This window comes from Microbispora sp. NPDC046973 (assembly GCF_040644495.1).
Classification (GTDB): domain Bacteria; phylum Actinomycetota; class Actinomycetes; order Streptosporangiales; family Streptosporangiaceae; genus Microbispora.
In genome coordinates, this window is sequence record NZ_JBEYWQ010000008.1 from 1 (window position 1) to 57,190 (window position 57,190).

Consider the following 57,190-nt stretch of genomic DNA (forward strand, 5'->3'; position numbering starts at 1 on the left):
ACCCACCCGCGGGCCCCCCCCCCCCCCGGACACCCCCCCCCGCGCCCCGGCGTTTCCCCGGCCCGCGCCTACCGCCCGCCGAGACCGGCGTCCCTGGCGCGCGCCACCGCCGCGGCACGATCGGAGACGCCGAGCTTGGCGAAGATGTTCGACACGTGGTTGCGCACGGTCTTCTCGCTCAGATACAGGCGCCGCGCGATGGCGTGGTTGGTGAGACCGGCGGCGACGAGGTCGAGCACCTCCACTTCGCGTTCCGTCAGCTCGGGCAACGGCCGGGGCCGCACGGCCGGCGCGGTGAGAGCGGCCAGCACCCTGCTTCCGGTCGCGGCGCCGAACACGACCTGTCCCGAGGCCACCGCCTCCAGCGAGCGCACGATGTCCGCGGGCGTCGCCTCTTTGAGCAGGTAGCCGCGGGCGCCGGCCCGTACGGCGGCGAGGATCGACGCGTCGTCGGACAGCATGGTCAAAGCCAGCACGGCCACGCCGGGATGCCGGGCCGTGATGCGGGAGGTCGCCTCGATCCCGCTCATGCCCGGCAGATGCAGATCCATCAGGACGACGTCGGGTGTGACCTGGTCCACCAGCTCGACGGCCGCCTCGCCGGTGCTCGCCACCCCCGCGACCTCCACCTCGGGCAGATCGCGGAAGAGCGCGACCAGCCCTTCGGCGAACACCGGGTGGTCCTCCACCACCATGACGCGGATCATCGCGCCGCCAGCGGGAGCCGTACGACCAGGTGCGTGCCCGCTCCGGCCTCGTCGAGCAGTTCGAAGGTGCCGTTGAGCTCCTCAGACCGGCGTCGCATGGAGGCGAGGCCGAACCCCCGGCGGGCGGGAGCCCCCACCCCGACGCCGTCGTCGTCGACCCGCAGCTCCAGAACGCCCGGCGCGTCGCCCGCCCGCAGGCTGACCGTGCACCGGGACGCCATCGCGTGCCGTACGGCGTTCGTCATGGCCTCGGCCGCGATCCGGTAGGCGGCCAGCTCGACCGGCGGCGGAAGCGCGGGCAGGTCGGGCGGGGCCTCCACCTCGACCGCGAGGTCGCCCGCGAGACCCCTGCCGAGCTCGGCCAGCGCGCCCGTGAGCCCCAGCGTGTCGAGGGGCGGCGGGCGCAGGTCGTTGACGATCGCACGGACGTTCTCGACCGTGCCGCGGATTCGGCCGGACAGCTCGTCCATCACCTGCTTGGCCCCCTCGGGATCGGTGTCGACCAGGCGCCGGCCGCGGTCCACCTGCAGCGCGAGGGCCGCCAGCGTGGGGCCGAGCCCGTCGTGGAGCTCGTAGAGCAGCCGGTCGCGCTCCTCCTGCCGGGCCGCCAGCAGCCGCCCGTGCGAACGCTCGAGATCGGCCCCGAGGCGGTGCGCCCGTACGGCCACCGCGACGTGCGGCGCGAGCTGCGCCAGCAGCGCGCGGTCCTTGGGGCGCAGCCGCTCCCCCAGCACGAGCGTGCCGACCCGCTCGCCCTGGTGGAGGAGCGGAACGCTCTCACTTGTGTCGGCGCCGCTCGGGCGGCCCCAGGAGGCCACGACAGCGCCCGACTCCTCGACGGCCACGTAGTGGATGCGCAGGACCCGCCCTACCTCCGCGGCCATCCGCTCCAGGAGGTCGCCGGGCGCACCCGCGTCCGAGAGCCGCACGCCGAGCCGGCGCAGTGCCCGCGCCGGGTCGTCGCGATCGCCGTACACGAGGCGGTTCGCGGCGGCCGACACCCGCAGGTGGAGAGGGTGCACCGCGAGCGCCACGATCAGCACGGACGCCCCGGAGCCGACCGCGTTCCCGAGCGTGGTCACGACCAGGGCGTACGCGGCCAGCAGGGCGACGCTGAGGGCGCCGAACGCGAGCGCGCGCGACAGCAGGAGGTCGAGGTCCCACAGGCGGTGCGCGACGACGGCCACCGCCACCGCCACCGGCAGCGGGACGGCGGCGAGCGCCACGATGACCGGCCCCCACGGCACGAACAGGGCGACGCCGAGCAGGCCCACCGTCAGCAGCGCGGCGGCCAGCACCCATTGGAGCCGCCGTCGCACCTCCTCACCCGCGGACCGGTAACGGCCGACGAGCGAGCCGACCGCGGCGAGCACCGCGCCGACCGTGCACACCGTGCCCGCGATCATGAGGGCGTCCGGAACCCCGGTGAGCCCGGCCAGCACGCCGGCGTACCCCTTGGGGAACAGCCCGGGCACCTGCTCGTAGGTCACCGGGCGGAGCATCCAGTCGAGCGTGTTCACCCCGATGCCGGCGTACGCCGCGACCTGTGCCGGCCACCAGCGGCGCGAAGGGAGGCGGCCGTCCGGGAAGATCAGCAAGAAGATCGTCGGGACCAGGAGGTAGGCGGGGATCCACACCCAGTTGGACACCCACATCGCCCAGTCGTCCCCCGGCAGGCCCGCGCCGCCACCGTCGATGCCACCGTCGATGCCACCGTCGATGCCACCGTCGATGCCACCGTCGATGCCGCCGTCGATGCCGCCGTCGATGCCGCTGTTGATGCCGCTGTTGATGCCGAGCAGGCCGTACGCGCCGAGGGCGAGCCCGAGCCCCTGGGCCGCCCCGACGACCACCATCACCCAGCCGACCCGGCTCCCCGGCCGCTGCGCCACCACGAACAGGCCGGGCACGCCGAACGACAGCGCCGCGACCGCGCGGAAGGCGTCGAACCGTTCGACGATTCCCGTCACGCCCAGCTGCCGCAGCCTGGGCTCGACGACCAGCGCCCCGAGGACCAGGACGAGCAGCACGCCCGCCGCCACGGCGGCGCGCCGGGCCGATCTGTCCGTCATGAAGGGGATGTTGCCATCCGCGCGTCCCGTCGTCACGGGACGAGATGTCCCGTCCCGTTGAGGACCGGTGGCTCATGCCGGCTGGACGTCCCCCGCCGGACCCTCGAATGCGCAACCATTCACCGCGTTCTCCGAGGAGGGGCAATGTCCGCACCCACCACCACACCCACCACAGCCACCGCCGGTTCGCTCTCGTCCGCGCTCGTCGCCGGCGTGGGCCTGCTGCTCGCCATGGACGTCGCCGGCGCGATCATCTCCCTGTCGGCGGGTCTCAGCCCTACCCTGCTCGACGCCCTCGGGCCGCAGGCGCGGCTGTCGGCGCCGATTCCGATGATGATCGCGCAGGTCGTGCTGGTCGTCGGCGCGACCCGGCGCCGTCGCGGCGTCGCCGTCCCCGCCTCGGCCCTCCTGGTCGTCGCCGGAGTGCTCGCCTTCGTGTCCGGCTTCTACGACGGCGGCTACGCCGCCGACCTCACGGCGGGTCAGCGGGTCTTCCAGATCGCCCTCGTCACGGCCCACCTCGGAGTCGGCGTCCTCGCGGGGTTCCGCCTGGCAGGGCTGCTGCGCCGCTGACCGCAGGGGGTCACATGCGGCGCAGGAGCAGGGTGACGAATCCGAGGGCGCCCCGGTAGCCGCCGAGCCACATGTCGCGATGCTCCCTCATCACGGCGAGGGCCTGCTCACCGTCGGGGCCGGGGTTGTCCGCGGCCCAGCGCGCCAGCGTGCCGGTCCACGACCACTCGTACTCGTCCCATTCGGCCGGATCGCTCACGTGGGCGTAGACGGTCAGCCAGCCCTTGGACTCGGCGGCCTCCACCGTGCCCGCGAGATCCGGATATTCGCCGATCGCCTCGGCAACCTCGGGAGCGGGAGGGCGCTCCCAATATCCCTCCCCCACGAGTGCGAGGCCGCCGGGCCGTACAAACCGGGCGAGCGCCTCCATCGTCTCCGTCAGCCCGCCGAAGGCGTGCGTCGAGCCCACGCACAGCGCCAGATCGTACGGCTGGGCGGCCGTGAAGGCGCCGGCCGGCATCGTGTGCAGCGTCAGCCGGTCGGCCAGCCCTCGCCGGACGGCCGCCTCGTCCGCGGACGCCACGGCGTGCGGAGAGACGTCCACGCCGTCGGCATGGGCGGACGGCACGAGTTCGAGCGCCCGGAGCGACCACTCGCCCTGGCCGCATCCCAGGTCGAGGATGCGTGCTCCGTCCGGCAACGCGGCGCGGCACAGCAGCCGATCGAGATTGGCGGCCGAGACGGGTGCGGCGACGGGGTGGTCGCGATGGGCGATGGCGCTGAGCAGTTGTCGATCCATCGGGCCATGCTGTCAAGCCGGACGGAGCGCCTGCATCTGCATTTGTCGCGCGATATCCGGTCGCGGCCGCTGCTGGTCGACGGGGGCGGCGGGTCAGCCGGTCCAGGAGCTGTTGAGGAAGGACATCATCATCGGCACCATGAGCGGCCCGATCACCGTGGCGTAGACGATGATCACCGACCGGTGGCGGGCGCCCGCCCGGCCGATGAGCACCCACAGTGGCCACCACAGCAGCACCGACCTGGGGATCGACATGTAGAACGAGGAGGTCACCAGCGCACCCAGCTGCAGCCCGACGTAGACGAACTCGGCCCAGCGGCGGGCGACGAGCAGCCAGACGAGCAGCAGCACCCCCACGATCGCCGCCGCGATCTCCAGACGGAACATCGGCGCGAACCCGCCGTCGCCGCCGGTCGAGTCCCACGTGGCGCGGAACGCCTCCCAGGGCCAGACCGGTTTGCGCCCCCATCCGGTCTGCTGCGCGTTGTTCCAGGCCAGCCAGTCACCCGTACGGGAATGCTGGTAAGCGGCATAGACGAGGATCGGCGCGAACGGCAGCACCAGCCAGGCCCCACGCCACCAGCCCGCCCAGCCGTCCTTCCGGATGCGGCTGACGACGAACTCGACGATGAGCGCGACAGCCAGGAACAGGCCGGTGATCCGTACGCAGGACGCCCCGGCGGCCAGGGCACAGGCCAGCGGCCAGGCTCTGCGGCGGGCCGCCAGCCAGGCGGGCAGCGCGAAGGCGAGGAAGAGCGCCTCGGAGTAGCCGGCGAACAGGAAGACCGCGGGGGGACACAGCAGCAGCGCCAGGACGGCCCAGCGCCCCGCCCCGGCGGGCCCCTCGAAGTCGGCGAGCCGGGCCAGCGCCACCACGGCCACCGCGCCCGCCACGAAGGAGATGATCAACCCGGCCAGCGTCCAGTCGTCCACCACCAGATGGACCAGCCGCAGCGCCAGCGGCAGGCCGGGGAAGAACGCCGGCAGCCCCGGATCGGGCTCCAGCTTCGGGTCGCCGTCGTAGCCGAACTCCGCGATCTTCCGGAACAGGTCGACGTCCCAGAACTTCCACCGCTCCAGCAGCGGGGCGTGGTTCTGACCGGAGACGATCAGGATTCCGTAGACCGCCACGAGGAGCATGCCCGCCCTGGTGCCCACCCACAGCAGCAGCGCGTCCCGGACGGTGGCGCTTCGCCACAGCGGACCGGCGGCGGCCTCGCCGGCGGAAAGACCCGTATGCCCGGCGGACTCCGTGTCCGGCCCGGTTCGCTCCCCGCGCTCGGGGTCGTGCTCAGCTTCCTCGACGAAAGCCGTCACGTGCCGTCTCCTCTCGCACCTGCCGGTCCTCGCCGCGCGGAGTCCTAGCGCTTCAGAGCACGGTGTCCTTCCGCCTCGAAGCAGGCTCCATCCCCCGGACCACTGCAGCTCCCCTGGGCCGTACGCGGCGAGCGGCGGCCGCGCCCATGATCGGCAATCATGTCAACCGCCCGAGGTCCCGCGCCAGGGCGAATCCGGCGCCGCCCGCGTGCGCCGCCGATGACCTCGGGTTTCCGCCGTCACGAGCCGAAGCGGCCGGCGCCCGGGATGAAAGTTGCAGCACCAGGGAACCCGGAGGTCCGCGGAGTCATGCCGGGTGGGCAACCACCGGTGGCTATCCCTTGATCCGTACGCAGGGAAGTCGGGACAATTTCCCCGATATTCACAGCAAATCCCATCCATCCCTTTCACCGCCGCCCGTACGGCGACGCGTGGCATGCCGCCTTCCACACCACCGCGACCCACGAGTGAGCGGAGGACGGCGGCGACCGCAGGGTCGGCCAACCCGACGACCCGCCCGACAGAAAGGATCGTGATGAGTCACTCAGCGCACCGCCTGGGCGTGGTCGCCGAATCGGCGCCGGGCGAGACACGCGTGGCGGCCACCCCGGCCACCGTCCCGCAGTTGGTCTCGCTCGGCTACGAGGTGATCGTCGAATCGGGCGCCGGCAGCCGGTCGGGCTTCACGGACGACGCGTACGCCAGGGCCGGGGCGCGGATCGCCGGCCGCGGGGAGACATGGGACGCCGACGTCGTGCTGAAAGTGAACGCGCCGTCGGCGGACGAGATCGCGGCACTGCGCGAGGGAGCCACGCTCGTCTCCCTGATCGGCCCGGCGGCGAACGCCGGCCTGGTGGACGCGCTCGCGCGACGGCCGATCACCGTGCTCGCGATGGACGCCGTGCCGCGCGTCTCCCGTGCGCAGGCGCTCGACGTGCTGAGCTCGATGGCGAACATCGCCGGTTACCGCGCCGTCATCGAGGCGGCGCACGCGTTCGGGCGGCTCTTCACCGGCCAGGTGACCGCGGCGGGAAAGGTCCCCCCGGCCAAGGTCCTGGTGGCGGGCGCGGGAGTGGCCGGGCTCGCGGCCATCGCCACGGCCACCAGCCTGGGCGCGGTCGTACGGGCGACCGACCCCCGTCCCGAGGTCGCCGAGCAGGTGCGCTCGCTGGGCGCGGAGTTCCTCGACGTCGGGGTCGCGCAGCAGGCGAGCACGGACGGGTACGCCCGGGAGACCTCACGGGACTACGACCGCCGCGCCGCCGAGATGTACGCCGAGCAGGCCGCCGACGTGGACATCGTCATCACCACCGCCCTGATCCCCGGACGTCCGGCCCCCCGGCTGCTCACGGCCGAGCACGTGGCGCGCATGCGCCCGGGCAGCGTCGTCGTCGACATGGCCGCCGCGCAGGGCGGGAACGTCGAGGGCACCCGTCCCGGGGAGGCGGTCGTCACCGAGAACGGCGTGACCATCATCGGCTACACCGACCTCGCGGGGCGGCTGCCGGCCCAGGCCTCGCAGCTCTACGGCACCAACGTCGTCAACTTGATGAAGCTGCTCACCCCCGGCAAGGACGGCCGCCTCGTGCTGGACTTCGCCGACGTCGTGCAGCGCGCGATGACCGTCGTGCGCGAGGGCGAGAAGACCTGGCCGCCGCCGCCCGTGCCGGTCAGCGCGGTCCCCCCCGCCCCGGCCACTTCCGCCGCACCGGCCGCGCCGGCGCGGGGAACGGCGGCGGCCTCCGCCGGGAGACCGCCGTCGCCGCCCGGACGGCGACGCCATCTGGTCACCGCCGCCGTGGCCGCCGCGCTGTTCCTCCTGACCGCCTTCTCGCCGAACGCGCTGATCGAGCACGTGACCGTCTTCGTCCTGTCGATCGTGATCGGCTACTACGTGATCGGCAACGTCCACCACGCGCTGCACACGCCGCTGATGTCGATCACCAACGCCATTTCCGGGATCATCGTGGTCGGCGCGCTGCTCCAGATCGGCCAGGGCGACACGGTCGTCGCCGTCCTGTCGTTCGTCGCCATCCTGCTGGCGAGCATCAACATCGTCGGCGGCTTCGCCGTGACCCGGCGCATGCTCGGCATGTTCACGAGGAGCTGACCGTGACCCTCGCCACGGCCGCACAGGCCGCCTACATCGTCGCCGCCCTTCTGTTCATCCTCAGCCTCGCCGGCCTGTCCAAACACGAGACCGCACGCTCCGGCGTCGTACTGGGCATCTCCGGCATGGTCATCGCGCTCGCCGCGACGGTCGTCCTCGCGGCGGACGGCGGCGAGACCCTCGCGGTGGTCCTGCTCCTGGCCGCGATGGCGATCGGCGCCGCCGTCGGGCTCTGGCGGGCCCGGATCGTCGAGATGACCGCCATGCCGGAGCTCATCGCCATCCTGCACAGCTTCGTCGGCCTCGCCGCCGTCATGGTCGGCTGGAACGGCTTCCTGGAGGTCGAGAACGGGGGCGGAGCGCAGGCGGAGGTGCCCGGCTCGCTGCTGGGCGTCCACCACGCCGAGGTGTCCATCGGCGTGTTCATCGGGGCGCTCACGTTCACCGGGTCGGTCGTCGCGTTCCTCAAGCTGTCGGCCCGGATCGACTCCCGCCCCATGATGCTGCCGGGCAAGAACCACTTGAACCTGGGCGCGCTCGCGGCGTTCGCGGTCCTGACCGTGCTCTTCGTGATCTCCCCGAACCTCGGGCTGCTCGTCGCGCTGACCGCCGTGGCGCTGCTGCTCGGCTGGCACCTGGTCGCCTCCATCGGCGGCGGGGACATGCCCGTCGTCGTCTCGATGCTCAACAGCTACTCCGGGTGGGCGGCCGCGGCGTCCGGGTTCCTGCTCGACAACAACCTGCTGATCGTCACCGGCGCCCTCGTCGGCTCGTCCGGCGCCTACCTGTCCTACGTCATGTGCCAGGCGATGAACCGGTCGTTCATCTCCGTGATCGCCGGAGGTTTCGGCATCGAGGCGGGCCCCGCCGGCGACCACGACTACGGCGAGCACAAGGAGATCACCGCCCCCGAGACCGCCGACCTGCTCAAGGAGGCCAAGTCCGTCGTCATCACCCCCGGCTACGGCATGGCGGTCGCGCAGGCGCAGTATCCGGTCGCCGAGCTCACCCGCAAGCTGCGGGAGCGCGGGATCGAGGTGCGCTTCGGCATCCACCCGGTCGCCGGCCGCCTGCCCGGTCACATGAACGTCCTGCTCGCCGAGGCCAAAGTGCCGTACGACATCGTCCTCGAGATGGACGAGATCAACGACGATTTCGCCACCACGTCGGTCGTCCTCGTCATCGGTGCCAACGACACCGTCAATCCGGGGGCCGTCGAGGACCCGGACAGCCCCATCGCCGGGATGCCCGTCCTGCGCGTGTGGGAGGCGGAGAACGTGGTCGTCTTCAAGCGGTCGATGGCCACGGGGTACGCCGGGGTGCAGAACCCCCTGTTCTTCCGGCACAACAGCAGCATGCTCTTCGGCGACGCCAGGCAACGCGTGGAGGAGATCGTCTCCGCGCTCTGACATGCGCCCGCCGGCGGACCCCGATCCGGGCCGGGAGGACGACCCTCCCGGCCGCGGTCACCCGTGCTCGATCTTCGTCAGTCCGAAGCCGAGCTGGCTGTAGAGCTCCAACTGGTCGAAGTATTCGCGGTGCGTGACGATTTTGCCGTCCCTGACGAAGGTCGAGCAGGTGGCGCGGAGAGTGATGTGACGGCCCGTCCCCTCTATCTCGCGCCCGTCGGGCAACAGGAAAGGCCCGGTATGGGTGCCGGTATAGGTCCATTCCGTGACGGCGGGGTTCTCACAGTCGCCGAGTTCGAACCATGCCGTCGCGTGAAAGTCCGGAAAAGCTTTGAAAAACTGCTCGTACACCCAGGCGATCTGGTCGTGGCCTTCCGCCACGCCTGACGGCGTGACATACACGGCGTCGGGGCTGTAGCAGCACAGGATTCCCGATATGTCGTGCGTATTGATCGCGTCGGCCAACCAGTGCTTGAGGTCCCAGAAAGTAGCCATAAGGCGCCCTCGATGCGTCGGATCTCGGCTTCCCAATTTACGCAAAGAGCGGTCTTCCTATGGTTCCCGTAATTCCTCGCCTTGGCAAAGAACGGTTCGCGGTCGTCCCCGTGTGCTACGCGGCTCCCGCTCCATGCGGGCGTCACGGAGGTCTGCGCGACGGCGAGCCGCGATGTCCTGGCACCCGGGGATCTCACGGCTTCAAAGACGTACAAGAGTCGTTGCACAACAGCTCTTGTACTCCTAGGGTGAGCGGGTGAATGATCGCCCAACGCGTGAAGTACGCGACTCGAAGGTGCTCGCCGCGATGTCCCACCCGCTGCGCCGGAGACTTCTCGACATCCTGCGGGTGGACGGGCCCTCGACGGCGTCGGTGCTCGCCGACAGGACCGGCCAGGCCGTCGGCAACATCAGCCATCATCTGAAGGTCCTCGCCGCGAGCGAACTCGTCGAGGAGGTGCCGGAGCTCGCGCGTGACCGCCGGGAACGCTGGTGGCGCAGATCACCCGGCGTCCTCAGCTGGTCGGCGTCGGACTTCCCCGACGATCCCGTGGCCGAGGCGGCGGAATCGCTCGTCCTCGACCGGCAGACCGCGCTCGTACGCCAGTGGTTCGCCGAGCGCGACGACTACCCGGAGCCGTGGCGGCGTGCGGCGTTCACCACCGACCACTGGGCGAGGCTGTCGGTCGCCGAGCTCGCCGAGCTGGAAGAGAAGATCTTCGCCCTGTTCGCCTCGCTGGCCGACCGGGAGGTCCCCGACGACGGGGAAGACCGCAGGCTTGTCTTCCTCACCGTCCGCGCCGTACCGGGCCGGCCGTGACCACGACGCCGGGCGTACGGCGCGGGCTGCTGGGGAGCCGCGACTTCCGGCTGCTGTGGATCGGCGAGACGACGAGCACGCTCGGCGGTTCCGTGGGCGGCGTGGCGCTTGCGCTGGTCGCCGTGATCACACTGCGCGCGAGCCCCCTCACGGTCGGGCTGCTGACCGCGGCCGCCTGGCTGCCGTGGCTGCTGGTCGGACTGCCCGCAGGCGCGTGGGTGGACCGGATGCCGAAACGGCCGGTGATGCTCGTGTGCAACACCGTGTCCATGGTGGTGTTCGCGAGCGTGCCGATCGTGGCATGGCTCGGCGCACTGACGACGGCGCATCTGCTCGTGGCGGCCACGACGGGCGGTGCGGCGAGGGTGTTCTTCACCCTCGCCTACCGCGCCTACCTGCCCGTCCTCGTCGAGAGCGAGCGGCTGCTGGAAGCCAACGCCAAGCTCCAGGGCAGCGAATCGGCCGCGCAGATCGCCGGTCCGGGACTGGCGGGGCTGCTCGCGCAGTGGTTCGGCGCGGTCAGCGGCGTGCTGGCCGACGCGGTCAGCTTCGCGATCGCCGTGCTGTGCCTGCGTTCCGTGAGGGCCCGCGAGACCCGCCGGGAGAGGGCCGCGAAGCGGCGGCTGCGCGCAGAGATCCGCGACGGTCTGCGGTTCGTCGTGCACGACCACTACCTGCGCACGCTCACCGTCTTCGGCGCGATATCCAACATCGCCCTGATGGGCTACTCGTCGATCCAGGTCGTGTTCCTCACCCGGGATCTCGGTGCGGGGGCGGGACAGGTGGGCGTCGTGCTGGCGGTGGCGAGCTCGGGCGGCCTGTTCGGCGCCGCGCTGTCCGGCCGGATGGCCACGCGATTCGGAACGGCGCGGGGTTTCCTGCTGTGCGAGGCGCTCGCCGCACCCATGGCTCTGCTCGGGCCGATCGGCAGCGGCGGCACAGGACTGGCGCTCTTCACCGCCGCGGGTTTCGGCACCAGCCTGGGCGTCGTGGCCTCGAACATCCTGACGAGCACCTTCCGCCAGCGCTACTGCCCGGCCGAACTGTTCGGGCGGATCACCGCGAGCACTTCGGCCCTGAACTACGGCGCGATCCCCCTCGGCGGGCTGCTCGGCGGCCTGCTGGGCGATGCCGTCGGCGTACGCGAGACCATGATGCTGATGGCCGTCGTCCAGCTCTCCTCGGTCGCCGTCCTGCTGCTCAGCCCGTTCCGCCCCCTACGCGACTTCCCCGCCCCCGCACCGCAGCGCCTGCACGGCATCCTCGGGTAGGGCCGCAACCCGGTCCCGGGCGACAGGGATCGACTCGACGATCGAGCACACCCACCGCTCGGCCCCGCGTGTCGGCGCCACGTCCCGCCGGCCCGGGGGATCGGCTTGCCGAAGACGCCGTTGCCGCGGCAGGTGTCCAGGACCTTCCGCATCAGTGCCCCTGCCCGCGCCGGTCTCCCCCGCCGGTGTATACAAGGCGAACATGACAGCGGATACCTTCACGGATTCGACCGCGTTCCTCGCCTCCAAGGGCGCCGCCGGGGTCCCTCACCCCGGCGGCACGCTCCTGGAGCACCTGCACCGCGTCGCCACCCTGCTCGATGACTGGGACGCGCCCGAAGAGGTGCAGCTCGCCGGTCTGTGTCACGCGGCCTACGGCACAGACGGCTTCGACCACCGGCTCCTCGACCTCGCCGACCGGACCGCGCTGACCGAGGTGATCGGAGCCCCGGCCGAGGCGCTGGTCTATCTCTACGCCTCCTGCGACCGCGCGGCCACCTACCCCGCCCTGCGCTTCGCCGACCGCTTCACGGGCCGGCCGGTCGACCCCTCCGACGCCGAACTCCGCGCGTTCATCCTGATCACGGCCGCGAACGAGATCGACGTCGCCCGGCACAACGCGCAGATCCGGGCGCAACACGGGGCCGCGCTTCACGCGTTCTTCGCCCGCAACCGGGACCTCCTGCCACCGGTCGCCTGGGAGGCGGTCAAGGAGACCTTCGCCGTCCGCATCGCGAGCCTCGATCACCTGGTCCTGACCGTGGCCGACGTCCCCCGCACGATCGACTTCTACCGGGACGCCCTCGGAATGGAGCCGGTGACCTTCAGCGGTGGCCGCCACGCGCTCGCCTTCGGTTCCAGCAAAATCAACCTGCACCAGGCCGGGCACGAGATCCGGCCGCACGCTCTCCGCCCCGTGCCGGGCAGCGCCGACCTCTGCCTGATCACCCACACGCCCCTGAACCAGGTGGCCGCCCATCTGACCGCCGCGGGCGTACCCATCGAAGAGGGCCCGGTTCCCAGGACCGGCGCGCTCGGCCCGATCACCAGCCTGTACATCCGCGACCCCGACCACAACCTCATCGAGATCGCCAACTACGACTGAGGAAGCGGCCCTGGTCGGGCCCCGGCCCCGAACCCCGGCGACCCCTCAATCAGAAGTGCGGAGCAGGCGGTGGAGGAGGTCCTCCACCGCCGCCAGCGCCGTACGCTGATCGCCGCTCCTGGCCACCAGCATCGCGCTCTCGTTGACCGCTGCCAGCAGCATGTGCGCGTGCAGGTCCAGGAACTCCGCCGGCACCGCCCCCCGTACGCTCGAGCGTCGCCTTCAACATGCCGAACGAGTACCGCTCCTCCATGGCCCGCCACCGCTCCCACCTCAGCACCGCCGGCGCGTCGATGAGCACGATCTTCCTGATGACCGGATCTCCGGCAAGCTCGATCCAGGCCGGGACACCGGCTCGCAGCGCGGCCGCCGGGTCGGTGATCCCGCGCACCGCCTCCATGATCTTGGCGCCGATGGCCGCCTCCGTGGCCTCCAGCACGGCCTCGAACAGCGCCTCCTTGCCCGAGTAGTGGTGGTAGAGCGCTCCCCTGCTCAGCCCTGACTCCTGAAGCACGGCCTCGATCGAGGTGTCGTCGTAGCCGTGCTCGGCGAACAGCCGCGTGGCGATCGCCAGGACCTTGTCACGGGTGGCCGCGCCACGTCACTCGGCATCCGTCTGGGCGAGACCCTGCCCTGCTGCTATGCCGTACGCCAGGCGTCCCCGACGCATGCCTCTTGGTAGTTCCACCACCCTGCGCCGCTATCAGTGACCATCGCCCGTCTCGTTGCGCAGCTTGAGGATGTATGTCGCAGTGAGCGCGATGGCACGGTCTTCGTCCCGTGACAGATCTGCGAGGGCACGTGACGTCGTGGGACCCGGGATATCCGCGAGCGCCTGTGTCAGTCGTAGACGTGCGGACGCGTCACCGGTGCCGTGGGCGAGGCCGTCAGCGAGCCCGGTAGCGATCCGATCCGCCAGCGCCGGATCGCTCGCCAGGGCGCTCAGCGCATCGGCCGCGTCCACGTCGTTCACCCCCTCGACGACCATGTCGATGAGCGTCGGGACCGCGTCGGCTACCCCACGTGCCCCGAGCGCCAGAGCCGCGCACCTGCGGACCACGACGTCGGAGTTCGTGAGGGCGTCCCGCAGCAGTGCGGTGGCCTCACCGCTCGGGATCTCGGCGATGGACTGGACGGCACGTTTCCGCACCTCCCCCACTGGCGAGTGGAGGCCCTCCGCCAGCAGCGACGCTCCGGTATCGCCCGACCGCGCCAGAGCCCATCGAAGGGCTCCGGCGACGTTCGGGTCCGTCTCGCTCAACGCCGCCTCGACCAGAGCTTCCACCGGCACCGGAAACTCTTCGACCGAGGACAAGGCCGCGCGCTGGCGCTTCCCGGCGCTCTCCGACCCCAGAGCCTGAAGGAGTGCCACGGTCCGGAGGACGTCCTCCCAGTCGGCGGGTTCCGCGGCACCGATCCGGCGCAGTCGCGTGAGCAGTTCCGTCTCGGCCGCGATGCGTTCTCGCGTCTGGCGGATGAGGTCGTCGACGAGCTCCGAGGGCGTGAAGCCGGGATCATCCAGCGCACGTCCGACTTCACGCAGCGACAGCCCCAATGACCTCAGGCTCTCGATGTGGAAGATCCGCTGGATGTCCTCGCTGGAGTACTCCCGATAGCCGGCCTCGGTACGACCCGTCGGCCGCACCAGCCCGAGCGATTCGTAGTGCCTGAGCATGCGGGCGCTGACCCCGGACCGTTGTGCCACATCACCGATCAACACCGCCTGTCACCCCTCCTGGCCTGCCACGCCGAGGACTGCGACGCGCTTCGCCTCCTCGATCGCGAGCTCGAAACCGGCATCCGGGTTGCGCCACAGCCGTTCCGTGGCGATCGCGTGCCTGCGCACGCGAGGGTCGCGACTCGTCATCGCGGCGCGCAGAACCGGCATGATCACCTCACCCAGCGCGATCAACGCCCGGCTCAGGCTCAACTGCGTCTCACGCTCGCCGCGTCCGAGCTGTGTCGCCAACACTCCGGCCAATTCGGAATCCTCACCTTCGGGCATGAGGACGACCGCTGCCCGCCAGGCGCTTCGCGCCACCTCGTCGTCGGCGTCGGTCAGCAGCGCCTTTGTGATCGCCGGCCACGCCTGCCGATCCCCGATCTTGGACAGCGTGTGCAACGCCTGGCTCCGCGCCTGCGCACGCTCCGAGCGAAGTTCGCCGATGAGCTTCGGAACCGTCATCGATGACGAGTGGCGGGTGAGCGCCCACGTGAGCATGTCGCGCACGTAGAAATCGGGCTCGATCGCGCATCGTTCGATGAGCTTGTCGATGAACCGCGGGTCCGGGCTCGTGCCGACCGCGAGCACCGCCTGCAGCCGCACCGACGAGCTGCCGTCCTCCAGCCCCTGGAGAGCTCGCATCGTGTTCGTGTCCTCTTCCGGCATGGTCATCGTAACCACCACCTCCTCGGCCACAGTGAAGGCCTTGTCACTGTGTCAAGGTCAAGCGGAGCCGCGCGTGAGATGGTCGGACGTCCTCCGCCCACCGAGCCCGGAGCTTCTCACTTCGGCACGATCGGAAGCGGCGCACGCCGGATGATCGACGCGCGCCGGGCGAGGTCTCGAGGAGCCGCGCCGGGGACGTCCGGTCAACCGGCGCAGCGGTTGTCGGTGAGGGATGTGTTCGCATCGGAGTTGCCGAGGGACTTCGCCGCGTTCCAGTCGGCGCAGGCGGCGCCGGTGTCACCCAGCCGGGATTCCGCCACCCCACGCTGGTAATAGGCGTCGGCGTATCCCGGGAGCAGTCCGATCGCTGCGTTCAGATCGGATATCGCCCCCTGCGGGTTACCCAGCTCGATCCCGGCGACTCCCCTTGAGTAGTAGGCCTCCGTGAGCTGCGGGTCATAGGCGATGGCCGTGGAAAGGTCCGCGTACGCGCCCGGGTAATCGCGCAGAGCGATTTTGGTCTTGCCGCGCTCGCTGTAGGCGGCTGGGAAGGTCGGAAGCCGCGACACCTCATAGTCGAGCTCGCTGAGCGCCCCGGTGTAGTCGCCGTAGTGGTACTTGATCAGGCCGAGGTAGTGGTGGGCCAGGACGAAGTCCGGGTCGAGTTCGACGGTGCGCTCGAAATCCGATGTGGCGTCGGTGTAGTTTCCGTCGCGGAATCTGGCGATGCCCCGGCTGTTGTACGCCAACACGAGGCCGGGCTCCTTCGCGATGGCGTCACTCATGATGGTCTCCGTGTTCCGCCATGCCGTGTTCCGGATGATGGTCAGCGTGGCGAAGAGGATCGCGAACACCGCCGTCACCCCGATCGCGCCGGCATGCAGCCTGCGATCGCGGTGCCGGAGCGCTGTGTCCGCGAAATGTCCGGCGATGAGGAAGAGGCCGAGATACGGCAGGTACGCATATCTGTTCGCGTGGTAGCCGTCGATGAGGAGCACGGCCTGGGTCGGCGCGATGGTGACCGCGAAGAACCCGAGTCCGAAGACGACGATTCTCCGGGCCGGCCTCACCAGCCACAAAGCGGCGGTCCCGGCCGCGAGCACGAGCGGGAAAAAGTAGAAGTACCAGGAGAAAGGCTGGTGGGGGTACTCGTAGGCGAGAGACAGGTGGAACGGGTAGACCGACCGCACCAGGTGATCGACCAACGCCGAGCAGGTGAGAAGGATCCGGTCCAGAACGCTGTACCTGTCCTGCGCGACCACATCCTGCCGTACGTTCAGCGCGACGAGAACCGTGATGACGGCGGCGACGAAAAACGGGGTCTTCTCCAGGAACAGACGCCGGCTCGGCCTGCGGCCCTGAAAGTGGTCCACGAGGAACAACACCAGGGGAACCGCGACGGCGGTGGACTTGGAAAGCACGGCCAGCCCGAACAGGACCACGGACCAGGCCAACGGCCGCCAGCGCTCTGACCCGGTGTAGCGCAGGTAGACCAGGAGCGCGGCCAGCGAGAAGAGCGTGGCCAGCAGGTTGCTGCGGGCGGAGATCCACGCGACCGTGTCGACGTTCACGGGATGGATGGCGAACACCACCGCGACGAAACAGGCGAGGAAAGCCCGCTCGGTGAGCCGGCGGACCAACAGGAACACCAACACCACATTGGCCAGGTGCAGTATCAGGTTCGTGAAGTGGTACATGCCGATCGCGCCGTGGCCGAACAGATAATCGATCGCGTACGACACGTACACCAGCGGCGTGTACATGAACTGCAGCGGCGTGGTGAACCAGTGGCCGATGTTGGCCCCGCTGAACTCCCGGATGGAGATGTTGTCCACCACCCCCTCGGGATCGTCGAAATAGATGAAGCCGTTGCCGAGACCGTTGGCGTGCACGGCGAAGGCTCCCGCGACGATCAGGAACAGAATCTGCCAGTGCAGGGAAGAGTTCTGCGTTCTGGTTGCAGGTTTGCGCACGGCGGCATAACCGGCGCCGCGGCGAACGGCCGGGCGAGCGGGCGTCATCACACGCCTCCAGTGAGCGTCGTCGCTGTCGGGCGTCCCAGTCCCGCCGGCGTTCTTCCGCCGGCTTTCCGGTGTTCCGCGACAAGGCCGAAGTCGTGCGTTCCCGGAAATCGTGGACCGTCTCGGACTGTACGCCGCACTGATCGAACCCGATACCGACTGCGGCCCGCTTCCTCCCTCAGAGGGGGCCTGATCAGGCGAGCTTGCCCAAGGCGGCGAAACCGCCGTCTGAAAGGATCAGATCGGCGGCCGCCGTGGTCTCCTTTAGGCGGGCCGGTGAGGCTGGGCGCTACCCGCACCGACACCAGCGGCTTCTACGGCTCGCATCCGGCCGAGCCCCTGACCCACCTTCACGGATTCGACCGCGTTCCTCGCCTCCAAGGGCACCGCCGGGATCCCTCACCCCGGCGGCACGCTCCTGGAGCACCTGCACCGCGTCGCCTCCCTGCTCGATGACTGGGACGCGCCCGAAGAGGTGCAGCTCGCCGGTCTGTGTCACGCGGCCTACGGCACAGACGGCTTCGACCACCGGCTCCTCGACCTCGCCGACCGGACCGCGCTGGCCGAGGTGATCGGAGCCCCGGCCGAGGCGCTGGTCTATCTCTACGCCTCCTGCGACCGCGCGGCCACCTACCCCGCCCTGCGCTTCGCCGACCGCTTCACGGGCCGGCCGGTCGACCCCTCCGACGCCGAACTCCGCGCGTTCATCCTGATCACGGCCGCGAACGAGATCGACGTCGCCCGGCACAACGAGGAAGGACCCCTGGTCCAAGCCTGGACAGATCAGCCCCGGATGCCGGCAGCCGCCTGCCCGGCCGTCGCGGGGGTATGCTCCGGCCGCCCCCGCGAGGCGAAGATGCCGACGGCGAACAGCGCCGCGAAGAAGACGCCGTCGGGCAGCAGGAACCAGGCTCCGGGCAGCCCGAGGGCACCGAGGAGGCACGAGACGATCAACGCGACACCGATCCACCACGGCAGCATCCGCGCCCTCAGCACAGCGATGCCGAGGCAGATCGAGCCGACGACCAGCGCCAGGAGCGCGACACCCTCGAAGGCCGCGAACCCCGGCGGTTCCTGTGCGGGGATGCCGCCGTGGCCGGCCAGATACGGCTTGACGAACGCCTCAGTGGTGCCTTCGCCGACATTGAGCATCACCAGCGCGGCGAATACGCCGGCGTAGCCGACGATGTGCAGCTTCGGCGCACGTCCGGCGAAGGTCAGGATCACCGGCAGCCCCAGCGCGATGATGACGTCCCCGACCAGTGCGATCCCCTCGAACAGCGGCCAGTTCCGATAACGGAACACCTCGTCGCCGCCGCCCGGCGCGAGCAGGTTGGCGGCGAGGTAGCCCGCCAACGCGACGATCGTGCCGACGATGAGCGCCCATCCGGCGAGGCGTCTCACGTTCACGGTCATGGTCTCCTCCATGGTTCGCAGCGCCAGGCGCTGTGCGCAAAGGCCGTCCGTCGGCGGCGCGTCCCCAGCGTCGGCCCTGCGCACCCGCGGGGTCGTCGTACCGGGGTCGGCACCGGGTGGTACCCCGGTCGCGAACCGCGCGGCCGGAAATGCGACCTGCGGATGACGCCACACGAGCGCGCCCGTAGGTAACTTGCGGATGTGATGGACGTGACGAACCCGGCCCAGGCGCGGGTGGAGTCGCCGGCGCGTGCGTGGCTGCAGCACGGGCCGGCCGGGCTGCTCCCCGACGCGCTGCTCGCCCTCGCGATCACCGGCTTCGCCCAGGCCGACCTCGCGTTCCATCTCGACAACTCGACGCCGTACGGCCCGATACCGGCCGTGGTCGCCTCCACGCTGGTGGCGACCTCGATCCTGGCGTTGCGCCGGGTGACGCCCCTCGCCACCGCCGTGATCCTCACGGTCGCGATCGCCGGGCCGATGCTGGTGACGCCGCTGACGGTCACGCTGTGGGGCGACTTCCTGCCCATCCTGGTCGCCACCTACTCGGTGGCCCGGCACAGCGTGCCGGGCCGGGCCTTCATCGGCGTGGCGGCCGTCGGCGTCGGCTTGGTCGTAGTGTTCCTGCGCAACCCGGAGTCCGGCACCGTCGGCAACATCCCGTTCGTCGCGGTGCCGCTGGCGGTGTGCTTCGTCGCCGGCCGGGTGCTGCGTGCCCGCGCTCGCAGCCACTCCGACGACCGCGCCCGGGCCCGGCGGCTGGAGGCCGAGCGCGAGGAAGCGATCCGAGTCGCGCTTGCCGACGAGCGCGCCCGCATCGCGCGCGAGTTGCACGACATCGTGGCCCACTGCGTCAGCGTCATGGTGGTCCAGGCGGGCGCCGCCGAGGACCTGCTCGACCGCGACCCGCAGAAGGCGCGAGCACCGCTGCGCTCGGTCCAGGAGACCGGACGGCAGGCCGTCGGCGAGCTCGGGCGCATGCTCGGCCTGCTGCGCGGGGAACGGGCCCGGCTCGCGCTCAAGCCGCAGCCGGGCACGGCAGACCTGGCCGAACTGGTCGACCACATGGCCGCGGCCGGCCTGCCGGTCGAGCTCACCGTGGAGGGTTCGGGCCGCCCGCTCCCACCCGGCGTGGACCTGACCGTCTACCGGATCGTGCAGGAGGCGCTCACCAACGTGCTGAAACACGCCGCGCCGACCACCGCGCACGTGAGGTTGCACTACGACGATCAGTCCGTACGGGTGAGCGTCCGCGACACCGGGCGAACAGGCGGGCCGGGCAGAGCCGGCACCAACCGCGTCGGGCACGGCCTGATCGGCATGCGCGAACGGGTCGGGCTCTACGGTGGCTCGCTTGAGACAACCCGCTCGCCGGGCGGTGGCTTCACCGTTACGGCACAGTTGCCGCTGGAGGCGGGCCAGCGATGATCAGGGTCTTGCTTGTCGACGACCAAGCCCTCGTACGCGGCGGTTTCCGCTCGATTCTGGAGGGTCAGGACGATATCGAGGTGGTCGGCGAGGCCGTCGACGGCATCGAGGCCATCGACCGGGGGTGCGTGCTGCAGCCCGACGTCATCCTCATGGACATCCGCATGCCGCGCTTGGACGGCATCGAGGCGACGCGCCACCTGCTCAACGGTGGCACCTGCCGGGCGCGCATCCTCATGCTCACGACATTCGATGAGGACGAGTACGTCTACCAGGCGCTGCGGGCCGGAGCGAGCGGCTTCCTGCTCAAGAGCGCACCGCCGCGCGAGCTGGCCGGGGCCGTCCGTACAGTCGCCGCGGGCGACGCACTACTGGCACCGGAGATCACCCGGCGGATGATCGAGGACTATGTCCGCCGCCCACGGCCGGGCTCTGACCGTCCAGCCGGGCTCGAGACACTGACACCGCGCGAACTCGAGGTACTGAGGCTCATCGCCCGAGGCCGCTCCAACGCAGAGATCGCCGCGGAACTCTTCCTCAGCGGGCCAACGGTCAAAACCCACGTCACCCGCATCCTCGCCAAGCTGGGTCTCCGCGACCGAGTCCAAGCCGTGGTCTTCGCCTACGAATGCGGCCTCGTCCACCCCGGCCGCTGACCACGGCCGCGCACCAGACCCGCCACCCCGCCGGCGAGGATCAACCCGGGAGGTGTCCGCGACATCCAGCCGAACTTGTCCGTGTCGACCGGCGGCGTCCGCTCACCGCTCACCGCTCACCGCTTCAGCGTGAGCCTCTTCCTCGACGCACCCGGGAACACGACGACCAGGTGCTGTTCCTCTCCCGCATCGTCGAGCCGCACGTAGACACGGAGCCGGTAGCGGCCCTTGCCCGCGATCGCCAGGTTCGGCATCGAAGCACCCGCGCCCACTTCTCCGCCCTCACCCATCTCCGGCACCGTTAGCCTGCCGCTGCGGCTGACGATCGGCACCTCGTTGACCTGATCCCACCCGGCCGTCCGCTGTGGCGGCGGGGTGCGGAAGGCCTTCACCGTAAGGCACAGATCGACGACGTCTCCGAGATGCCCGATGAGCACCGCGCTGCCGGCCGCCCCGAAGAGGGTGCTGTCGTCGTAGACCTTGCCCATCGCCCGCTCCGCCGACTCGTCGGCGGCTTCGTCGTCGGGGTCGTGGACCAGATAGCCGGGATCGCCGTCGACGAACAGGAAGTATTTGGCCGTGGCCTGGGCGACACCCTTCGTGCGGGGCCACGGGTCGCGGCACTTCGCGTTCTCCCCGGCGATGTAGGCGGCGTTCGCCGCCTCCTCCTCCGTGGTCGACCGCAGCAGCTCCGGATGGGTCGCGCCGACGATCTCCGGGCAGATGTAGACGAGGTCCGACGGATCGGCGCCCCGGGCGGGCCGCGCGCTCCCGGCCCGCGTCAAAATCGCCTCCTGCTCGTCGCGGTCCTTTGTACGGCACAGCGCCCGCCCGTACGCGAGGATCTGCTGATCCGACATGCTGTCCGGAAATATGGGCGGGACTCCGCCCTCTGTGCTCCGCGCCCGGCACAGGAACGCGGCGTCGCGTTCCGCAGGCTCCAGGTCGCCGAAGTTGGGCCGGTCATAGCAGTCCATCGACCAGCCTGTGTAGGTGAGGTGCGGCGTCTGCTCCGGGTGGATCAATGCGATGATCGGCAGTACGGTCACGGTCGCCGCCGCGACGCGGATCACGCGCCGCCGCGCGGGCGGAAGGTCCGCCGGGCGGCCCTCGGCGGGCAGTTCACGGGCGGTCGCCGCGATCCACACGGTGCCGGCGAATCCCAGCGCGTCCATCATGACCGGCACCGCCATAGTGCCGCCGCTGGGGATGCTTCCGAAGAAGACGTTGAGCGGGATCGCCAGCGCGTAGACGCCCACCGACAACCATCCGGCGGTCTGCGTGCCGCGGCTCCAGCGGCCGTCGCGCCGCTGCCCGACGAGCGTGATGACGATCGCCGCCACTCCGCCCAGCGTCAAGCCCAGTTCGACGATGTAGCCCGATCCAAGCTCTGGAAGGTCGAGTTCGTCGAGCAGTTCGTCGGCCATCGCGGCCAGCTCGACGACGAAGATCGCTCCGGCCGCCGCGCGCAACATGCGGGACCGCCAGCGGATGACGAGCAGGTAGAGGACGTCGATCGTGGTCCACAGCGCGAGCAGGAACGCCGCGTCGACCGCATCGGGGAGCAACTCGATCGGGTACCACAGCACGAGGGCGTACGCCACCGCCAGGTACAGCAGTCGGCGCAACGCCTTCGCCCGGCGGTCCAGTGGTCCCGGCGCGGGAGCACGCAGGATCAGCCACAGGAACGCGGCCTTCACCAGGGCGGCCACGAGCAACACCACAGCCGTCGAGCTGTCGAACCCGTCGCGCGCGTAGAACTGCGCGTAGGCCGGCGGCGACCATTCGACGGCCACCCAGAGCCAAGTGTCGCCGAGCACCAGACCCGCGACCGCCGCCGCAAGAACCAGACCTACTAATCCAATTCTGATAATCCGCAAGAAACTAGCCAAAAGCATGGGACGCGATCTTAGTGCCGCACCGCCGTACAGGAGGAAACAGCGGAACGAGCGGTCCAGCATGTTGCAGGCGACGTACTCGGAGAAGGGGTAGTCCCCGGAGGATGGACGCGGGGAATCCCAATGCGTCGCCGGGAATTTGGATCGCTCAGTCGTCGGTGTCGAGCGATGCTGTACCGGTGTCGTCGTTGCTGACCACGGTGAGATATGAACGGACGACTGCCCTGTTGCGTGGCAGCCGCATCCGAAGAGTCGTCTATTACCCGCTGACGTGCGGGGAGGACGGCCGCGATGTCGAGGACTGGGACTTCGGGCCCTGGCATCAGCCGACCATGGGTGTCGAGCTGTGTACCGATGGCGGCGCCTGCTTTTCGGCTGTATGGGGAAGCAGCTTCGACCACTACGGGCTCGAACTCTTCCCTGAGCCGATGACCGCTCACCTGCGGCGAATCGGAGAGCCATACGGGCCGGCTGCCGTGGAAGTGACCGGTCATCCGCGCTGGTCGAGCCTGGTCGGCAGAGCAGTGACCTGCGTTGACATTGTCTGGTCCGAAGACCATGAGAGCGGTATCCGCGTTCCGGACGCGATCCGGTTGTGCTCGCGAGACGGGGCCGTGTGGATCGCCGCCGGGCGACCGGCGCAATGGCCGCCAGGTGAGGTCTACCACCACCTCGGCACCGACGACGTGATGGTCGTGTTCACCGCCGAGTTCGCGGCCAAGGCGGGCATTCCTGTCGTCCGCTAACCCGTTCGGCCGAGCGCCACCACACCGCGATCGAGCGACCCCGCTTCAGCAAGGATTCGCGGCCACGACAGGCGAACGCATCCGCAGTGTCCAGAAGCGCCGAGGCCCGATCCAGCCCCTTGCTCGTAAGAAGCCAAGATCCCTCCCGGCGGGCAGCCGACCCGCGGACCGACCTGGGCACCGCTCCCACGCCGACCGTCTCCGAGCTGCGCTGATGGCACGGCATCGTGCATGATCTCATAGTGAACACCAGCCGATCGAGTACGGACATTGTGCAAGCCGCTTGGCAGAGAGTTCGTGCTGACGGACGTGTACGCCCCGAGCTGTTGGACGCAGCGTACGCCGAGCCGCGCCTGCGGCAGTTGTTCCCCTGGACGGGCATGGGAGAACTTCACTTCAGCCGCTGCACACGTCCTCGATGGACATGGGATATCCCCTATATCGCCTCAGTCGCGGGCGGCGGCTACATGGTGGAAGGCCCTAAGCGTGACGAGAAGGTGGGGCCCGCGGCAACGCCGTCCCAGGCCGTTGCGATGGTGGTGGAACGTCTTCCTTACGGTTGTGGCCCTGCTTTCGTCGGCACTCCCGAAGAACTTGCTGCACAGGAGCGAGCAACTGTTGACCCATGACGTGCCGGCCAGCACGCTTCTCCCCTGCCTGACGCTCCTGTGGTGCAAGGGCTTTTGGTAAGGCGGCCACCTCGTCCTCGCCTCGCCGCGCGTTTGGGACGCCGTTACGAGTTCTCCTTGTGCGGCGACAGAACATGGAGGGCGGCGTCGGCCGCGTGCAGGACCCCGATCCATGCGGGGTGATCGAGGTAGGCGTCGTCTGGGGCGGCGGGTCCAAGGTCATCGAGAACGCGAAGGACGGCATCAACCACGAACTGCACGCGGTCGGCTTCTTGCTCATCCCGGAAGAGTTGAGGGATCAGTGCTCGTGCGCCGACTTGGTCGATGAAAGTATCGTCGATCAGCCAGTTGAACGGCGGCGGTGAGGTCTGCCCACCCGTGTCCTGATCGCCAGTGTTGCTCTTGGTAGTCGCGGTCGCCGAGGACGTGTAAAGCGTTCAGAACGTCTTCACGTCGCCCTGGCCGCTGAGCCCGCCGTGCCACGAAGGCGTGTTCGTTCATGACACCACGCTACTGAGAGTCGGTACTTGCTAGGGGAAAGCCTGGCGAAATGTGCCGGGACTCCTTCCTGGGGTCCATCGTCCCCACGTCCTGTCCCGGACATGTTTGACAGGCGCCGTCATCGACCGGTCTTTCGTGCGTCGTTTGTGAATGTCGCGCGTCAGCCGAGATTAGTCCGCTCTTATTGTCTGGTGTCGAGCAGCGTTGACGACATCGCCGTGAGCGGTCTTTCTGCCGTAGAAGCCCCGGTCGACAGGCCGCATCAGCAGTCGAATGTCCCTGGACAGAAACGTCGGACAACTCACGGACTCAACACCGGCCGCTCAGATCGCAATGCTGTACCCGCTCTGTATGCGATTCCTGGATCTTGACGACGTGTCCGACATCACAAGATGATCTACAGATGTTGTCACGCGCAGGCGTCACCACGGCGGGTTTACTCGTGCTGGCGCTGGTGGGCGCCTGCGGCGACGACCGCGGGGATCATGCCGACGAGCGGGTCGCGCTCAAGGGCGGGGCGTCCTCTACGGCTGCCTCGATGTCCTCACCGTCAGCGTTGCCATCTCTCCTCGTCACAGTCGCGCAGTCGTCAGATTCCGCAGCCGTTTCCCCGCCGATGCCCATGGCGACCTCCTTGGCATCGCCGATGGCGACCTCTTCGCCCCTGCCGGTGACCGGCCCACCGCGATTCTTCGTCACCGCGAGGGCTCCACTCGCACGCTTTCCGGACAAGTCCAAGACGGCGATCTTCACTCCGGTACGGGCCGCCGTGCACGACGCCACAACCGGAGAGTTCCTGGCCGCCGTCCCGATGCCGCCAGGAGTGCGCTCCTCCTGGCAAGTGCTGGCCGCGGCACCTGACAACCGCACCTTCGTCCTTTCCGGATGGACCGGGCCGGACTCTCCCCTCCGGTTCTTCCGCGTCCACCTTGCCGAGGACGGATCGCCGAGCGATCCGATACCCGTCCCCGGACTCGAGAGTGACGCACTGGGCGCCGGATACACCATCGCCCTGAGCCCGGACGCCACCAGGCTGGCCTACGCCGCCTCCATACCGGGTGGAGTGAAGATCTCCGTTGTCGATCTCGCCACCGGTCAGCGCCGCGATTGGAACACGCGCGCGTCCGTGGTGACCGGCCTGGCCTGGGCCCCGGACGGTCAGCGGATCGCACTGGTGGTCGGTGGCTGGGGCATCGGCGTCCTCGACCTCGGCTTGAAGGGATCCGACCTGCTGGCCTCCACCCGCCTCGTCAAACCGAGCAACGACCTGCCACTCCTGGAGTCTGTGGCCTACACCCCCGATGGCAGAGCTCTGATCTACTCGGCCGGTCATGCCATCATGCGCATCCCGCTCGACGGTGCGGAGGAACCGCGGGTTCTCGCGCGGGTGACGTTGCCGGCCGACGCGTCACTGACCCTCCGCTTCAGCCTCGATGGAACCGGCCGATACCTGCTCTACGTGCACCGATGGCGGGGCTTTCGAGTCGATCTCGCCGATGGTTCGACCACGTCGGTGCCGCTCAAGACCGATGAGCACTCCGGCGAGGGCGACTCCCCGAACGCCGCCTGGTGATGGCCCCATCCGAGATTCATTGAGGGGGCGGCCGTCGACGCGGTCGCCAAGCAGCTCTTCGCGACCTGGCATGCATGGACCACACAGCGCGCGCACCGCAGTGATCTATCAGCACCGCCTGGCGCAGGCGGACAAGGGCATCGCCAACGCGATGCATCGCAAGATCAAAGGGCCACGATCCAAAGCTGAAAGGAAGGACCGGGACCAGCACGGGGACCCGCCCTGACCTGGGCGTACGGTCCGCGGTCGTCCACCGCCGTCCGAGCTCGTCCACGGTGATTGCCATCCAGATAGTCACCTAGTCGCTGTCGCGTAGTCCGTACCGAGAGGCGCGCGACGCTCTCTTCCAACTGGAACGCCGTACTGCTCGAACCGGTTGAGGACTGGTTCCTCAAGCTCTGCGAGACCGACCTGCACACCGCGACACTGGTCGAGCGACAATACTGCGCAGACAAGGCGAAGCCCTGCCACCATTTCCTCTCCGCCGAGGAGACCACTGCATCATTCTGGGCCTGGACCGGAAACGGCGAAGTCAAACGGTGACGCTTTCTGCGTGTTCGGTCAGGATGCGTTCTCGGATCGCGAGATGACAGGGCGACAAGGTGGCGCCGTCGGAGACACCTCCAACTTGTGGACGACAAGTGCGACCCCTGATGATCGTGGGTGTCCAAGCCGGTTGATCGTGAACAGGGGTCGCGCTCGCGTACCGTCTTCCCTCATCGACGTCCTGGTTCGCCACAGCGAGGACGTCACGCTGCCTTGTCCGCCCGTCGAACTGCCGGACGTGCACACTCTGGCGGATCTCCTCGATGGCCTGCCTCGATCCGCGGCACCGGCGGGGCCGCCGCTACCAGCTGGGCCCACTGCTGGCGGCCTGCGTACTCGCCGTCCTGACCGGAGCAACACGCTCGCCCGGCAACGCTCTTCGTCACGACCGGGTGAGGGGCCGGGTGTCCACCGCGCCGGTGAGCGCGAGGTGGCGGCGGCGGCTCGGCAGCATCATGGTCGGGTGGGAGACGCTCCAGGCCGCGCTGGCGCAGATCATCTCCTTGATGCGGGCGGCGGTCCGGCCCGTGAAGACGGTGGACGTGACCTGATCGTCGGGGGTCACGCGCTGGATGATTCCATCGCGGCGTCCGAGGCTGATGCACTGCAAGGAGTAGCCGATCGTGGTCTCGGGAACCTTGCGACCAGTCAAGCGCGCGGCGATGACGTCGGCTGCCAGCCATGCCATCGGGTTCGCCGAGGCGCAGGACATTCGCAGCGGCTTGCCACCCACGCCTATGGCGAGCGCGGCGTCCCCGACGGCGTACACATCGGGGTGCGAGACCGATCGCATGCTGGTGTCGACGACAATCCGGCCTGTGTCGGACACTTCAAGGGTGGTAGCGGCCGCGATCGGGTGCACGGTGAAACCTGCGGTCCACACGGTCACCTGGGCCCGGATCTTGCTGCCTGCACCGGTGACCACACCGTCCGCTTCTACCCGCGTGATGTCAGCGTGGTCGTGGACCGTGATGCCGAGCCGGTCCAAGGCACCGCGCAAGTGGCGCTGGGCCTTGTCGCTGAGCCAGCCGCCGACGCGACCACGGGCGGCGATCGCGACCTCAAGGTCCGGGTGGGCTTCGGCGATCTCGGTGGCCGCCTCGATGCCGGTCAGGCCACCGCCCACGATCAGCACGGTCCCACCGGGCTTTACCTGGCTCAGGCGCGCTCGCAGCCGGAGAGCGGCCTGCTTGCCGGCCACATTGTAAGCGTGCTCTGCGACACCAGGGACGCCGTGATCGGCGATGGCGCTGCCCAGGGCGTACACGAGGGTGTCGTAGGCGAGGGTCTCACCGCCGAGATCGACCGTCTTGCCTTCCACGTCGACAGCGGTGACCTGCGCGGTCCGGACCTGTACGCCGGTGCCCGCGAAGAGGTCGCGCAGCGGGCGGGGCCGCAGATCCTGCCCGCTCGCGAGCTGGTGCATGCGTACCCGTTCGACGAACTCCGGGTCGCCGTTGACCAGGGTGATCTCGACGTCGTCGCGGTGCAGCCGCTTGGCGAGGCGACCGGCGGTGTTGGCTCCGGCGTACCCAGCTCCCAGGACGACGACGCGGTGCTTCATGGCTCGCTCCTATCTGGTTGGTTTCAGCTCCTGAACCGGACAGGCGCACAATCCCTGACAGGGAACGAGTGTGGTGTAGGTCACCAATTGGTCCGGAACGGGCGATGAGGTCCAGCGGCTGCCCATGGGCGCGCGATGCGCTGGAGTGAATGTGGATCGAGGCGAGGCCGCCGGGGGTCACATCGAGGCAGACCATGCCAATGATCTGCCCGCCGACCTCGACCAGCACGGCAGGCAGAGCCGTTGACGACAGCGGCGGAGAAGGCGGGATCGCCGCCGACGAGGGCTCGTTTGGAGTCCTCCGCTGGAACACGCCACGCAGGTACCGGGCGATGCCCATCGCTCCGATGATCGGGATCCTGCGAGCGACGACCTTACCGCCGCTGTCGGTCACGCCGACCGTGTCTTCGGCGAGCAGCCGAATCAGTGGCTCGGTGTCGCCGCTGAGGGCCGCGGCGAGAGACTCCTCGACGATCTTCCGGGCCGCGACCTCATCGATGGCCACACCGTGTCCGCCGTAGCGCCACGTAAGCCGTCAACATCCCGGCCTAGATCGGCTTCGGTCGCCGGCTTCCCTCGGTACCCGTTGCCCTTACCCAGCGAGAGGCGGCGACATCAGCGGGCCGCCCACGGGCGAAAACACCAGCGAACGATCACGCGTCAGGCGGCCATAACAAGATCGACAGCACGCCGTTCAACCAGGTGGGCGGTACTGGGTTCGAACCAGTGACCCCTCGCTTGTAAGTCACCCCAGGAAGGGGCGGGACCAGCACCGGCACCTGCCCTGACCTGGGCGTACGGTCTACCGTTGTCCACCGCTGTCCAGGCTCGTCCGGGGCGATTGTCACCCAGATAGTCACCCAGTCGCTGTCGGCGTAGCCCGTACCGAGAGGCGCACGAGGCTCTCTCGGCAAGCTCCACTCGCCAGCCCCGGTCGGCAGCGCCTTGAACCCGTGCAGTAGCCTGACAGGGGTAGAAGCCAGGGGTTATATTCCAAGGTGTGGCCTGGAACGTCGTTCTGCTCGAACCGGTTGAGGACTGGTTCCTCAAGCTCTGCGAGACCGACCCTCACAGCGCAACCTTGGTCGAACGGGCCATCGACCGGCTGGCCGAGGTTGGCCCGGCTTTGGGCCGCCCACTCGTGGACACCTTGGAAGACGACGACCTGAACAATTTGAAGGAGTTGCGCCCTGGCTCCCGAGGCCGCTCAGAGATCCGGATCGTGTTCGTTTTCGACCCGGACAGGGAAGCCATCCTTCTGGTAGCCGGAGACAAGGCGGGACGATGGTCGCGCTGGTACCACGAGGCAATCCCTCTGGCCAAGCAACGCTACGCCCAATACCGCGCAGACAAGGCGAAGGAAGATCGAGATGAGCCCTGCTCGTAGCTGGCGCGAAGTCAAGGCGGAGGCGCACCGCCGCCATCCGGAGTTGGCCGATCCTGCCCGGCAGGCCGCAGCCGATGCTGAGCTGGACGCGTACGTGGCCGGACATCATCTGAAGGAACTGCGTAAGGCACTAGGGAAGACTCAGGCCGATATTGCCGCCGCCCTGGGCATCTCGCAATCCCGTGTCTCACAAATCGAGAACGGCGATCCTGAGGTTATGGAAATAGAAACCCTTCGCGCCTACGCGAACGCCCTGGGAGGACACCTTCAGGTGACGATCAGCGTCGGCTCTCATTCCGTCAAGGTCGCCTGAGCCGCCGCCCCCACAAGCATACGAAGATGCGCCACTCCCTCCCACGGCTCCGAGATTTCGCCCTGATCACCGATACCCGGAAGTCGAGAGTCAAGGGCAGTGGCACGTTGATTGAACGGCACGAGCCCCGCTTTCCCCTGACGGAAAGGCGGGCTCTTCACGCTGGTGGGCGGTACTTGGTTCGAACCAGTGACCCCTCGCTTGTAAGGAGCCAAGAGCGCTCCCGACGGCACGCTGACCTGCGGGCCGACCTGGGACACCGCTCCCCCGCCGCCCGTCTCCGAGCTGCCTAATGGCACGCTAACGGCACGGTGATCATGCCTCTTGTCGCAGCTCTTCGATGCCCTGGATCATGACCCCTGGGCCGTTCTCCGCTCGCCTAATGGCACGCTAATGGCACGGCATCGTGCATGATCTCATCATGAACACCCAGCCGATCCGGGTTGGACATCGTTGAAGCCTGCTGGCGGAAGGTTCGCGCTGACGGACGCGTACCCCCCGAACTGGTGGACGCAGCCTACTCCGAGCCACGCCTACGGCAGTTGTTTCCCTGGACGGGCATGGGAGAACTCCACTTCAGCCGCTGCACCACTCCACGATGGACATGGGACATCCCATACATCGCACCCGCTGTGAGGGGCGGCTACCTCGTGATGGGGCCTCGCCGTGACGAGACCGTAGGACCCGCAGCAACGCCGGCACAAGCCATTGCAATGGTGGTGGAACGCCTTCCGTCCAACGCAGCCATCGATTAGTGTGGTGGAGACCTGCATGCTTCTCCCCTGCCTGATCTTCCCGTCTGCCTCGACCCACCGCGAAGCGGCAGCGGGCCGGCGACGGAAGGTCAAGCCCGTCCTCGGGTGTACCTCAACCGGCCGCCGTTCCTCAATCATCAGATGCCAACGGTCTCGGACGGGCTTGAACTGGAGAAGTAGGGCTGCTGGGCTCTGCCTGGGTCGCGGTAGGCGGGACGATCAGGCCCACCTCAGCCACTACGGACCCGGCTCGTGCTCGTCGCGATCATCCCGGAGCTGAGGCCCCCGCCGGAGGCGTAATCAACTGGCCACAGGTCAAGGGATCGTCCTGCAGAGAACGATGTTTCGCATCTTGATCGCCCCAGGCCTGGTCAGCTCTATTCTCCTGTGGATGTCGAATGGCCGGTTCCACTCTCCGCTGCGTTTAGGGTCCCATTCTTCGTTGCGCGCGTCGGGGTGACATACGGCTTCGTATTCCGCGCTCGACACCCAGGAGACGGAAGGTGCGGATGCCGCGGCGACCATCAGGGTCAACAGGGCCACGGGGGCAGTGACGATGTGTCTACTCGATCTGGTCATGATGGTCAGCCCTCCAAGATCCCGACTATCAGATCATGTCGGAGCGGCTGAGTGGTAAATCAGGCGGTGGCGTGCCGGCGGTCGGCGCAGTGCCTTGTTACGGCGCGGCGGGTGCGCGGCGGTCCGCGCGTCCCCCGCGCGAGAACGGCCTCCAGGCCGCACGCGCAGCGCGGGGAGGACGGCGCGAGGGTGCGGCGGCGCGGTGCGCCGCCGCCTTGACTCCTATGAGCGTAATTCGGCAGTACGACCACTGAAGCTGCAGAACTTGGAATTGCTCTTCATATGGGCATCGACTGCTGGCGTCTCCCCAGATGCGCGGGCGGACCGTACCGGCCGGCAATCTCATTGCTGGCTGTCGTCTATCTCTTCATATAGGTCCTGTCCGTTGGACCAGCGGCTCAGCCATTCCGCCAACGTGGGAACCGTAAGAACGGTTCCAGCTTCGATGGGTCCTTCCGGATAGTCCCAGCCAGAACCATCCCAGAGCGAGACGGGGTTGCCAGGATGAGTAAGTGAGACGTACCAGTAAAGTGTGCATCCACCGCCCGCGATGGGGAACCCCATGACCTCGCTTACCTCGCGCGACTCCTCGTATGCCTCTACAGCATTCGGTCCAACTCCGCCAAGGCGGCAACCCTGGGGAGTGATCCCCAGAACTCCGCCTTCTGGGCCAGGGCCGAATCCGCCATCGCTGACCTCCAAGTAAATGCGTTTAAGAAGGAGGGGAAGGGGATGGCCGATACGTTGTTCGCAAGTGACAACGTCGGCCAGTGACGCGGGAGAATAGGGCGGCCCATGTGGGCTGCTGCGAAAAAACGCTATCGCTTCTGGCGCTCCGGCTCTCAAGGGAGCGTCCCATAGGCTGTCGTCGGGCTCAGCCGACTGCATGTTTGCAGAGGGAAGAATGGGTGGACCGTCGGGGAAGAAAGGCGCTTCCCCCGTTTCGGTCGTCTGCCGTTCGTGCGGCTCTGAGGCGAGTGGAAGTTCGCTTCGAGTATCACCCGATTTGGTCCGACTTCGCAAAGATACGAACCGCTTCCTGACCTGGTCTCCGTACTCACGCTTGAGCCAGTCCAGCGGCACCCAAACGGTGTCGTGGCGCCGGGCGGGATCGTAAGCTCGGCGACGAAGCCGCCGAATTAAATCATCGTGCGACATGATCGACAGTATGCCAGGCCGCTGTGTGCGGCAATCAGACCCGCCACTGAAGATGGAACCGGTGGCGCTCCCGGTACAGATAACCAATCAGGGAAGATCGTGAGGTGGCGACGATGAACGCAATCGAGGTTCGTGTGACGAGTGACAGCCGGGACGAGGCCGACCGGATTGCTTCTGCCGTCGTGGCTCGGCGTCTGGCGGCTTGTGCGCAGGTCGTTGCGCCGATCTCCTCTACCTACTGGTGGGCGGGTGAGGTTGGCCAGGCGGAGGAGTGGTTGTTGCTCATGAAGACGACTGCTGATCGCTTCGAGGACCTTGCGGCTTGCGTGCGTGAGCTGCACTCGTACGAGGTGCCTGAGATCGTGGCGGTGCCGATTGTGCAGGGGACGCCGGACTACTTGGAGTGGATCAGGCGGGAGACGGTCCCAGAGCGCGGCGAGTAGTGCGGATGTCGCCGAGTAGTTCGCGGGCGGCATGGTCTGGCCGGGCGGCAAGGGCCTTCTCCACCTTGGCGAGGTGTTGCATGCCCCAGGTGGATTCGGTGCGCTGGGCTGCTTCCAGGGCGCGGCGAGCGTAGGCGACTCCTTCGGTCACGTCGCCGAGCTGGAGCTGTGCCTGTGCGATGTCGGCGTAGACGATCGACACGTGCTTTTGGTCCTCGTCCTGGCCGAGAGCGGCAAGGGCGGCTTGGCCGGCTTCTGTGACGTGCTGCTCGTCACCGAGCCGTACGTAGGTCGAGTGAACCGCGCCGGGATTGATGGAGGCTCTGATGTGCCTCGGGTTCTGTGGAGTTGGCTTGGTTGGCCGTCATGCCAGCTGGGTGTTTGCGTAGAGCATCTCGTATTCGACCGGGGTACGCATCCCCAGGGCGCTGTGACGTCGTTGGCGGTTGTGGAAGATCTCCAGGTACTCGAAGATCGCGTTCGCCAGTTCGATGCAGGTGTTCCACCGCCGCCGATTGAGCAGTTCGGTCTGCGGACGGTGGCGATACCAGAGGCGATCATTCCGGCGCTGCGTCAGCACCTCGACCAGTTCACCGAGTCAGAACCGACAGCGCTCGTCTTCACCGGGGCGAACGGCGGGATTCTGCGGCGCAGCAACTTCCGGCGGGCCGCCAAGTGGAGCGAGACGACACGCAAGCTCGGCGTCCCCGGGCTCCACTTCCACGATCTTCGCCACACCGGGAACACGATCGCGGCCAGTGCCGGCGCTTCCCTCCGCGACCTGATGGCACGCATGGGCCATGACAGCGTACGCGCCGCGATGATCTACCAGCACCGCACGGCGGAGGCAGACCACAAGATCGCTGACGTCATGAACGGCAAGATCACACAGGTCCTACCGACCGAGGCGAGTGGTCACTGAGCAAGATCGATTGCGTTCGCTAATGGCACATTAATGGCACGAGCCCCGTTTTCCCTGGTGGGAGACGGGGCTCTTTTCGCAGGTGGGCGGTACTGGGTTCGAACCAGTGACCCCTCGCTTGTAAGGCGAGTGCTCTACCGCTGAGCTAACCGCCCGGACCGGACTACACCTTACGACACCGACCCGCCTCTCAGCACATCGAGTGACCACTCGGCGCCCGCGTCGTCGTCTCCCGCCGCCTGCCAGCCGAGCAGGGCCGCGCCCAGCATGCCCGCCCGGGGGCCCAGGGCGGCCGGGCGTACGGGCGGGGGCTCTTGGAAGGCCAGCCGCCCGGCCAGCCGTTCCCGCAACGGCTCGAACAGGACCGCACCCGCCTCCGCCAGGCCGCCGCCGATGACGATCAGGGCCGGGTCGAGCACGAGCACGTACGACGCGAGGGCGATGGCCAGGGCCTCGATCGCCTCACCGAACACCTCGGCGGCCACCGGGTCTCCCGCGGCCGCGAGTTCGACGACCTCCTTCGCGGTCGCCGTACGGCCGGACCGCGCCGTGAAGCGGCGGGCCACGGCCGAGGCGGAAGCATAGGTCTCCAGGCAGCCGATCTGCCCGCAGGCGCACTTCTCCCCCGCCGGCCAGACGGACGCGTGCCCGATCTCGCCGCCCCAGCCGTGCGCGCCGCCGTACGGCTCGCCGCGAAGCACCACCGCTCCCGCGATGCCGGTGCCGATGGGCAGGAAGAGGAAGTCGGCGACGTCGCGACCCGCGCCGAAGACGCTCTCGGCCAGGCCGCCCGTGCGGACGTCGTGGCCGAGCCGCGCCGGGACGCCCGGAGGCGTGAACGCCTCAGCGGGCACGTCGCGCCAGCCGATGTTGGCCGAGTAGACGGCGGTGGACGCGGTGACGATCCCGGGGACCGCCAGGCCCACCCCGGCGGGCGGGGCGCCGTATCGGGACAGGCCGAGGTCGGCGATCTCGCCGACGTAGGCGCGCACGGCCTCCACCACCGCGTCGGGGCCGTGCTCACGCCCTGTAGGACGCCCGGCGAGGACGGTGACCTCGCCCCGCCGGGTGACGAGGCCGCCCTTCATCGAGGTGCCGCCCACGTCGAGTGCGACCACGTACGGCGCGGACCGCGTCACGAGCGGCCCAGGACGCGGTCGAGGGCCGCCTCCACCTCTGCCGCCAGGCCGGGCATCGGCGCGGAACCCTGCGAACCGGCCGTGACGAGCGGCTCACCGGCGCGGGCGAGCCGCACCTCGCCGCAGGAGCGGCACTCGATCTCCCCCAGGCGGCAGATCAGCGCGATCGAGCCGCACGAGGCACACGTGTCGAGATCGAGATCGTGCACACGCTGGCAGTCCGGGCAGACGAGGACCTGCGCCTCCCGGCGCACCGCGCGCTTCCAGGGGCTGGCGCCGCGGACGGGGTCGGTCTGCCGGGCCCCGCACCTGTAGCAGGGCATCGTGGCCTCCAATGGGGCGAGTCGGAGTCGGAGTCGAATATGTCAGTGCCCGGGGGCGGGCAATGAAACGATCAGAGTTCCGCAAGCGCCTTCCGGTACTCGTCGAGATCGCGTGCGGAACCGATCGGGTTGACGACCTTCCAGCGCACGACGCCTTCGCCGTCGATGATGAACGTGCCCCGGAGCGCGAGTCCCCTGTCCTCATCGAGGACACCGTACGCCCGGGCGACCTCACCATGGGGCCAGAAATCCGACAACAGGGGAAAAGAGAAGCCCTCCTGGTCGGCCCAGGCGCGCTGGCTGAACATCGAGTCGACCGACACCGCCAGCACCTGGACGTGCGAAGGCAGGGAGCCGGCGAGCTCGTCGCGGATGGCCGCGAGCTCGCCATGGCAGACGGGGCTGAAGGACAGGGGATAGAAGACGAGCATGACCGTCTTGCCTCGCAGGTCGGAGAGGCGCACGGGAACGCCGTGCTGGTCCTTGAGCGCGAAATCCGGAGCCCGCTGCCCGACCTCTATCGCCATGAGCAGTCCCTCCCCAGGTATCCGCCCATCATCCTGCCGTACGGCATCCCCGGGCCGTACGGCAGGGCAATACTCAGCGGCGGGCCTTCGGGGCGACGAGTCTCGTGCCCGACCAGTCCCTGGCGGCGCTCACGCTGCTCGTCTGCGACAGCCCGGCGGTCGCCGCGTCCTCACCGATGTCGCTGGGCTCCACGTGGCCCTCGCGCCCCGCCTTGGGGGTCAGCAGCCAGATCTGGCCTCCGTCGGCGAGTGCGGTCATCGCGTCGCTCAGCGCGTCGAAGAGGTCTCCGTCGCCGTCACGCCACCAGAGCAGCACCACGTCGACGACGTCCTCGTAGTCCTCGTCCACCAGCTCGTTGCCGGTCAGCTCCTCGATGGACTGGCGCAGCGCCTCGTCGCAGTCCTCGTCCCAGCCGACCTCCTGCACCACCTGACCCGCTTTGAGGCCGAGTCGTTCGGCCAGGCCGCGCTCGCCCTGCGCCTGACCCGCGGTCGCGCTCACGTTTATCCCTCCTGCTTGGGGTGACCCCGCCCATGTCTGCGGTTGTCCCGGCTCGTTGAGAGCCATGCTTCGGCACAGTCCACACGCTGCGACCCGTCGTCGTCAACGGTCGCCACGGCGGGTGACCCGCACCGTTATCTCTTAATCGGTCAAAAACGACAAACGAACACGCCTGTCGGGGTTGTCGACGTTGAGGTCGATCAGGGCGACCGACTGCCAGGTTCCCAGCGCCAGCCTGCCCCCGAGGACGGGAACGGTCGCGTACGGCGGAATGAAGGCGGGCATGACATGCGACCTCCCGTGCCCACGGGAGCCGTGCGCATGCCGCCACCGGTCGTCGGCCGGCAGCAGGTCCCCCAGAGCGGCCAGCAGGTCGTCGTCGCTGCCGGAGCCGAGCTCCAGCAGCGCCACGCCCGCGGTCGCGTGCGGGACGAAGACGTGCAGCAGCCCGTCTCCCCCGCACTCGCGCGCGAAATCGGCGCACTCCTTCGTTATGTCGTGCACGCGCTCGCGCGCGCCGGTCCGCACCTCGATCACCGTCGATTTCACATCCGCGATATTACGATTCGCGCTGAGCTGGGAGGACGACAGCGTCCGGACCGGGGAAGACGAGCGCTTCGTGCCCGTCCTCGTACTTCACCAGGAACGGCGGGCCGCCCTCTGGACCGCGGACCTCGACGATCACACCGTGCTTCTCGTGGTCGCCCACGACGGCACCGTGCACCACCAGCCGGTCCCCTACCGTTGCGTGCATCTCGATCCCCCTCTCTCCAGAGCCTGGTACGGCTATCGCCACCTGGAAAGAGGAGAAACCCCCCTCTCCTCAGAGGAAGGGACAACTCATACCAAAACGTTACGTGGCCGGCACGCCGTCTCCCGGCCTCACCCGCGCGGCCCCGCGAGCATGCCGGAGACGTGAAACAGGCGAGGCGGGAGAGCGCCGGAGACGATGACGGGACGGTCAGGACCGCGACCGCGCGGCGACGTCGCCCGGTCTTTCGGGTAGGGCGCGGTCAGGCCGGGTACGGAGGTCCCGACCAGGCACGATATGACGCCGGCGACCTTGTGATGCCCCCGGCCTCGACCGGGAATGGATGGTAAGTAAAAATCGTCCTACCATCGGTGGTCTAGGCCAAGACCTGCCCCGCAGCCAGCGCGGACGGTTCGGTTACCGGGCAGTAGAGATGCACTTTCCGGTGGGACGAGACAGGATGGAAGAAGACCGCAACGCCGCGATCAAGCGCTGACCGCATCGCAGCAGGCAACACAGACGTAACAGATCCGACGAGACAAAGTCCATTCTCGGAAGGCGAGACCCAGTGGCTTCCGGACGCCAGCGTTTTTCGATCATCAGTGACGGCCTACCCAGCCAGTTGCCTGATGTCGATCCGAGCGAGACCAACGAATGGCTCGAATCGCTCGACAACGTCATCAAGACCGAGGGCCGCACCCGGGCCCGCTACCTGATGCTCCGGCTGCTCGAGCGCGCCCGCGAACACCAAGTCGGCGTGCCCGGCCTGCGCAGCACGGACTACATCAACACCATCCCCCCGGAGCGCGAGCCCTGGTTCCCGGGGGACGAGTACGTCGAGCGCCGCATCCGGGCCTACATCCGCTGGAACGCGGCGGTGATGGTGACCCGTGCCAACGCGCGGACCAACGTCGGCGGCCACATCGCCACCTACGCGTCCGCGGCCTCGCTCTACGAGGTGGGCTTCAACCACTTCTTCCGGGGCAAGGACCACGGGGAGTCGGGCGACCAGATCTTCATCCAGGGCCACGCGGCCCCCGGCATCTACGCCCGCGCCTTCCTTGAGGGCCGCCTCGACGCGGCCCAGCTCGACGCGTTCCGCCAGGAGCTGTCCCACGGGATCAAGGGCCTGCCCTCCTACCCGCACCCCCGGCTGATGCCGGACTTCTGGGAGTTCCCCACGGTCTCCATGGGCCTCGGCCCGATCGGCGCGATCTACCAGGCGCGGTTCAACCGCTACCTGCTGAGCCGGAAGATCAAGGACACCAGCCGCAGCCACGTCTGGTGCTTCCTGGGCGACGGCGAGATGGACGAGCCCGAGTCGCTCGGCGCGATCGGCGTCGCGGCCCGCGAGGAGCTCGACAACCTCACCTTCGTCATCAACTGCAACCTGCAGCGGCTCGACGGCCCCGTACGCGGCAACGGCAAGATCATTCAGGAGCTGGAGTCGTACTTCCGCGGCGCGGGCTGGAACGTCATCAAGGTCGTCTGGGGCCGTGACTGGGACCCGCTGCTGGCGGCCGACGTCGACGGCGTGCTGGTCAACCAGATGAACACGACGCCCGACGGGCAGTTCCAGACCTACTCGGTCGAGTCGGGCGCCTACATCCGGGAGAACTTCTTCGGCGGCGACCCGCGCCTGCGCAAGATGGTCGAGCACATGTCGGACGACGACATCCGCAAGCTGTCGCGCGGCGGCCACGACTACCGCAAGGTGTACGCCGCGTTCAAGGCGGCCCGCGAGCACGTCGGCCAGCCGACCGTCATCCTGGCCCAGACGATCAAGGGCTGGACGCTCGGCAAGGACTTCGAGGCGCGCAACGCCACGCACCAGATGAAGAAGATGAGCAAGGCCGAGCTCAAGGAGTTCCGCGACCGGCTCTACCTGCCGATCCCGGACAAGGACCTCGAGGCCGACCTCCCGCCGTACTTCCACCCCGGCGAGGACAACGACGAGATCGCCTACATGAAGGAGCGCCGGGCGGCGCTCGGCGGCTACCTGCCCAAGCGGGTAGTACGTGCCAAGCCGCTCAAGCTTCCCGGCGACCCCGTCTACTCGGGCCTGCGCAAGGGTTCCGGCAAGCAGAACGTCGCCACCACCATGGCGTTCGTCCGCCTGCTCAAGGACCTCATGCGCGACAAGGAGATCGGCGCCAGGTTCGTGCCGATCATCCCGGACGAGGCCCGCACGTTCGGTGTGGACGCGATGTTCCCGACCGCCAAGATCTACTCGCCCCACGGGCAGACGTACGAGGCGGTCGACCGCGAGCTGCTGCTGTCGTACAAGGAGTCGACCGAGGGTCAGATCCTGCACGAGGGCATCAGCGAGGCCGGCTCGATGGGCTCGGTGATCGCGGCGGGCACGTCGTACGCCACCCACGGCGAGCACATGATCCCGGTCTACATCTTCTACTCGATGTTCGGGTTCCAGCGGACCGCCGACCAGATGTGGCAGCTCGGCGACCAGATGGGCCGGGGCTTCCTGCTCGGCGCGACGGCCGGCCGCACCACGCTGAACGGCGAGGGCCTGCAGCACGAGGACGGCCACACCCCGCTGATCGCCTCGACCAACCCCGCCGCCGTCTCGTACGACCCGGCGTGGGCCTTCGAGATCGCGCACATCGTCAAGGACGGCCTGCGGAGGATGTACGGGGAGCACCCCGAGGACGTCTTCTACTACCTGACCGTCTACAACGAGCCCTACCCGCAGCCGGCCGAGCCGGAGAACGTGGACGTGGAGGGCATCCTCAAGGGCCTCTACCTCTACGCCCCGGCGACGGGCGACGGGCCGAAGGCGAACATCCTGGTGTCCGGCGTCGCCGGCCCGTGGGCGCTGGAGGCCCAGCGGATGCTGGCGGAGGACTGGGGCGTGTCGGCGTCGGTCTGGTCGGCCACCTCCTGGAGCGAGCTGCGCAGGGACGCGCTGGCCGTCGAGGAGCACAACCTGCTCAACCCCGACGCCGAGCAGCGCGTGCCGTACGTGACCACCAAGCTGTCGGGTGTGCCGGGGCCGTTCGTGGGCGTCAGCGACTACATGCGCGCCGTCCCGGACCAGATCGCGCAGTGGGTGCCCGGCGACTGGAGCTCGCTCGGCACCGACGGCTTCGGCCTGTCCGACACGCGCTCGGCGCTGCGCCGCCACTTCCACGTGGACGCGGCCTCGATCACGCTGGCGGTGCTGACCCAGCTCGTGCGGCGCGGCGAGGTCAAGGCCGAGACACTGCAGGAGGCCGTCGCCCGTTATCACCTCAAGAACGGGGTGACCGAGGTGTCGGCTCAGCAGACCCCGGAGACCAACGACACCCAGTCGATGGGCGTCTGATCCGCGGATCGTCCGGCGGCCCCCGCTCCGGCGGGGGCCGCCGTCGTTTCCGGGGCCCCCGGCCGTTTCCGGGGCCCCCGGCCGCACCGTTTCCGGGGCCCTCACGCACCTGAGCGGCGCGGAATGGGTCTTGCAGTGCGGTACCGTCCGGTCCCAAGCCACCTCCAAGCAAGAAACAAGACCGTTCCATCACGCTTGCGGCCGTGGATGGAAATCTCAGGAAATACTTCGGCAGACTGACCGGGGGGATGGCCGCGATTGCGGCTCTCGCCCTGCTCGTCGTGGCCGCTCCCGCTTCGGCGGACACCGGGGACGAGGTCCCCGTCGGCACCCGGCTGGCCGCTCGCACCCACCCGGCCGTGCAGCTCACCAGCATCACGTACTCGGGCGAGGTCGTCGTCCCGAGCAGCCAGGCCAAGCAGGCCGCGTGGGACCAGCTGACCAACGAGGCCACCCAGGCCGTGCTCGCCGGCAAGATCCCCTCCGACGAGCGGAGCATCGCCAAGTTCTTCTTCCAGCGCGTGGCGGCCGACGTCGACCGCTACCTCCAGCCCGTCGGCCCGGAGCGCACCGTCAAGGCGCAGGTCGGCGGCATGTGCACGGGCTGGTGGGTGACCCCCGACGGCTACATGGTCACCGGCGCGCACTGCGTCGAGATGAGCAACGAGGAGCTGTCGCAGACCTTCGCGCAGCAGGCGCTGGAGAAGTTCAACAAGCAGGACGCGAAGGAGATGATCAACGCCCTGCGGAACTTCGAGGCCGACAAGGAGATGCTCGAGCTCGTCCAGCAGATCTACGTCACCTTCAACAGCACCCACCTGGAGATCCGCGGCCTGCGCAAGAGCCTGTCGGTCCTGCAGAGCCTGCCCGGCGGCGGCGTCGACAAGACGGCCAAGGAGGTCCCGGCCGAGCTGGTGTCGGTCGGCGAGAGCTACCCGGGCAAGGACTTCGCGCTGCTCAAGGTCAACGGCCAGCAGAACCTGCCGACGGTGCCGCTCGGCGACGACGCCGACGTGCAGACCGGCGACACGCTCTACATCAGCGGTTTCCCCGGCCTGGTGACCAACACCCCGTGGTTCAGCCTCGAGTCCAAGCTCGACCCCGCGCTCACCGAGGGGCCGTACAACGCCAAGCGCACGACGCAGGAAGGCGTGCCCTACATCCAGACGCAGGCGCCCTCCTACCACGGCAACTCCGGCGGTCCCGTCTTCAGCCGTGCGGGCAAGGTCGTGGGCATGCTGATCGCCGGCACCGTGAGCGAGAACGGCGAGGCGTCGGAGAACGAGAGCTTCGTGCTCCCGGTCTCGATCATCAAGGAGAAGCTCAACGAGAAGAACGTCAAGCCCTCCGCGTCCCTGACGACGACGAAGTACAACGAGGCGCTCGACGACTTCTTCCAGCGGCACTACAAGGACGCGCTGCCGAAGTTCCGCGAGGTGCAGGCGCTGTTCCCGAGCCACCCGTACGTCGCGAAGTACATCACCGACTCCCAGCAGGCGATCTCGTCGGGCAGGGACGAGACCCCGCAGCCGGTGTGGCTGTGGATCGCCGTCGGCGCCGGTGTCCTGGTCGTGGTCGGTGGCGGTCTCCTGCTGCTGGTCCTCATGCGCAGGCGCAAGAAGGCCCCCTCCTCCCCGCAGGGCCAGTCGCCCTCGCCCGCGTACGGCGGGCCCTACCCGGGGGTGAACGGCGGTGGCGGCTACCCGGCGCAGGTCGGCGGCGGCTACGACCGGCAGCCGGTGAACGGCCAGGTGCTGCCTCAGGGCTGGCAGCCGCAGAGCCTGCCGGCGGCCAACGGCCACCAGCCCGGACGGAGTGCCGGAGGCTACGAGGCTTCGCGCTCCCGCGACTACGACGCCCAGCGGCAGGGCGGGGGCTACGACCCCCAGCGGCCCGACGGCGCGACGCAGTACGTGCGTCCCGCTCCCTCGCCCTATGGGCAGCAGCGGCCGCAGGCCGCGCCGGGCCAGGGGCCTGCCGGCTCCGACGCCCCGGACGTCGCCGACCTGGAGCGGGAGATCGCCGAACTGCGCCGCCAGTTGCAGCACCGCCCGCCGGAGGCGTGACGAGGCCCCGCCACGGCGCGCGCGGGGTCGCGCCCACGGCCCCGGGTCTCCGCCACCGCACAGCGCATGACGCGCCGCCGCCGGCCGCCCGTATCGGCACCTCGAACGGGCGGCCGGCGGACCCCACCCGGCCGGCGGGGGCGGGGGACGGCCGTCCGAGCGCCCTGACGGCCCGGAGGGGAAGGGCCCGGGGGAAAGGCGCCGCAGGGGAAGCACGGGGAGGTCCCGGCGGGCGGTCGGACGGCCTGGGTGCGCTCCGGCCGGTCAGGAACCGGCCGGGGCGAAGACGCCGAAGAGGTTGCCGGACGTGTCGTGGAGGTAGGCGAAGTCGGGGCCGTTCTCGTTGCCCACGACCTCGCTGAGCACCTTGCCGCCGAGGGCCTCCACCTTGCGGCAGGTCTCGGTCACGTCCCGCACCAGCACCGTGAAGACGGCGTGGCCGGGCATGCCGCCACGGGTGCCGAACACGCCGCCGCGCATCTCGTCGTCACCGTCGTAGCTGATGAGCCGGTAGTCCATGCCCACGGCGGCCGAGCCCTCGTCGGCGCGGAACCGCCAGCCGAACAGGTCGCCGTAGAAGCGCTGGACCGCCTCGGGGTCGTCGCTCGCGATCTCGAACCAGGCGACGGTGTTGACGGCGGGGGTGGCGGGAGTGGTCATCGTCGGTCTCTTTCTCTGTTGCCTTCTGCGCGCGGGCGCTCGCTCTCGTACGCGACGTGGCCGGCCGGGCGGCGTGAGGAGCGGGGAAGGCGCTCGGTGGACCGTGGCCGGTTCGTCGTCGTGTGAATAGAGCCTCCCGCCCGTCGGCGACACCCCCCTGTCGGTGTTTCCAGAAACTCGCGAACATGTTTTCGAATCAACCGGTCAGTCGAGCACCGGGGTGCGCGCGATCATGTCCGGCACGCATGCGTCGAACGCCTCCAGGGGCCGGCCGGGCACCGGATCCTCGGTGAGGACGGCCTCGACGATCCGGTCGAGCCGGAAGACGCGGACGGCGTCGCGCAGCCGGCACCAGGCCACCAGATACCACCACCCGCTCCGCCCGCCCACGAACGCCCCCGGCTCCACCTCCCTTGTCGTCAGCACACCGTGTGCGTCGCCGTAGTGGATGCGTAAGACGACGCCCTTGAGCAGGGCCTCCTCGATGACCCGGCCGATCGACCCGGTGTATCGGGACTCCGGCTCGTCGTCGGTGAGGATCTGCACGCGGGCGGCCAGTTGCCGGGCCCGCTCCCCCTCGGGGCCGGGCATGGCGGCGACGAGCTTGCGCAACGCGCTGCGCGCCTCGTCGGCGAAGGGCTGCTGCTCTGTGCGGCTGAGGGCGATCGCCACCGCCACGGCCTCGGCGGGGGTGAAGTTGAGCGGGGGCAGGGACATGCTCTTGTCCAGCGCGTATCCTCCCCTGCGCCCGACCTCCGCGTAGATCGGCACGCCGGCCTGCTGCAGCGCGGAGATGTCCCGCTCGATGGTCCGCGAGCTGACCTCGAAGCGGAGGGCGAGCTCACGCGCGGACCGGCAGCGCGGGGAGATCGCGCGCAGGTCCTCGACGATCGCGTAGAGCCGGTCGGTACGGTTCACGCCGCAGAGGGTAGGCCACCCCACCGACATTTCTCGCTGACGCGTTCGACTCCATCCCATCGACGCACGTCAGCACGGCATCCGGGCGGCGCCCGCCCGCCGGCTCACGGATTCGCGGGTCGTCACGACTCCGCCGCACCCGCCGCGACCGCCCCCGGTCATGCCGCCCGGGGCTGCGGCCGATCGGATGCCGCGTCCCGGCGCTGCGCACCAGCCGGGGAACGGCCCGGTCAGCCGCCGACGGCCTCGGCGAGCTCGGCCAGGCGGTCGCGCCCCGGCTCGGGGAAGCGCTCGTCCGTGACCTCGGCCCAGGAGATCCGGTCGAGCCGGAAGACGCGCACGTCGTCGCGCAGCCTGCACCAGGCCACCAGATACCAGTGCCCGCCCCGGCCGCCGAGGCAGATGCTCGGCTCGACGTCCCTGACGGTGGGCACGCCCTTGCTGTTGACGTACTCCAGGCGCAGCACGTGCCGCCCGCGCAGCGCCCTGTCGATGGCGCGCTTCACCGAGTCGGGGCCCGCGAGCGCGTACCCGCCCTGGTCGAGCCGGATCGGGACACCGGCCTCCCTGAGCTTCGCGACGTCGCGCACGACGGTGCTCTTGCTGACCCCGAGGCGCGAGGCGAGCTCGCGGGCCGACAGGCATCCGGCGGATTCCAGCTCCTTCACCAGCGCGTCGCGGCGTTTCATGATTCGACGCTACGTCGATCAGTCCGGCGAAACCCGCCTAACACACCTCACTCGGACGCCACAGCACTATCACCCCAAGTCCGCAGCAGTCCCCCAGGGGCGGGTGTTGCGGATGCGCTCGGGCGGTATCCCGCAGAGGGCCGCGCGCTCGCACCCGAACCGCTGCCAGTCGAGCTGGCCGGGCGCGTGGGCGTCGGAGTCGATCGCGAACTCGCAGCCCATCTCGTACGCCAGCCGCATCAAACGCTTGGGCGGGTCGAGCCGGTCGGGCCTGGAGTTGATCTCCACCGCGACCCCGAACCTCCGGCACGCCTCGAAGACGATCTCGGCGTCGAACTGCGACTCCGGCCGCCCTCGCCCGCGTACGACCCGGCCCGTGCAGTGCCCGAGGACGTCCACGTGGGGATCGGCCACCGCCTCGACCATCCGCCGGGTCATGTCCGCGGCGTCCATGCGCAGCAGCGAGTGGACGCTCGCCACGACGACGTCGAGCCGTTCGAGCAGTTCCGGCTCCTGGTCGAGCGAGCCGTCGGTGTTGATGTCCACCTCGATGCCGGTCAGGACGCGAAACGGCGGGCCGCCGTCCCCCGCGTACCGCTCGTTGAGTTCGGCGACCACGTCGAGCTGGCGCCGCAGCCGGTCGGCGGACAGGCCGTGCGCGACGGTCAGCCGGGGCGAGTGGTCGGTCAGCGCGAGGTACTCGTGCCCGAGCGAGCGGGCGGCCTCGGCCATCTCCTCGATGGGCGAGCCGCCGTCCGACCAGTCGGAGTGGCTGTGGAAGTCGCCGCGCAGCGCCGACCGCAGCGCCTGCGCGGCCTCGTCCAGGTCGACGTCCTTGGTGTCCTCCAGCCGCCGCAGGTAGGTCGGCACGGCGCCGTCCAGCGCCTCGGTGACGGCCAGGGCCGTGACCTTGCCGATGCCCCTCATGTCGGTCAGGCCGCCGGAGCGCGCGAGCCGTGCCAGCTCCTCCCTGGGCAGGTCCTCGATCGCGGCGGCGGCGCCGCGGAAGGCGCGCACGCGGTAGGTCGGCTCACCTGCCCGTTCCAGCAGGAAGGCGATGCGCTTCAGCGCCTCGACGGGATCCACATCCGGCACGCTACCCGGCGTACGCGGTCTCAGCCGGGGCGGACGTAACAGACCGATCAGGAACCCCGCAGCAGCCTGTCCCGTTCGTCCATCCAGACGATAATGTGTGCCGATCTCGACAGCAGGAGCCCGATTGGCAGAGCCCGGGGAGAGCCCCCCACCGAAGACGACGCCACCCGGCGGCTCCTCCTTGCCCACCCATCCCATGGCCATGGGCACGCCGCGGCCGCAGACGCCGCCGTCGCCGAGCGGCATCAAGTCCTCCACGGCGATCAAACTCGGCACCCTGGGCGTGCTGTCCGTCCTCGTCGTCGGCTTCTGCGCCGCGCAGGACGACTACGAGGAGGTCGGCGCGGACTGCGTGGACACCTCGACGCTCAACCCGGACGGGTCGTACGTGGTCGTCGACGACGACTACTGCGACGACGACGGTGGCAGCCACTACTACGGCTCGCACGGCGCGTACCGCTGGTACTACGGCGGCACCCGCAGCGGCGGCCGGGTCTACCGCGGCACGACGGTCAGGCCGGCCGACGCCCAGATCACGACCCGGACGGGGCGGGTCGTGCAGCGGGGCGGCTTCGGCTTCCACTCCGGCGGCGGCGGCTGAGCGGGGCCGGCACGTGCGCAGGCTGACCTCGGCGCCCAGGGAGAACTGGGCCGCCCTCATCGAGTCGCAGGGGCTCGCGTTCCACCGCTCCGCCCACCCCGAGGGCCTCACCCGGCCCTACTGGGACGAGAGCGTCCACTACGTCTTCACCATGGACGAGGTCCTGGCCCTGGAGGAGCAGGTCGAGGAGCTGCACCGGATGTGCCTGGCCGCGGCCGATCACATCGTGGCCTCCGACCGGTTCGCCGACCTCGGCATCCCGCCGCACTGCCGTGCGGCCGTCGCGGAGTCGTGGCGCCGGCGCGACCCGCACGTCTTCGGCCGCTTCGACCTGCGCTACGACGGCACAGGACCGGCCAAGCTGCTGGAGTACAACGCCGACACCCCGACGAGCCTGGTCGAGAGCTCCGTCGTGCAGTGGTTCTGGCTGAAGGACGTGTATCCCGGAGACGACCAGTGGAACTCGATCCACGAGCGCCTGGTCGACCGCTGGAAGTCCCTCACCCTCCAGACGGGCCCTGCCCACTTCGCGTGGACCAGCGCCGACGAGACGGGCGAGGAGGCGATGACCATCGGCTACCTCCAGGAGACCGCCGAGCAGGCCGGGCTGGTCACGACCGCGATCGCCATGGAGGACATCGGCTGGGACGCGCTCAACCGCCGGTTCGTCGACATGGAGCACCGGGTCGTCCGCACGCTGTGCAAGCTGTACCCCTGGGAGTGGGTCGTCGCCGAGCCGTTCGCGCCGCACGCGCTCGCGCAGCAGATCTCGATGACGTGGATCGAGCCGCTGTGGAAGATGCTGCTGTCCAACAAGGCCCTGCTGGCGATCCTCTGGGAGCTGTACCCCGGCCACCCGAACCTGCTGCCCGCCTACCTCGACGGGCCCCGCGAGCTGGCCGGCGGCCCCGGCTACGTGCGCAAGCCGCTGCTCGGCCGCGAGGGCGCCTCGATGCGGATCGCCGCACCGGGCGTCGAGGTGGAGACCGAGGGCGACTACGGCAGGGAGGGCTTCGTCTACCAGGAGTTCCTGCCGCTGCCGGACTTCGACGGCTGGCGACCGGTGCTCGGGGCGTGGGTGGTCGACGACGAGTCGGCCGGGCTCGGCATCCGGGAGACCTCCGGCCTCGTCACCGACGACACGTCCTCTTTCGTCCCCCACCGCATCCACGGCTGAAAGCGAAGGCCCCCCGTGAACACCACAACCTCCATCGCCGACGTGCTCGCGCACGGCGCCCTGGCGATCCTCGCGTACGCCATCCTCGGCGTGCTGCTGCTCGTCGCCGGGTTCTACGTCATCGACCTGGCGACGCCCGGGCGGCTCAGCAAGATCATCCGTACCGACCGCAATCCCAACGCCACGGTGCTGGCCTCCTCCAGCGTCGCCGGCGTCGGGCTCGTCGTGGCGGCCTCCATCTGGTCGTCGGGCGGCGCGCTGCGCGAGGGCCTGCTCGCGACGCTCGTGTTCGGCCTGGTGGGCATCGCCGTGCAGACGCTCGGCATGGTGGCCTTCGACAAGGTCGCCGGCATCTCGGTGCGCGAGCTCGTCAGGGAGGCCACGCTGCAGCCCGCCGCCGTCCTCCTCGGCGTGACGCACTTCTTCATCGGCCTCATCACGGCCGTCGCCGTCATCTGACCCGCCACCGCGCGCCGGTGAAAGATTCATGGGCGCCCGCGAGGAGGCCCAGGTGGGAGCGTGGGGCGTCCTGCCGAGGAGTTTCCGGGGATACGCCCGTATAGACCGTTCCCGCCCGGAGGGCCTACTCTCCTCCTCGTGATCACGGGGACCACGACGTCCGGGCAACCGGCGGAGGAGCCGCCCCGGAAAGGCAGCGACCCCGACGACACCCTGGAGGCAGCCGCCGTGGACGGAACGGCCGTCGCGGAGCCCGGAGACACCGCAGGCACCCGGGCGGCCGGCGAGGCGGAGCCCGAAGACACCACCGGCGCCACAGCCGCCGTCGAGCCGCAGGAGCGGCCGGTCGGCGAGGCGGAGCCCGGAGACACCGCCGGCGCCACGGCCGCGCGGTTCCTGAGGTCCAACCGCCACCTGATCGCGCTGGCCGTGCTCTGCGCGCTGTCGTCGGCCCTGAACTGGACCCTCTCGCTGCTCAGGTTCGCCCACTTCCAGGTGGCCACCTACGACCTGGTCATCTTCGACCAGGCGGTGCGCGGATACTCGCACTTCTCGGCGCCCACGGTGCCGCTGCGCGGGGTCACCGGCGGTTTCGGCATGGACTACATCCAGCTCGCCGACCACTTCTCGCCGATCCTGGCGGTGCTGGCGCCCCTCTACTGGCTGCACGACGGGCCCGAGACGCTGCTCGTGGCGCAGGCCGTGCTGTTCGCCCTGGCCATCCCGTTCGTGTGGATGTTCACCCGGCGCGTGCTGGGCACGCCGCACGCCTACCTCGTCTCCGTCGCGTACGCCATCTCCTGGCCGATCGCGCAGGCGACGGCGGTGGAGTTCCACGAGGTGGCCTTCGTGCCGCTGCTGAGCGCGATCGCCGTCGAGCGGCTGCACGCGGGGCGGCGCCTGCCCGGGCTGCTCGCGGTGCTCGGCCTGCTGCTCACCAAGGAGGACCTGGGCCTCATGGTGGCGGGCCTCGGCGTCTGGCTGTTCTTCACCGGGCAGCGCAGGCTCGGCGCCGGGCTGGTCTTCACGGGGGTGGCCGTTTTCGAGGTGGTGCGCAAGTTCGTGATCCCCCTGGCGGGAGGCAACCCGGCGTACTACACGCGCTACTCGAAGCTCGGCGAGGACCTGCCGCAGATGGTGTGGAGCGCCGTCACGCGTCCGCACGAGTTCGTGGCCATGCTCTTCGACGACCACTCGAAGTGGGACACCTGGGGCCTGCTGCTGTGGCCGGCGCTGTTCCTCTGCCTGCTGTCCCCGCTGGTCCTGGCGGCGCTGCCGCTGATCCTGGAGCGGCTGCTGGCCGACTCGGACAACTGGTGGTCGACCGGCTGGCACTACGACGCGTTCGTGGTGGTGATCCTGCTGATGGCCGGGGTGGACGGCGCGGCCCGGCTCATCCGGTGGCTGGAGCGGCGCGGGGTGCCGCGCCCCGGGCACGGGCTGCGGCTGGCCTACGCCGCCGCGGTCTTCGCGGTCGCGGTCACCACGGTCCCCTACCGGCCGTTCGACAACCTCATGAGCCCCGACTTCTACCACCCCGATCCGCGTACGGCGGCCAGGGAGCAGGCCATGAGCATGGTCCCCGACGGCGTGGTGGTGGAGGCGACCGACGACTTCGGCGCGCGGCTGTCCGGCCGGAGGACCGTGCTGTGGTGGGACTACCAGAAGCGCGGCACGCCCTGGATCGTGGCCTCGGTCAACAACGACCTGCGCGGCGTGGTGAACAGCTACCTGACCGAGGGCTACGAGCTGCGCCTCGACCGGGACGACATCGTGGTCCTGCACCGCATCGGCGCCTGAGGCCGCGGGCCGCCGTTCCGACCTGCGGCGACGCGCTCCACACCCCCGTACGGCACGATCACCGGGATGACCTGGCACGCTAGAGGGCGTGAGCGAGCGGGGCGCGTGGAACGGCGGACAGGTGCGGGCGGACGGGCAGGGCGACGACGTCGGCCGGATGGCCGGAGACGGTGTGCCGGCGAGCGACAGGATCCGGGAGGACGACAGGATCCGGGAGGACACGGCGCGGCGGCTCGACCGGGCCATGGGCAGCCTCGGGACGGCCGCGATGGCCCGCATGGAGGAGCGGCTGGCCTGGTATCGCGCGCTGTCGGCGGAGGACAGGTCGTGGGTCGGGCTGGTGGCCCAGGCCGGCATCGCGGCGTTCGTGGAGTGGTTCGGCCACGCGGGCGAGGGGCGGCCGACGCCCAGCATCGAGTTCTTCGGCACCGCGCCGCGCGAGCTCAAGCGCAGCGTGTCGCTCCAGCAGACGGTCGACCTCGTCCGCATCGTCGTCGAGGTCGTCGAGGCCCAGGTCGAGGAGCTGGCCGCGCCCGGCGGAGCGGAGCTGCTGCGGCACGCGATGCTGCGCTACACGCGCGACGTCGCCTTCGCCGCCGCCCAGGTGTACGCCAGGGAGGCCGAGGCGCGCGGCTCGTGGGACGCCCGGCTGGAGGCCCTGATCGTGGACGCGCTGGTGCGCGGCCAGGTCGACGACGGGCTGCACTCCTGGGCCGCCGCGCTCGGCTGGACCTCCGCGCCGGTCGTCGTCTTCGCGGGGTACGCCCCCGACGAGGACCCGCAGAGCGTGATCGACGGGCTGCGCGACAAGGGGCGGCGCCTCGGCCACGAACTGCTCGCCGGGGTGCAGGGCGACCGGCTCATCGTCATCGTGGGCGGCGCCGACGGCGTCAAGGACGCGGCGCGCGGCGTGGTGGCGCGCTTCGGCCCCGGGCCCGTCGTGATCGGTCCGGAGGTGCCCGACCTGCACGCGGCGGCCAGGTCGGCCCGCGCCGCCATCGCGGGCCTGCGCGCCGCCGCCGGCTGGCCCGACGCCCCGCGCCCCGTCCTCGCCGAGGACCTGCTGGCCGAGCGCGCGCTGGACGGCGACGAGGACGCCAGGGCCCAGCTGGTGGAGAACGTCTACAAGCCGCTCGCGGGGACCCCGCTGCTCGACACGCTCGCGACCTACCTGGAGCAGGGGACCTCACTCGAGGCGACGGCCCGGCTGCTGTTCGTCCATCCCAACACCGTGCGGTACCGTCTACGTAAGATCACGGAACTGACCGGGTACCAGCCCACGGAGGGGCGGTCCGCATTCACCCTCCAAGTGGGACTCATACTCGGGCGCCTGTCCGTAACCTGAGCCGGGCCTTAATCTCCTCGACACCGAAACTGTAGGGACCCCACAACGCGACGGCCACAAAGTTCGTTCGGATCTCCATCAGTGTGGTGAACCTCTACAGGGCAGGGTTGAGTACGTGCTCGTCATCGTCGCTCCGGGCCAAGGCGCCCAAACCCCAGGATTCCTCAGTCCGTGGCTCGAGATACCCGAGTTCCGCGAGCGGATCTCCGCGTGGTCGGAGATCGTGGATCTCGATCTCGTGACGTACGGGACGACCGCCGGCGCCGACGAGATCCGCGACACCGCCGTGGCCCAGCCCCTGCTCGTGGCGGCCGCCCTGGCGTCGTTCGAGACGCTCGGCGTCCGGCCGGACATGGTCGCGGGCCACAGTGTGGGCGAGCTGGCCGCCGCCGCGATCGCCGGGGTGCTGTCCCCCGAGCAGGCCCTCGCCCTGGTGCGCGAGCGCGGCCGGGCGATGGCCAAGGCGGCCGCGATCACCGAGACCGGCATGAGCGCGGTGCTCGGCGGCACCGAGGACGACGTCCTCGCCGCGATCTCCAAGCACGGGCTGACCCCCGCCAACATGAACGGCGCGGGCCAGATCGTCGCGGGCGGCACGCGGGCGCAGCTGGAGGCCTTCGCGGCCGAGCCGCCGGAGAAGGCGCGGGTGCGCCCCCTGGCGGTCGCCGGAGCCTTCCACACCGTCCACATGGCCCCCGCCGTCGACCACCTGCGGGCCGAGGCCGCGGCCCTCACCCCCGCGGACCCGTCGGTCACGCTGCTGTCCAACTCCGACGGCGCGGCCGTCTCCGGAGGAGGCGAGTTCCTCGACCGGCTGGTGAACCAGGTGGCCAACCCGGTCCGGTGGGACGCCTGCATGGCGACGATGGCCGAGCGCGGCGTCACCACCATGATCGAGCTGCTGCCCGGCGGCACGCTGACGGGCCTGGCCCGGCGGGCCCTGCCCGGCGTGAAAACCGTGGCGCTCAAGACCCCTGACGACCTGGACACCGCCCGGGAGGTGCTGCAGTGAGGCTCGGCCAAGGCGCCCCCGCGGCGAGGATCCTCGCGTTCGGCGGCTATCAGCCCGCCCAGATCGTGACCAACGACGACCTCGCCGCCCGGCTCGACACCAACGACGAGTGGATCCAGAGCCGCGTCGGCATCAAGGAACGCCGCGTGGCGGGCCCGCAGGAGTCGGAGATCGACCTCGCGGTGCAGGCGGGCGGCAAGGCCCTGGCGGCCAGCGGCCTGTCCAGCGACGACATCGACCTGGTGATCGTGGCGACCTGCACGATCGAGGCCCCCATTCCCAACGCCGCCGGCCGCGTCGCCCACCGGCTCGGCATCACCGCCCCCGGCGCCTACGACCTCAACGCCGCCTGCGCCGGGTTCTGCTACGCGCTGGCCGCCGCGTCCGACGCGGTGCGGTCGGGCTCGGCGACCAACGTGCTGGTCGTCGGCAGCGAGAAGCTGAGCCAGTGGGTCGACAGCGAAGACCGATCGACCGTCGTGATCTTCGCCGACGGCGCGGGCGCCGCGGTCGTGGGCCCCTCCGACCGGCCGGGCATCGGCCCGGTGGCCTGGGGCAGCGCCGGCGACAAGGCCGAGGCGATCCAGATCAAGGACCGCCGGTCCTTCCTCCACCAGGAAGGCCAGACGGTGTTCCGCTGGGCCACCACCGCGCTTCACCCGGTGGCCAAGCTCGCCTGCGAGCGTGCGGGCGTGGACCCCGCCGACCTGGCCGCGTTCGTCCCCCACCAGGCCAACCTGCGGATCGTCGAGGCCATCGCGCGCAAGCTGGGCGCCGACAACGCCGTCGTCGCCAGGGACATCGTGCTCGCCGGCAACACCTCCGCCGCGTCGATCCCGCTCGCGCTCTCGCGCATGATCGAGCGCGGCGAGGTCCAGTCGGGCGGCCTGGCCCTGCTGCTGGGCTTCGGCGCCGGCCTCACCTACGCCTCCCAGGTGATCGAGATCCCCTGAGGAACTTGTACGGCCTGCCGTACAGAGCTGGGGCAACCCAGGAAACCCGGAAGACAGTAAATCCAAGGAGTAGTCGCGACATGGCACTGACCGAGCAGGAGATCCTCGCGGGCCTCGGCAAGATCATCAACGAGATCACCGGCATTTCGGCCGACGAGGTCACCCCGGAGAAGAGCTTCGTGGACGACCTGGACATCGACTCGCTCTCCATGGTCGAGATCGCCGTCGCGGCCCAGGACGAGTTCGGCGTCGAGATCCCCGACGACCAGCTCAAGAACCTGAAGACCGTCAAGGACGTCATCAACTTCATCCAGGCCTAGGGACCCCTAGGTCGCACGACGGCCGCACGGACGTGCCCGCCTCGCCTCCGGCGAGGCGACAGGGCGCGTCCGGCCCCCTTTAACGCCCCGATATCAAGAGGAGTGCAGAAAAGTGAGTAAGGACCGGGTACGTGTCGTAGTCACCGGGCTCGGCGCGACGACGCCCCTCGGTGGAGACGTCGCATCGACCTGGTCGGCGCTCCTCGAGGGGCGGTCGGGCATCCGCCCGCTCACCGAGGACTGGGTCGACTCCGTGCCGGTGAAGTTCGCCGGCATGGCGGCCGTCGATCCGGCCGAGGTCCTGCCGCGGCCGGAGGCCCGCAGGCTCGACCGCAGTGAGCAGTTCGCGCTGATCGCCGCTCGCCAGGCGTGGCAGGACGCGGGGGCCCCCGAGGTTCCCGCCGAGCGGCTCGGCGTCTGCGTGTCCAGCGGCATCGGCGGCATCGGCACCACGCTGTCGGCCTACGACACCTTCAAGGAGAAGGGCTGGCAGCGGCTGTCGCCGTTCACCGTCCCGATGCTCATGCCGAACGGCCCGGCGGCATGGGTGGGCCTGGAGCTCGGCGCCATGGCCGGGGTCCACGCCACCGTCTCCGCCTGCGCCTCCGGCGCCGAGGCCATCGGCTACGCGATGGAGATGATCCGGAGCGGCCGGGCGGACGTCGTGGTCGCCGGCGGCACCGAGGCGGCGATCCATCCGCTGAACATGGCGGCCTTCGCGGCGGCCCGGGCCATGTCCACGAGGAACGACGAGCCCGAGCGGGCCTCCCGCCCCTGGGACCGGGGCCGTGACGGCTTCGTCCTCGGCGAGGGCGCCGGCCTGGTCGTGCTCGAGTCGTACGAGCACGCGGTGGCCCGCGGCGCCCGGATCTACGCCGAGGCGGCGGGTCTGGGCATGTCCGCCGACTCGCACCACATCACCCAGCCCGAGCCCGAGGGCCGCGGCGTCATGATGGCGATGACCCAGGCCATCACCGACGCGGGCCTGACCGGCCGGGACATCCTCCACGTCAACGCGCACGCCACCTCCACCCCCGCGGGCGACGTCATCGAGGCGCAGGCCATCCAGAAGTCGATCGGGTCGCACCCCCTCGTCACGTCGACCAAGTCGATGACCGGGCACCTGCTCGGCGGCGCCGGCGGCATCGAGTCCGTGTTCACGATCAAGGCGCTGGCCGAGCGACTGGTGCCGCCGACGATCAACCTGGACGACCTCGACGAGGGCGTCGAGGTGGACATCGTGCGTGCCAAGCCGCGCGACCTTCCCGAGGGGCAGATCGCCGCGGTGAACAACTCCTTCGGATTCGGCGGACACAACGTCGCCGTGGCCTTCACGACGGTTTGACAAGGGAGTCTCGAATGACAGTGCTGGACAGCAGAACGGTGGCCGACGCCGCCGAAGCGGCCGCCGTCGACCCCCGTGACCCCCTGGTGCGCCTCGGCCAACTGCTGGACGAGGGCTCCATCCGGCCGATCACCCCCGAGGACAAGAGCGGCGTGCGGGCGGTCGCCGGGCGCATCGAGGGTGTGCCGGTCGTGGCGTTCTGCAGCGACGCCCGGGTCCAGGGCGGCGCGATGGGCTCGGAGGGCTGCGAGCACATCGTCCACGCCTACGACGTCGCCGTGCGCGAGCGGGTGCCCGTCATCGGCCTGTGGCACTGCGGCGGCGCCCGCCTGGCCGAGGGCGTGGAGTCGCTGCACGCGGTGGGCCGCGTGTTCGCCGCCATGACCAAGGCGTCGGGCCTGGTCCCCCAGATCTCCGTCGTCGTCGGCCCGGCGGCCGGCGGCGCCGCGTACGGCCCGGCCCTGACCGACATCGTGATCCTGGCCGACCAGGGCCGCATCTTCGTCACCGGCCCCGACGTCGTCCGCAGCGTCACCGGCGAGCAGATCGACATGGCCGCCCTCGGCGGCCCCGAGCCGCACAGCAAGCGCAGCGGCGTCGTCCACGTCGTCACCAAGGACGAGCCCGAGGCGATGCTGCGGGCCCGTCAGCTCGCCTGCCTGCTCGGCCACCAGGGCCGGGTGCGCGATGAGGTGGACGAGGTCGACTTCAGCGACGTGCTCCCCGACAACCCCCGCCGCGCCTACGACGTGCATCCGCTGGTGAACGGGCTGCTCGACGAGCCCGGCGTGGAGCTGCACCCCAAGTGGGCGCCGAACATCGTCACCACCCTGGGCCGGCTCGGCGGCCGCACGGTCGGCGTCATCGCCAACAATCCCATGCGGCTCGGTGGCTGCCTCGACTCCGCCTCCGCCGAGAAGGCCGCCCGGTTCGTCCGCATGTGCGATGCCTTCGGAGTGCCGCTGGTGGTGCTCGTGGACGTGCCGGGCTACCTCCCGGGTGTCGGCCAGGAGCACGACGGGGTCGTCCGGCGCGGCGCGAAGCTGCTGCACGCGTTCGCCGAGGCGTCCGTGCCCCGCGTCACGCTGATCACCCGTAAGGCGTACGGCGGGGCGTACATCGCGATGAACTCCCGCTCGCTCGGCGCGACCCGGGTGTTCGCCTGGCCGGGCATCGAGGTGGCGGTCATGGGCGCCGTCGCCGCGGTGCGCATCCTCAAGCGGCGCGAGCTGGCCGCCGCCCCGGAGGAGGAGCGCTCCGCGCTCGAGGCCCGGCTGGCCGAGGAGCACGAGAAGACGGCGGGCGGCCTTGAGCGCGCCCTCGACCTCGGCGTGATCGACGAGGTGATCGAGCCGGCCAAGACGCGCGGCACCATCGCCCGGGTGCTCGCCCAGGCCACGCCGGCCCGGGGCGCCCACGGCAACATCCCGCTCTGACGACGCGCTGACAGCGCCGGTCCCCACCCCGGGGACCGGCGCTTTCGCGTTCTCCGAGAGCGGACGTCAACTACTTGACGCTCAACGACAAGTACTTGATGCTTGTCGTCAAGTAGAAGGGAGGCGGGCATGGACGAGCGCCGCGAACTGGCCGAGGACCTGTGCCGGGTCGTCGGCGGCAGGGTGCTCGGGGCGCTGGAGATCCTCTTCGAGCCGGACGAGCTGTCCGGCGAGGACACGCGACTGCGCGAGCTTCTCGTGGTGAAGAGCCGGGCCTGGGCCGACGTGCTGTGCGGCGAGGATGACCGGGCGGCCGCCTTCCTCGCGATCCGGCTGGTGAGCGCGCTGTATCCGGGCGACGCGCCGTTCGACCCGCCCGCCGCGTGGTGGGGCACGCCACTGGGCCGGGCGGTCGCCCGGCGCGCGGGGCACCCCGCCGCGACCGCGGTGCCGGTCTCGGTCGCCGCGGCGATGCTCGGCATCACCCGTCAGGGCGTGCACGACCTGGTGCGCCGGCACAAGCTCGACCGCGATCCCGAGGGTGCGATCACCACGGCGTCGATCCAGGCCCGCCTCTCCCGGAGCCGCGGCGACCAGGCCGCGGCCGGCGTGAGGAGGCGTGAATGACCGTGTTCACCGGTTCCACCGGCGACGTCCTGCGGCTCGCGGACGGCCTGGCCGTCCGGCGGCTGGGGTACGGCGCGATGCAACTGCCGGGTCCGGGCGTGTGGGGCCCGCCGCGGGACCACCCCACCGCACTCGCCGTGCTGCGCCGGGCCGTGGAACTCGGCGTCACCCACATCGACACCAGCGACTTCTACGGCCCGCACGTCGCCAACGACCTGATCAGACAGGCCCTGCACCCCTATCCGGACGACCTGGTCATCGCCACCAAGGTCGGCGTGGTCCGCGACGAGTGGCGCGGGTTCGAGGCCGCGGCGGAGCCTGAGCGGCTGCGCGAGCAGGTCGAGGAGAACCTGGTCCGGCTCGGCCGGGCCCGGCTCGACCTCGTCTACCTGCGCGTGGGCGGAGACGGACTGCTGTTTCCCGGCGAGGTGCCCTTCGCCGAGTCCTTCGGGGCGCTGGCCGAGCTCCGCGAACGCGGGCTGATCCGGGCGCTCGGACTCAGCGGCGTGACGACAGGGCAACTGGCCGAGGCGCGCGCGATCGCGCCCGTGGCCGCGGTGCAGAACCGGCTCCACCTGTTC

Annotated in this window: 54 protein-coding genes, 1 tRNA gene and 3 pseudogenes (1 of these 58 cut by a window edge); 32 read left to right on the forward strand and 26 right to left on the reverse strand. The window is 69.8% G+C overall.

Annotation, left to right across the window (positions count from 1 at the left end; genetic code table 11):
* Nucleotides 1-68: 68 nt before the first annotated feature.
* Together ABZ860_RS17075 and ABZ860_RS17080 are read right to left on the reverse strand one after the other, a co-directional pair.
* Nucleotides 69-707 (reverse strand): response regulator transcription factor, encoded by a 639-nt coding sequence (locus ABZ860_RS17075; RefSeq protein WP_357220798.1) that lies wholly within the window; start codon nt 705-707, stop codon nt 69-71.
* On the reverse strand, nt 704-2,779 hold the full coding sequence (locus tag ABZ860_RS17080) for a GAF domain-containing sensor histidine kinase (protein ID WP_357220800.1): 2,076 nt from the start codon (nt 2,777-2,779) through the stop codon (nt 704-706). Before ABZ860_RS17080 ends, ABZ860_RS17075 begins: the two co-directional genes overlap by 4 nt.
* Before the next feature lie 144 nt (nt 2,780-2,923).
* Here ABZ860_RS17080 and ABZ860_RS17085 point away from each other — a divergent pair, with 144 nt between their 5' ends.
* Entirely contained in the window at nt 2,924-3,352 is a 429-nt protein-coding gene (locus tag ABZ860_RS17085; RefSeq protein ID WP_357220802.1) for a hypothetical protein, read from the forward strand.
* Nucleotides 3,353-3,362: 10 nt separating this feature from the next.
* Here the strand turns inward: ABZ860_RS17085 and ABZ860_RS17090 are convergent, their stop codons facing one another.
* Nucleotides 3,363-4,091: a class I SAM-dependent methyltransferase gene (locus tag ABZ860_RS17090; RefSeq protein WP_357220804.1), complete on the reverse strand. Its 729-nt coding sequence runs from the start codon at nt 4,089-4,091 to the stop codon at nt 3,363-3,365.
* A gap of 93 nt (nt 4,092-4,184) precedes the next feature.
* Nucleotides 4,185-5,408 (reverse strand): hypothetical protein, encoded by a 1,224-nt coding sequence (locus ABZ860_RS17095; protein ID WP_357220805.1) that lies wholly within the window; start codon nt 5,406-5,408, stop codon nt 4,185-4,187.
* Between the two features lie 535 nt (nt 5,409-5,943).
* Between ABZ860_RS17095 and ABZ860_RS17100 the strand changes: the two genes are divergently transcribed.
* Complete coding sequence (locus tag ABZ860_RS17100) at nt 5,944-7,518, forward strand: Re/Si-specific NAD(P)(+) transhydrogenase subunit alpha (RefSeq protein WP_357220807.1); 1,575 nt, start codon at nt 5,944-5,946, stop codon at nt 7,516-7,518.
* Nucleotides 7,519-7,520: 2 nt separating this feature from the next.
* Nucleotides 7,521-8,927 carry a Re/Si-specific NAD(P)(+) transhydrogenase subunit beta gene (pntB, locus tag ABZ860_RS17105; RefSeq protein ID WP_357220809.1) on the forward strand — a complete coding sequence of 469 codons (1,407 nt, stop codon included), beginning with the start codon at nt 7,521-7,523 and terminating at the stop codon, nt 8,925-8,927.
* A gap of 57 nt (nt 8,928-8,984) precedes the next feature.
* Here the strand turns inward: pntB and ABZ860_RS17110 are convergent, their stop codons facing one another.
* Entirely contained in the window at nt 8,985-9,422 is a 438-nt protein-coding gene (locus tag ABZ860_RS17110) for an ester cyclase (RefSeq protein ID WP_357220811.1), read from the reverse strand.
* 256 nt (nt 9,423-9,678) lie between these two features.
* Between ABZ860_RS17110 and ABZ860_RS17115 the strand changes: the two genes are divergently transcribed.
* From ABZ860_RS17115 to ABZ860_RS17125, 3 genes are all read left to right on the forward strand, one after another.
* Nucleotides 9,679-10,242 (forward strand): helix-turn-helix domain-containing protein, encoded by a 564-nt coding sequence (locus ABZ860_RS17115; protein ID WP_357220813.1) that lies wholly within the window; start codon nt 9,679-9,681, stop codon nt 10,240-10,242.
* Nucleotides 10,239-11,513, forward strand: coding sequence for an MFS transporter (locus tag ABZ860_RS17120; RefSeq protein WP_357220815.1), 1,275 nt, complete (start codon nt 10,239-10,241; stop codon nt 11,511-11,513). Before ABZ860_RS17115 ends, ABZ860_RS17120 begins: the two co-directional genes overlap by 4 nt.
* A gap of 202 nt (nt 11,514-11,715) precedes the next feature.
* Entirely contained in the window at nt 11,716-12,618 is a 903-nt protein-coding gene (locus ABZ860_RS17125; RefSeq protein ID WP_357220817.1) for a VOC family protein, read from the forward strand.
* Between the two features lie 45 nt (nt 12,619-12,663).
* Here ABZ860_RS17125 and ABZ860_RS17130 read toward each other — a convergent pair whose 3' ends face one another.
* From ABZ860_RS17130 to ABZ860_RS17150, 5 genes and pseudogenes are all read right to left on the reverse strand, one after another.
* On the reverse strand, nt 12,664-12,813 hold the full coding sequence (locus ABZ860_RS17130) for a hypothetical protein (RefSeq protein WP_357220819.1): 150 nt from the start codon (nt 12,811-12,813) through the stop codon (nt 12,664-12,666).
* Nucleotides 12,814-12,883: 70 nt separating this feature from the next.
* Nucleotides 12,884-13,132 (reverse strand): annotated as a pseudogene (locus ABZ860_RS17135) (TetR family transcriptional regulator); the annotation flags it as partial.
* A 189-nt stretch (nt 13,133-13,321) separates the two neighbouring features.
* A complete protein-coding gene (locus tag ABZ860_RS17140) occupies nt 13,322-14,338 on the reverse strand; it encodes a HEAT repeat domain-containing protein (protein ID WP_357220821.1) in 1,017 nt (338 codons plus the stop codon).
* 6 nt (nt 14,339-14,344) lie between these two features.
* Nucleotides 14,345-15,037: a HEAT repeat domain-containing protein gene (locus ABZ860_RS17145; RefSeq protein ID WP_357220823.1), complete on the reverse strand. Its 693-nt coding sequence runs from the start codon at nt 15,035-15,037 to the stop codon at nt 14,345-14,347.
* A 173-nt stretch (nt 15,038-15,210) separates the two neighbouring features.
* A complete protein-coding gene (locus ABZ860_RS17150; RefSeq protein WP_357220825.1) occupies nt 15,211-17,028 on the reverse strand; it encodes a tetratricopeptide repeat protein in 1,818 nt (605 codons plus the stop codon).
* Nucleotides 17,029-17,407: 379 nt separating this feature from the next.
* On the opposite strand from ABZ860_RS17150, the pseudogene ABZ860_RS17155 reads away from it, so the two are divergent.
* Nucleotides 17,408-17,638 (forward strand): annotated as a pseudogene (locus tag ABZ860_RS17155) (DUF6817 domain-containing protein); the annotation flags it as partial.
* Between the two features lie 173 nt (nt 17,639-17,811).
* Here the strand turns inward: ABZ860_RS17155 and ABZ860_RS17160 are convergent.
* On the reverse strand, nt 17,812-18,444 hold the full coding sequence (locus ABZ860_RS17160; protein ID WP_357220827.1) for a hypothetical protein: 633 nt from the start codon (nt 18,442-18,444) through the stop codon (nt 17,812-17,814).
* Nucleotides 18,445-18,648: 204 nt separating this feature from the next.
* On the opposite strand from ABZ860_RS17160, the gene ABZ860_RS17165 reads away from it, so the two are divergent.
* Together ABZ860_RS17165 and ABZ860_RS17170 are read left to right on the forward strand one after the other, a co-directional pair.
* On the forward strand, nt 18,649-19,872 hold the full coding sequence (locus tag ABZ860_RS17165) for a sensor histidine kinase (protein WP_357221442.1): 1,224 nt from the start codon (nt 18,649-18,651) through the stop codon (nt 19,870-19,872).
* Entirely contained in the window at nt 19,869-20,528 is a 660-nt protein-coding gene (locus ABZ860_RS17170) for a response regulator transcription factor (protein ID WP_357220829.1), read from the forward strand. The genes ABZ860_RS17165 and ABZ860_RS17170 overlap by 4 nt, the downstream gene beginning before the upstream one ends.
* A 116-nt stretch (nt 20,529-20,644) precedes the next feature.
* Here the strand turns inward: ABZ860_RS17170 and ABZ860_RS17175 are convergent, their stop codons facing one another.
* Nucleotides 20,645-22,426 carry a hypothetical protein gene (locus ABZ860_RS17175; RefSeq protein ID WP_357220831.1) on the reverse strand — a complete coding sequence of 594 codons (1,782 nt, stop codon included), beginning with the start codon at nt 22,424-22,426 and terminating at the stop codon, nt 20,645-20,647.
* A 104-nt stretch (nt 22,427-22,530) separates the two neighbouring features.
* Between ABZ860_RS17175 and ABZ860_RS17180 the strand changes: the two genes are divergently transcribed.
* From ABZ860_RS17180 to ABZ860_RS17195, 4 genes are all read left to right on the forward strand, one after another.
* The gene (locus ABZ860_RS17180) at nt 22,531-23,172 is read left to right on the forward strand and encodes a hypothetical protein (RefSeq protein ID WP_357220833.1); all 642 of its coding nucleotides are present in this window, start codon (nt 22,531-22,533) and stop codon (nt 23,170-23,172) included.
* 272 nt (nt 23,173-23,444) lie between these two features.
* On the forward strand, nt 23,445-23,801 hold the full coding sequence (locus ABZ860_RS17185; protein ID WP_357221445.1) for a DUF6193 family natural product biosynthesis protein: 357 nt from the start codon (nt 23,445-23,447) through the stop codon (nt 23,799-23,801).
* A gap of 119 nt (nt 23,802-23,920) precedes the next feature.
* A complete protein-coding gene (locus tag ABZ860_RS17190) occupies nt 23,921-24,166 on the forward strand; it encodes a hypothetical protein (RefSeq protein WP_357220835.1) in 246 nt (81 codons plus the stop codon).
* 539 nt (nt 24,167-24,705) lie between these two features.
* Nucleotides 24,706-25,875, forward strand: coding sequence for a hypothetical protein (locus ABZ860_RS17195; RefSeq protein ID WP_357220837.1), 1,170 nt, complete (start codon nt 24,706-24,708; stop codon nt 25,873-25,875).
* Nucleotides 25,876-26,803: 928 nt separating this feature from the next.
* Here the strand turns inward: ABZ860_RS17195 and ABZ860_RS17200 are convergent.
* A complete protein-coding gene (locus ABZ860_RS17200; protein WP_357220839.1) occupies nt 26,804-27,985 on the reverse strand; it encodes an FAD-dependent oxidoreductase in 1,182 nt (393 codons plus the stop codon).
* Nucleotides 27,986-28,985: 1,000 nt separating this feature from the next.
* Here ABZ860_RS17200 and ABZ860_RS17205 point away from each other — a divergent pair.
* The 4 genes from ABZ860_RS17205 (at nt 28,986) to cutA (ending at nt 32,620) form a co-directional block, all read left to right on the forward strand.
* Nucleotides 28,986-29,372 carry a type II toxin-antitoxin system RelE/ParE family toxin gene (locus ABZ860_RS17205; RefSeq protein WP_357220841.1) on the forward strand — a complete coding sequence of 129 codons (387 nt, stop codon included), beginning with the start codon at nt 28,986-28,988 and terminating at the stop codon, nt 29,370-29,372.
* Nucleotides 29,356-29,685 carry a helix-turn-helix transcriptional regulator gene (locus ABZ860_RS17210; protein ID WP_142618018.1) on the forward strand — a complete coding sequence of 110 codons (330 nt, stop codon included), beginning with the start codon at nt 29,356-29,358 and terminating at the stop codon, nt 29,683-29,685. The genes ABZ860_RS17205 and ABZ860_RS17210 overlap by 17 nt, the downstream gene beginning before the upstream one ends.
* 443 nt (nt 29,686-30,128) lie before the next feature.
* Entirely contained in the window at nt 30,129-30,440 is a 312-nt protein-coding gene (locus ABZ860_RS17215) for a DUF6193 family natural product biosynthesis protein (protein ID WP_357220844.1), read from the forward strand.
* Nucleotides 30,441-32,290: 1,850 nt separating this feature from the next.
* Nucleotides 32,291-32,620, forward strand: coding sequence for a divalent-cation tolerance protein CutA (gene cutA, locus ABZ860_RS17220; RefSeq protein WP_357220846.1), 330 nt, complete (start codon nt 32,291-32,293; stop codon nt 32,618-32,620).
* On the opposite strand, the gene ABZ860_RS17225 is transcribed toward cutA, so the two are convergent.
* The gene (locus ABZ860_RS17225) at nt 32,586-32,822 is read right to left on the reverse strand and encodes a hypothetical protein (RefSeq protein ID WP_357220848.1); all 237 of its coding nucleotides are present in this window, start codon (nt 32,820-32,822) and stop codon (nt 32,586-32,588) included. The genes cutA and ABZ860_RS17225 overlap by 35 nt on opposite strands.
* Nucleotides 32,823-32,984: 162 nt before the next feature.
* Nucleotides 32,985-33,152 (reverse strand): annotated as a pseudogene (locus ABZ860_RS17230) (IS3 family transposase); the annotation flags it as partial.
* A gap of 6 nt (nt 33,153-33,158) precedes the next feature.
* Here ABZ860_RS17230 and ABZ860_RS17235 point away from each other — a divergent pair.
* The gene (locus ABZ860_RS17235; RefSeq protein ID WP_357220850.1) at nt 33,159-33,542 is read left to right on the forward strand and encodes a tyrosine-type recombinase/integrase; all 384 of its coding nucleotides are present in this window, start codon (nt 33,159-33,161) and stop codon (nt 33,540-33,542) included.
* A gap of 83 nt (nt 33,543-33,625) precedes the next feature.
* Here the strand turns inward: ABZ860_RS17235 and ABZ860_RS17240 are convergent.
* From ABZ860_RS17240 to ABZ860_RS17270, 7 genes are all read right to left on the reverse strand, one after another.
* Nucleotides 33,626-33,697: transfer RNA gene (locus ABZ860_RS17240), tRNA-Val, on the reverse strand.
* Nucleotides 33,698-33,712: 15 nt separating this feature from the next.
* On the reverse strand, nt 33,713-34,681 hold the full coding sequence (locus ABZ860_RS17245; RefSeq protein ID WP_357220852.1) for an ROK family protein: 969 nt from the start codon (nt 34,679-34,681) through the stop codon (nt 33,713-33,715).
* Entirely contained in the window at nt 34,678-35,004 is a 327-nt protein-coding gene (locus ABZ860_RS17250; RefSeq protein ID WP_357220854.1) for a hypothetical protein, read from the reverse strand. Before ABZ860_RS17250 ends, ABZ860_RS17245 begins: the two co-directional genes overlap by 4 nt.
* A 71-nt stretch (nt 35,005-35,075) precedes the next feature.
* Nucleotides 35,076-35,531: a peroxiredoxin gene (locus ABZ860_RS17255; RefSeq protein WP_357220856.1), complete on the reverse strand. Its 456-nt coding sequence runs from the start codon at nt 35,529-35,531 to the stop codon at nt 35,076-35,078.
* A 73-nt stretch (nt 35,532-35,604) separates the two neighbouring features.
* Nucleotides 35,605-36,033, reverse strand: coding sequence for a DUF3052 domain-containing protein (locus ABZ860_RS17260; protein ID WP_357045860.1), 429 nt, complete (start codon nt 36,031-36,033; stop codon nt 35,605-35,607).
* Between the two features lie 141 nt (nt 36,034-36,174).
* Nucleotides 36,175-36,582 carry a YjbQ family protein gene (locus ABZ860_RS17265; protein WP_357220858.1) on the reverse strand — a complete coding sequence of 136 codons (408 nt, stop codon included), beginning with the start codon at nt 36,580-36,582 and terminating at the stop codon, nt 36,175-36,177.
* Between the two features lie 10 nt (nt 36,583-36,592).
* Nucleotides 36,593-36,787, reverse strand: a complete 195-nt coding sequence (locus ABZ860_RS17270; RefSeq protein WP_030505662.1) for a DUF1918 domain-containing protein — start codon at nt 36,785-36,787, stop codon at nt 36,593-36,595.
* Nucleotides 36,788-37,352: 565 nt separating this feature from the next.
* Between ABZ860_RS17270 and aceE the strand changes: the two genes are divergently transcribed.
* Both aceE and ABZ860_RS17280 read left to right on the forward strand, forming a co-directional pair.
* Nucleotides 37,353-40,106: a pyruvate dehydrogenase (acetyl-transferring), homodimeric type gene (gene aceE / locus ABZ860_RS17275; RefSeq protein ID WP_357220860.1), complete on the forward strand. Its 2,754-nt coding sequence runs from the start codon at nt 37,353-37,355 to the stop codon at nt 40,104-40,106.
* A 203-nt stretch (nt 40,107-40,309) separates the two neighbouring features.
* Nucleotides 40,310-42,172, forward strand: coding sequence for a trypsin-like peptidase domain-containing protein (locus ABZ860_RS17280; protein ID WP_357220862.1), 1,863 nt, complete (start codon nt 40,310-40,312; stop codon nt 42,170-42,172).
* Nucleotides 42,173-42,436: 264 nt separating this feature from the next.
* Here the strand turns inward: ABZ860_RS17280 and ABZ860_RS17285 are convergent, their stop codons facing one another.
* The 4 genes from ABZ860_RS17285 to ABZ860_RS17300 all read right to left on the reverse strand — a co-directional run bounded on the left by ABZ860_RS17285 (nt 42,437) and on the right by ABZ860_RS17300 (nt 45,525).
* The gene (locus ABZ860_RS17285; RefSeq protein ID WP_357220863.1) at nt 42,437-42,832 is read right to left on the reverse strand and encodes a VOC family protein; all 396 of its coding nucleotides are present in this window, start codon (nt 42,830-42,832) and stop codon (nt 42,437-42,439) included.
* Between the two features lie 204 nt (nt 42,833-43,036).
* Nucleotides 43,037-43,750 carry a YafY family protein gene (locus ABZ860_RS17290; RefSeq protein ID WP_357220865.1) on the reverse strand — a complete coding sequence of 238 codons (714 nt, stop codon included), beginning with the start codon at nt 43,748-43,750 and terminating at the stop codon, nt 43,037-43,039.
* A gap of 230 nt (nt 43,751-43,980) precedes the next feature.
* Entirely contained in the window at nt 43,981-44,439 is a 459-nt protein-coding gene (locus ABZ860_RS17295) for a WYL domain-containing protein (RefSeq protein ID WP_357220867.1), read from the reverse strand.
* Between the two features lie 69 nt (nt 44,440-44,508).
* Complete coding sequence (locus tag ABZ860_RS17300; protein WP_357220869.1) at nt 44,509-45,525, reverse strand: PHP domain-containing protein; 1,017 nt, start codon at nt 45,523-45,525, stop codon at nt 44,509-44,511.
* A gap of 211 nt (nt 45,526-45,736) precedes the next feature.
* On the opposite strand from ABZ860_RS17300, the gene ABZ860_RS17305 reads away from it, so the two are divergent.
* From ABZ860_RS17305 to ABZ860_RS17360, 12 genes are all read left to right on the forward strand, one after another.
* A complete protein-coding gene (locus tag ABZ860_RS17305) occupies nt 45,737-46,135 on the forward strand; it encodes a hypothetical protein (protein WP_357220871.1) in 399 nt (132 codons plus the stop codon).
* 13 nt (nt 46,136-46,148) lie between these two features.
* A complete protein-coding gene (locus tag ABZ860_RS17310) occupies nt 46,149-47,312 on the forward strand; it encodes a glutathionylspermidine synthase family protein (RefSeq protein WP_357220873.1) in 1,164 nt (387 codons plus the stop codon).
* A 15-nt stretch (nt 47,313-47,327) separates the two neighbouring features.
* A complete protein-coding gene (locus ABZ860_RS17315) occupies nt 47,328-47,771 on the forward strand; it encodes a DUF350 domain-containing protein (RefSeq protein WP_357220875.1) in 444 nt (147 codons plus the stop codon).
* Nucleotides 47,772-47,909: 138 nt separating this feature from the next.
* A complete protein-coding gene (locus ABZ860_RS17320) occupies nt 47,910-49,571 on the forward strand; it encodes a DUF2079 domain-containing protein (protein WP_357220877.1) in 1,662 nt (553 codons plus the stop codon).
* A 157-nt stretch (nt 49,572-49,728) separates the two neighbouring features.
* Nucleotides 49,729-50,916 (forward strand): helix-turn-helix domain-containing protein, encoded by a 1,188-nt coding sequence (locus tag ABZ860_RS17325; protein ID WP_357221448.1) that lies wholly within the window; start codon nt 49,729-49,731, stop codon nt 50,914-50,916.
* Between the two features lie 115 nt (nt 50,917-51,031).
* Nucleotides 51,032-51,928, forward strand: a complete 897-nt coding sequence (locus ABZ860_RS17330; RefSeq protein ID WP_357220879.1) for an ACP S-malonyltransferase — start codon at nt 51,032-51,034, stop codon at nt 51,926-51,928.
* Nucleotides 51,925-52,881 carry a beta-ketoacyl-ACP synthase III gene (locus tag ABZ860_RS17335; RefSeq protein ID WP_357220881.1) on the forward strand — a complete coding sequence of 319 codons (957 nt, stop codon included), beginning with the start codon at nt 51,925-51,927 and terminating at the stop codon, nt 52,879-52,881. Before ABZ860_RS17330 ends, ABZ860_RS17335 begins: the two co-directional genes overlap by 4 nt.
* Before the next feature lie 80 nt (nt 52,882-52,961).
* Nucleotides 52,962-53,201 carry an acyl carrier protein gene (locus ABZ860_RS17340; protein ID WP_357220883.1) on the forward strand — a complete coding sequence of 80 codons (240 nt, stop codon included), beginning with the start codon at nt 52,962-52,964 and terminating at the stop codon, nt 53,199-53,201.
* Nucleotides 53,202-53,313: 112 nt separating this feature from the next.
* Nucleotides 53,314-54,546 carry a beta-ketoacyl-ACP synthase II gene (gene fabF, locus ABZ860_RS17345; RefSeq protein WP_357220885.1) on the forward strand — a complete coding sequence of 411 codons (1,233 nt, stop codon included), beginning with the start codon at nt 53,314-53,316 and terminating at the stop codon, nt 54,544-54,546.
* A 14-nt stretch (nt 54,547-54,560) separates the two neighbouring features.
* Nucleotides 54,561-55,982, forward strand: coding sequence for a carboxyl transferase domain-containing protein (locus ABZ860_RS17350; RefSeq protein WP_357220887.1), 1,422 nt, complete (start codon nt 54,561-54,563; stop codon nt 55,980-55,982).
* A gap of 129 nt (nt 55,983-56,111) precedes the next feature.
* Nucleotides 56,112-56,609, forward strand: coding sequence for a hypothetical protein (locus ABZ860_RS17355; protein WP_357220889.1), 498 nt, complete (start codon nt 56,112-56,114; stop codon nt 56,607-56,609).
* Nucleotides 56,606-57,190: the 5' portion of an oxidoreductase gene (locus ABZ860_RS17360; RefSeq protein ID WP_357220890.1), read on the forward strand. Its footprint extends 342 nt past the window's final position; 585 of the gene's 927 nt are visible here — the first part of the coding sequence; it begins with the start codon at nt 56,606-56,608; its stop codon lies off the right edge, out of view. The genes ABZ860_RS17355 and ABZ860_RS17360 overlap by 4 nt, the downstream gene beginning before the upstream one ends.

Coding starts and splice junctions, on each gene's coding strand:
- ABZ860_RS17075 (WP_357220798.1), bottom strand. CDS start 707: ATGATCCGCGTCATGGTGGTGGAGGACCACCCGGTGTTCGCCGAAGGG.
- ABZ860_RS17080 (WP_357220800.1), bottom strand. CDS start 2,779: ATGACGGACAGATCGGCCCGGCGCGCCGCCGTGGCGGCGGGCGTGCTG.
- ABZ860_RS17085 (WP_357220802.1), top strand. CDS start 2,924: ATGTCCGCACCCACCACCACACCCACCACAGCCACCGCCGGTTCGCTC.
- ABZ860_RS17090 (WP_357220804.1), bottom strand. CDS start 4,091: ATGGATCGACAACTGCTCAGCGCCATCGCCCATCGCGACCACCCCGTC.
- ABZ860_RS17100 (WP_357220807.1), top strand. CDS start 5,944: ATGAGTCACTCAGCGCACCGCCTGGGCGTGGTCGCCGAATCGGCGCCG.
- ABZ860_RS17110 (WP_357220811.1), bottom strand. CDS start 9,422: ATGGCTACTTTCTGGGACCTCAAGCACTGGTTGGCCGACGCGATCAAT.
- ABZ860_RS17125 (WP_357220817.1), top strand. CDS start 11,716: ATGACAGCGGATACCTTCACGGATTCGACCGCGTTCCTCGCCTCCAAG.
- ABZ860_RS17150 (WP_357220825.1), bottom strand. CDS start 17,028: ATGACGCCCGCTCGCCCGGCCGTTCGCCGCGGCGCCGGTTATGCCGCC.
- ABZ860_RS17160 (WP_357220827.1), bottom strand. CDS start 18,444: ATGACCGTGAACGTGAGACGCCTCGCCGGATGGGCGCTCATCGTCGGC.
- ABZ860_RS17165 (WP_357221442.1), top strand. CDS start 18,649: ATGGACGTGACGAACCCGGCCCAGGCGCGGGTGGAGTCGCCGGCGCGT.
- ABZ860_RS17170 (WP_357220829.1), top strand. CDS start 19,869: ATGATCAGGGTCTTGCTTGTCGACGACCAAGCCCTCGTACGCGGCGGT.
- ABZ860_RS17175 (WP_357220831.1), bottom strand. CDS start 22,426: ATGCTTTTGGCTAGTTTCTTGCGGATTATCAGAATTGGATTAGTAGGT.
- ABZ860_RS17180 (WP_357220833.1), top strand. CDS start 22,531: ATGGACGCGGGGAATCCCAATGCGTCGCCGGGAATTTGGATCGCTCAG.
- ABZ860_RS17195 (WP_357220837.1), top strand. CDS start 24,706: ATGTTGTCACGCGCAGGCGTCACCACGGCGGGTTTACTCGTGCTGGCG.
- ABZ860_RS17200 (WP_357220839.1), bottom strand. CDS start 27,985: ATGAAGCACCGCGTCGTCGTCCTGGGAGCTGGGTACGCCGGAGCCAAC.
- ABZ860_RS17210 (WP_142618018.1), top strand. CDS start 29,356: ATGAGCCCTGCTCGTAGCTGGCGCGAAGTCAAGGCGGAGGCGCACCGC.
- cutA (WP_357220846.1), top strand. CDS start 32,291: ATGAACGCAATCGAGGTTCGTGTGACGAGTGACAGCCGGGACGAGGCC.
- ABZ860_RS17250 (WP_357220854.1), bottom strand. CDS start 35,004: ATGCCCTGCTACAGGTGCGGGGCCCGGCAGACCGACCCCGTCCGCGGC.
- ABZ860_RS17255 (WP_357220856.1), bottom strand. CDS start 35,531: ATGGCGATAGAGGTCGGGCAGCGGGCTCCGGATTTCGCGCTCAAGGAC.
- ABZ860_RS17270 (WP_030505662.1), bottom strand. CDS start 36,787: ATGCACGCAACGGTAGGGGACCGGCTGGTGGTGCACGGTGCCGTCGTG.
- ABZ860_RS17285 (WP_357220863.1), bottom strand. CDS start 42,832: ATGACCACTCCCGCCACCCCCGCCGTCAACACCGTCGCCTGGTTCGAG.
- ABZ860_RS17295 (WP_357220867.1), bottom strand. CDS start 44,439: ATGAAACGCCGCGACGCGCTGGTGAAGGAGCTGGAATCCGCCGGATGC.
- ABZ860_RS17305 (WP_357220871.1), top strand. CDS start 45,737: ATGGGCACGCCGCGGCCGCAGACGCCGCCGTCGCCGAGCGGCATCAAG.
- ABZ860_RS17325 (WP_357221448.1), top strand. CDS start 49,729: ATGGCCGGAGACGGTGTGCCGGCGAGCGACAGGATCCGGGAGGACGAC.
- ABZ860_RS17340 (WP_357220883.1), top strand. CDS start 52,962: ATGGCACTGACCGAGCAGGAGATCCTCGCGGGCCTCGGCAAGATCATC.
- ABZ860_RS17350 (WP_357220887.1), top strand. CDS start 54,561: ATGACAGTGCTGGACAGCAGAACGGTGGCCGACGCCGCCGAAGCGGCC.
- ABZ860_RS17355 (WP_357220889.1), top strand. CDS start 56,112: ATGGACGAGCGCCGCGAACTGGCCGAGGACCTGTGCCGGGTCGTCGGC.